The organism is Streptomyces sp. NPDC045998, from assembly GCF_056430285.1.
Window position 1 is genome coordinate 115,344 of record NZ_JBWKLJ010000001.1, and the last position, 56,966, is coordinate 172,309.

The 56,966-nt window shown below is 73.3% G+C and carries 48 protein-coding genes and 1 tRNA gene (2 of these 49 cut by a window edge); 25 read left to right on the forward strand and 24 right to left on the reverse strand.

What is annotated here, in order from left to right; translation table 11 throughout:
- From iolC to AC07FJ_RS00540, 6 genes are all read left to right on the forward strand, one after another.
- Positions 1–182, forward strand: partial view of a 5-dehydro-2-deoxygluconokinase gene (gene iolC / locus AC07FJ_RS00515; protein WP_479043766.1) — the 3' portion only. Its footprint begins 784 nt before the window's first position; 182 of the gene's 966 nt are visible here — the last part of the coding sequence; its start codon lies beyond the left edge, outside the window; it ends in the stop codon at positions 180–182.
- Entirely contained in the window at positions 179–1,132 is a 954-nt protein-coding gene (locus AC07FJ_RS00520; protein ID WP_479043768.1) for a Cgl0159 family (beta/alpha)8-fold protein, read from the forward strand. Before iolC ends, AC07FJ_RS00520 begins: the two co-directional genes overlap by 4 nt.
- Positions 1,133–1,236: 104 nt before the next feature.
- Entirely contained in the window at positions 1,237–2,058 is an 822-nt protein-coding gene (gene iolB, locus AC07FJ_RS00525; protein WP_479043771.1) for a 5-deoxy-glucuronate isomerase, read from the forward strand.
- Positions 2,055–3,944 carry a 3D-(3,5/4)-trihydroxycyclohexane-1,2-dione acylhydrolase (decyclizing) gene (iolD, locus tag AC07FJ_RS00530; protein WP_479043773.1) on the forward strand — a complete coding sequence of 630 codons (1,890 nt, stop codon included), beginning with the start codon at positions 2,055–2,057 and terminating at the stop codon, positions 3,942–3,944. The genes iolB and iolD overlap by 4 nt, the downstream gene beginning before the upstream one ends.
- Positions 3,945–3,966: 22 nt before the next feature.
- Positions 3,967–5,469, forward strand: coding sequence for a CoA-acylating methylmalonate-semialdehyde dehydrogenase (mmsA, locus tag AC07FJ_RS00535; protein WP_479043775.1), 1,503 nt, complete (start codon positions 3,967–3,969; stop codon positions 5,467–5,469).
- Between the two features lie 72 nt (positions 5,470–5,541).
- Positions 5,542–6,153: a DUF4291 domain-containing protein gene (locus AC07FJ_RS00540; protein WP_479043778.1), complete on the forward strand. Its 612-nt coding sequence runs from the start codon at positions 5,542–5,544 to the stop codon at positions 6,151–6,153.
- 5 nt (positions 6,154–6,158) lie between these two features.
- Here the strand turns inward: AC07FJ_RS00540 and AC07FJ_RS00545 are convergent, their stop codons facing one another.
- Both AC07FJ_RS00545 and AC07FJ_RS00550 read right to left on the reverse strand, forming a co-directional pair.
- Entirely contained in the window at positions 6,159–7,349 is a 1,191-nt protein-coding gene (locus tag AC07FJ_RS00545) for a S8 family peptidase (protein WP_479043781.1), read from the reverse strand.
- Between the two features lie 74 nt (positions 7,350–7,423).
- Positions 7,424–7,858, reverse strand: a complete 435-nt coding sequence (locus tag AC07FJ_RS00550) for a GNAT family N-acetyltransferase (RefSeq protein ID WP_479043784.1) — start codon at positions 7,856–7,858, stop codon at positions 7,424–7,426.
- A gap of 131 nt (positions 7,859–7,989) precedes the next feature.
- Here AC07FJ_RS00550 and AC07FJ_RS00555 point away from each other — a divergent pair, with 131 nt between their 5' ends.
- Positions 7,990–10,701 carry an alpha/beta fold hydrolase gene (locus tag AC07FJ_RS00555; RefSeq protein WP_479045197.1) on the forward strand — a complete coding sequence of 904 codons (2,712 nt, stop codon included), beginning with the start codon at positions 7,990–7,992 and terminating at the stop codon, positions 10,699–10,701.
- Between the two features lie 98 nt (positions 10,702–10,799).
- On the forward strand, positions 10,800–11,609 hold the full coding sequence (locus AC07FJ_RS00560) for an ABC transporter permease (RefSeq protein WP_479045200.1): 810 nt from the start codon (positions 10,800–10,802) through the stop codon (positions 11,607–11,609).
- 40 nt (positions 11,610–11,649) lie between these two features.
- On the opposite strand, the gene AC07FJ_RS00565 is transcribed toward AC07FJ_RS00560, so the two are convergent.
- On the reverse strand, positions 11,650–12,354 hold the full coding sequence (locus AC07FJ_RS00565) for a helix-turn-helix transcriptional regulator (RefSeq protein ID WP_361429339.1): 705 nt from the start codon (positions 12,352–12,354) through the stop codon (positions 11,650–11,652).
- A gap of 443 nt (positions 12,355–12,797) precedes the next feature.
- Here AC07FJ_RS00565 and AC07FJ_RS00570 point away from each other — a divergent pair, with 443 nt between their 5' ends.
- From AC07FJ_RS00570 to AC07FJ_RS00580, 3 genes are read left to right on the forward strand one after another with little or no spacing between them, the layout of a single operon-like run.
- The gene (locus tag AC07FJ_RS00570) at positions 12,798–13,523 is read left to right on the forward strand and encodes a DUF4142 domain-containing protein (protein WP_479043786.1); all 726 of its coding nucleotides are present in this window, start codon (positions 12,798–12,800) and stop codon (positions 13,521–13,523) included.
- A gap of 19 nt (positions 13,524–13,542) precedes the next feature.
- Positions 13,543–14,181, forward strand: a complete 639-nt coding sequence (locus tag AC07FJ_RS00575; protein ID WP_479043788.1) for a class F sortase — start codon at positions 13,543–13,545, stop codon at positions 14,179–14,181.
- A gap of 27 nt (positions 14,182–14,208) precedes the next feature.
- On the forward strand, positions 14,209–14,535 hold the full coding sequence (locus AC07FJ_RS00580; RefSeq protein ID WP_479045203.1) for a GYD domain-containing protein: 327 nt from the start codon (positions 14,209–14,211) through the stop codon (positions 14,533–14,535).
- Positions 14,536–14,578: 43 nt separating this feature from the next.
- On the opposite strand, the gene AC07FJ_RS00585 is transcribed toward AC07FJ_RS00580, so the two are convergent.
- A tRNA-Arg gene (locus tag AC07FJ_RS00585) sits at positions 14,579–14,654 on the reverse strand.
- Positions 14,655–14,970: 316 nt separating this feature from the next.
- On the opposite strand from AC07FJ_RS00585, the gene AC07FJ_RS00590 reads away from it, so the two are divergent.
- On the forward strand, positions 14,971–16,551 hold the full coding sequence (locus tag AC07FJ_RS00590; RefSeq protein ID WP_479045206.1) for a dynamin family protein: 1,581 nt from the start codon (positions 14,971–14,973) through the stop codon (positions 16,549–16,551).
- Positions 16,548–18,275, forward strand: a complete 1,728-nt coding sequence (locus AC07FJ_RS00595; protein WP_479043791.1) for a YfjP family GTPase — start codon at positions 16,548–16,550, stop codon at positions 18,273–18,275. Before AC07FJ_RS00590 ends, AC07FJ_RS00595 begins: the two co-directional genes overlap by 4 nt.
- 85 nt (positions 18,276–18,360) lie before the next feature.
- Here AC07FJ_RS00595 and AC07FJ_RS00600 read toward each other — a convergent pair whose 3' ends face one another.
- Positions 18,361–18,516: a hypothetical protein gene (locus AC07FJ_RS00600; RefSeq protein WP_479043794.1), complete on the reverse strand. Its 156-nt coding sequence runs from the start codon at positions 18,514–18,516 to the stop codon at positions 18,361–18,363.
- On the opposite strand from AC07FJ_RS00600, the gene AC07FJ_RS00605 reads away from it, so the two are divergent.
- The 5 genes from AC07FJ_RS00605 to AC07FJ_RS00625 all read left to right on the forward strand — a co-directional run bounded on the left by AC07FJ_RS00605 (position 18,515) and on the right by AC07FJ_RS00625 (position 23,613).
- Positions 18,515–18,961: a single-stranded DNA-binding protein gene (locus AC07FJ_RS00605; RefSeq protein WP_479043795.1), complete on the forward strand. Its 447-nt coding sequence runs from the start codon at positions 18,515–18,517 to the stop codon at positions 18,959–18,961. The genes AC07FJ_RS00600 and AC07FJ_RS00605 overlap by 2 nt on opposite strands.
- Before the next feature lie 225 nt (positions 18,962–19,186).
- Positions 19,187–20,605 (forward strand): Cys-Gln thioester bond-forming surface protein, encoded by a 1,419-nt coding sequence (locus AC07FJ_RS00610; RefSeq protein ID WP_479043798.1) that lies wholly within the window; start codon positions 19,187–19,189, stop codon positions 20,603–20,605.
- Between the two features lie 164 nt (positions 20,606–20,769).
- The gene (ettA, locus tag AC07FJ_RS00615) at positions 20,770–22,434 is read left to right on the forward strand and encodes an energy-dependent translational throttle protein EttA (RefSeq protein WP_361429289.1); all 1,665 of its coding nucleotides are present in this window, start codon (positions 20,770–20,772) and stop codon (positions 22,432–22,434) included.
- A gap of 10 nt (positions 22,435–22,444) precedes the next feature.
- Positions 22,445–22,945, forward strand: a complete 501-nt coding sequence (locus AC07FJ_RS00620; protein ID WP_479043801.1) for an acyl-CoA thioesterase — start codon at positions 22,445–22,447, stop codon at positions 22,943–22,945.
- Positions 22,942–23,613: a DUF8010 domain-containing protein gene (locus AC07FJ_RS00625; protein WP_479043803.1), complete on the forward strand. Its 672-nt coding sequence runs from the start codon at positions 22,942–22,944 to the stop codon at positions 23,611–23,613. Before AC07FJ_RS00620 ends, AC07FJ_RS00625 begins: the two co-directional genes overlap by 4 nt.
- A gap of 10 nt (positions 23,614–23,623) precedes the next feature.
- Here the strand turns inward: AC07FJ_RS00625 and AC07FJ_RS00630 are convergent, their stop codons facing one another.
- Positions 23,624–24,028 (reverse strand): globin, encoded by a 405-nt coding sequence (locus tag AC07FJ_RS00630; RefSeq protein ID WP_361429283.1) that lies wholly within the window; start codon positions 24,026–24,028, stop codon positions 23,624–23,626.
- A 144-nt stretch (positions 24,029–24,172) separates the two neighbouring features.
- Between AC07FJ_RS00630 and AC07FJ_RS00635 the strand changes: the two genes are divergently transcribed.
- On the forward strand, positions 24,173–25,171 hold the full coding sequence (locus tag AC07FJ_RS00635) for a methyltransferase domain-containing protein (protein WP_479043806.1): 999 nt from the start codon (positions 24,173–24,175) through the stop codon (positions 25,169–25,171).
- A gap of 3 nt (positions 25,172–25,174) precedes the next feature.
- Here AC07FJ_RS00635 and AC07FJ_RS00640 read toward each other — a convergent pair whose 3' ends face one another.
- The 9 genes from AC07FJ_RS00640 to AC07FJ_RS00680 all read right to left on the reverse strand — a co-directional run bounded on the left by AC07FJ_RS00640 (position 25,175) and on the right by AC07FJ_RS00680 (position 37,644).
- Positions 25,175–26,392, reverse strand: a complete 1,218-nt coding sequence (locus tag AC07FJ_RS00640) for an FHA domain-containing protein (protein ID WP_479043807.1) — start codon at positions 26,390–26,392, stop codon at positions 25,175–25,177.
- Positions 26,393–26,444: 52 nt separating this feature from the next.
- On the reverse strand, positions 26,445–27,821 hold the full coding sequence (locus AC07FJ_RS00645; protein ID WP_479043809.1) for a vWA domain-containing protein: 1,377 nt from the start codon (positions 27,819–27,821) through the stop codon (positions 26,445–26,447).
- Positions 27,822–27,882: 61 nt separating this feature from the next.
- Positions 27,883–29,292, reverse strand: a complete 1,410-nt coding sequence (locus AC07FJ_RS00650; protein WP_479043811.1) for a PP2C family protein-serine/threonine phosphatase — start codon at positions 29,290–29,292, stop codon at positions 27,883–27,885.
- Positions 29,283–31,898 carry a serine/threonine-protein kinase gene (locus AC07FJ_RS00655; protein ID WP_479045209.1) on the reverse strand — a complete coding sequence of 872 codons (2,616 nt, stop codon included), beginning with the start codon at positions 31,896–31,898 and terminating at the stop codon, positions 29,283–29,285. Before AC07FJ_RS00655 ends, AC07FJ_RS00650 begins: the two co-directional genes overlap by 10 nt.
- Before the next feature lie 41 nt (positions 31,899–31,939).
- Positions 31,940–33,208: a hypothetical protein gene (locus AC07FJ_RS00660; RefSeq protein ID WP_479043813.1), complete on the reverse strand. Its 1,269-nt coding sequence runs from the start codon at positions 33,206–33,208 to the stop codon at positions 31,940–31,942.
- A gap of 31 nt (positions 33,209–33,239) precedes the next feature.
- Positions 33,240–34,289 (reverse strand): glutamate ABC transporter substrate-binding protein, encoded by a 1,050-nt coding sequence (locus AC07FJ_RS00665; RefSeq protein WP_479043816.1) that lies wholly within the window; start codon positions 34,287–34,289, stop codon positions 33,240–33,242.
- 17 nt (positions 34,290–34,306) lie between these two features.
- Positions 34,307–35,677 carry a hypothetical protein gene (locus tag AC07FJ_RS00670; protein ID WP_479045212.1) on the reverse strand — a complete coding sequence of 457 codons (1,371 nt, stop codon included), beginning with the start codon at positions 35,675–35,677 and terminating at the stop codon, positions 34,307–34,309.
- A 354-nt stretch (positions 35,678–36,031) separates the two neighbouring features.
- Positions 36,032–37,264 (reverse strand): beta-ketoacyl-[acyl-carrier-protein] synthase family protein, encoded by a 1,233-nt coding sequence (locus tag AC07FJ_RS00675; protein WP_479043818.1) that lies wholly within the window; start codon positions 37,262–37,264, stop codon positions 36,032–36,034.
- Positions 37,261–37,644, reverse strand: a complete 384-nt coding sequence (locus tag AC07FJ_RS00680) for an acyl carrier protein (protein ID WP_479043821.1) — start codon at positions 37,642–37,644, stop codon at positions 37,261–37,263. Before AC07FJ_RS00680 ends, AC07FJ_RS00675 begins: the two co-directional genes overlap by 4 nt.
- 241 nt (positions 37,645–37,885) lie before the next feature.
- Between AC07FJ_RS00680 and asnB the strand changes: the two genes are divergently transcribed.
- Entirely contained in the window at positions 37,886–39,739 is a 1,854-nt protein-coding gene (gene asnB / locus AC07FJ_RS00685; RefSeq protein ID WP_479043823.1) for an asparagine synthase (glutamine-hydrolyzing), read from the forward strand.
- Here asnB and AC07FJ_RS00690 read toward each other — a convergent pair.
- The gene (locus AC07FJ_RS00690; RefSeq protein ID WP_479043826.1) at positions 39,651–40,571 is read right to left on the reverse strand and encodes a sterol desaturase family protein; all 921 of its coding nucleotides are present in this window, start codon (positions 40,569–40,571) and stop codon (positions 39,651–39,653) included. The two genes, asnB and AC07FJ_RS00690, sit on opposite strands and share 89 nt — an antisense overlap.
- Positions 40,572–40,695: 124 nt before the next feature.
- Here AC07FJ_RS00690 and AC07FJ_RS00695 point away from each other — a divergent pair, with 124 nt between their 5' ends.
- Positions 40,696–41,595: a GDSL-type esterase/lipase family protein gene (locus tag AC07FJ_RS00695; RefSeq protein WP_479043829.1), complete on the forward strand. Its 900-nt coding sequence runs from the start codon at positions 40,696–40,698 to the stop codon at positions 41,593–41,595.
- 69 nt (positions 41,596–41,664) lie between these two features.
- Here AC07FJ_RS00695 and AC07FJ_RS00700 read toward each other — a convergent pair whose 3' ends face one another.
- From AC07FJ_RS00700 to AC07FJ_RS00725, 6 genes are read right to left on the reverse strand one after another with little or no spacing between them, the layout of a single operon-like run.
- Complete coding sequence (locus AC07FJ_RS00700; RefSeq protein ID WP_479043832.1) at positions 41,665–42,681, reverse strand: N-acetylglucosamine kinase; 1,017 nt, start codon at positions 42,679–42,681, stop codon at positions 41,665–41,667.
- On the reverse strand, positions 42,672–43,943 hold the full coding sequence (locus tag AC07FJ_RS00705; protein WP_479043834.1) for a 6-phospho-beta-glucosidase: 1,272 nt from the start codon (positions 43,941–43,943) through the stop codon (positions 42,672–42,674). Before AC07FJ_RS00705 ends, AC07FJ_RS00700 begins: the two co-directional genes overlap by 10 nt.
- A 26-nt stretch (positions 43,944–43,969) precedes the next feature.
- Complete coding sequence (locus AC07FJ_RS00710; protein WP_479043836.1) at positions 43,970–44,872, reverse strand: carbohydrate ABC transporter permease; 903 nt, start codon at positions 44,870–44,872, stop codon at positions 43,970–43,972.
- Between the two features lie 4 nt (positions 44,873–44,876).
- Entirely contained in the window at positions 44,877–45,824 is a 948-nt protein-coding gene (locus AC07FJ_RS00715) for a carbohydrate ABC transporter permease (RefSeq protein WP_479043838.1), read from the reverse strand.
- On the reverse strand, positions 45,821–47,158 hold the full coding sequence (locus AC07FJ_RS00720; RefSeq protein ID WP_479043840.1) for an ABC transporter substrate-binding protein: 1,338 nt from the start codon (positions 47,156–47,158) through the stop codon (positions 45,821–45,823). The genes AC07FJ_RS00715 and AC07FJ_RS00720 overlap by 4 nt, the downstream gene beginning before the upstream one ends.
- 44 nt (positions 47,159–47,202) lie before the next feature.
- Positions 47,203–48,378 (reverse strand): ROK family transcriptional regulator, encoded by a 1,176-nt coding sequence (locus AC07FJ_RS00725; RefSeq protein ID WP_479045214.1) that lies wholly within the window; start codon positions 48,376–48,378, stop codon positions 47,203–47,205.
- A gap of 422 nt (positions 48,379–48,800) precedes the next feature.
- On the opposite strand from AC07FJ_RS00725, the gene AC07FJ_RS00730 reads away from it, so the two are divergent.
- On the forward strand, positions 48,801–50,639 hold the full coding sequence (locus tag AC07FJ_RS00730; protein WP_479043843.1) for a LamG domain-containing protein: 1,839 nt from the start codon (positions 48,801–48,803) through the stop codon (positions 50,637–50,639).
- Positions 50,640–50,712: 73 nt separating this feature from the next.
- On the opposite strand, the gene AC07FJ_RS00735 is transcribed toward AC07FJ_RS00730, so the two are convergent.
- The gene (locus AC07FJ_RS00735) at positions 50,713–51,840 is read right to left on the reverse strand and encodes a mechanosensitive ion channel family protein (protein WP_479043846.1); all 1,128 of its coding nucleotides are present in this window, start codon (positions 51,838–51,840) and stop codon (positions 50,713–50,715) included.
- 245 nt (positions 51,841–52,085) lie between these two features.
- On the opposite strand from AC07FJ_RS00735, the gene AC07FJ_RS00740 reads away from it, so the two are divergent.
- Positions 52,086–52,652 carry an HNH endonuclease gene (locus AC07FJ_RS00740; protein ID WP_361413397.1) on the forward strand — a complete coding sequence of 189 codons (567 nt, stop codon included), beginning with the start codon at positions 52,086–52,088 and terminating at the stop codon, positions 52,650–52,652.
- 3 nt (positions 52,653–52,655) lie between these two features.
- On the opposite strand, the gene AC07FJ_RS00745 is transcribed toward AC07FJ_RS00740, so the two are convergent.
- Positions 52,656–55,613, reverse strand: a complete 2,958-nt coding sequence (locus AC07FJ_RS00745) for a beta-N-acetylglucosaminidase domain-containing protein (protein ID WP_479043849.1) — start codon at positions 55,611–55,613, stop codon at positions 52,656–52,658.
- A gap of 266 nt (positions 55,614–55,879) precedes the next feature.
- On the opposite strand from AC07FJ_RS00745, the gene AC07FJ_RS00750 reads away from it, so the two are divergent.
- Both AC07FJ_RS00750 and malQ read left to right on the forward strand, forming a co-directional pair.
- On the forward strand, positions 55,880–56,140 hold the full coding sequence (locus AC07FJ_RS00750) for a hypothetical protein (RefSeq protein ID WP_361413403.1): 261 nt from the start codon (positions 55,880–55,882) through the stop codon (positions 56,138–56,140).
- Positions 56,141–56,966, forward strand: the 5' end (the start) of a protein-coding gene (malQ, locus tag AC07FJ_RS00755; protein ID WP_479043852.1) for a 4-alpha-glucanotransferase. 1,295 nt of this gene lie beyond the right edge of the window; 826 of the gene's 2,121 nt are visible here — the first part of the coding sequence; its start codon is at positions 56,141–56,143; the stop codon falls past the right edge of the window. It abuts the gene before it with no gap.

Genomic DNA, 56,966 nt, shown 5'->3' on the forward strand with positions numbered 1-56,966 from the left:
GTGACGCGTTCGGCGGCGCCCTCTGCCACGGCCTGCTCGCCGGCTGGGACCTGGAGCGGACCGTCCGGTACGCCAACGCCGCCGGCGCGCTCGTCGCCTCGCGCCTCGCCTGCTCCTCCGCGATGCCGTTCCCGGACGAGGTGGAGCAGGCGCTCGAGGGTGAGGGCGGCGGCACGCCGTGAGCATCGACCTCGCGCACCTCGTCGCGGTCCGCACCCGCCACCCCGAGGCCATCGCCGAGGCAGCCGCCCGTCGCCGTCGGCGTCCTCTGCTCGGTGCCTCGGGCCGCGACTCCGGTTCGGGCCCCGGCCCCGGCCCCGGCCCCAGTCTGGGCCCCGGAGGCCCCGCTCACCACGGCCGCCTCATGGTCGTCGCCGCCGACCACCCCGCCCGCGGCGCCCTCGCCGTCGGTGACCGCCCGCTCGCCATGGCCAACCGCCTCGATCTGCTCGAGCGCCTCTGCCTCGCGCTCTCCCGCCCCGGCGTCGACGGCGTCCTCGCCACCGCCGACATCCTCGACGACCTGCTCCTCCTCGGGGCCCTCGAGGAGAAGGTCGTCATGGGGTCCATGAACCGCGGCGGCCTCGCCGGCGCCGCCTTCGAGCTCGACGACCGCTTCACCGGCCACCGCCCCGAGGACCTGGCGCGCCTGCGCTTCGACGCCGGCAAGCTGCTGCTGCGCATCGACCCCGACGACCCCGGCTCCCTGACCACCCTCCACTCCGCCGCCCGCGTCATCGACGCCATGGCCGCGCGCCGGCTCCCCGTCTTCGTCGAGCCGTTCCTGTGCCGCCGCGACCCGGACGGCCGCCTGCGCAACGACCTCGGTGCCGACGCCGTGACCACCTCCCTCGCCATAGCCTCCGGCCTCGCCGGCACCTCGGCGTACACCTGGCTCAAGGTCCCCGTCACCGACGACCCGGACGACATGGCGCGCGTGATGGAGACCTCCACCCTCCCCGCCGTGCTGCTCGGCGGAGAGGTCGGCCACGACCAGGACGCCACGTACGAGAAGTGGCGCAAAGCCCTGCATCTGCCCACCGTCCAGGGCCTGGTGGTGGGACGCTCGCTGCTCTACCCGCCCGACGGCGATGTGGCGGCCGCCGTCGACACGGCCGTGGGCCTGCTCTGAGACGACGAGCGACAAGACGACGAGTGACAAGACGACGAGTGACAAGACGACGAGCGACGAGACGACGAGCGACGAGACGAGACACCGAGGGGTACGCAAGGACCATGCGCGAACGACGGCAGCTGTACGTACCGAGAGGCGCGGCCGCCGACGGCCCGTACGCCCTCCACATCGACCCCGCGTACGCCGGCTGGGCCCACTCCGCCCTCCGCGTCCTCGACCTCCGCCCCGGCGAGGTGCACGAACTCGCCACCCGCGACACCGAATGGATCGTGCTTCCGCTGACCGGTGGTTGTACGGTGCAGGTGGACGGGGGCGAACGCTTCGAACTGGCGGGCCGCGCAAGCGTGTTCAGTGGCGTCTCGGACTTCGCGTACGTACCGCGTGACGCCCACGCCCAGATCGCCTCCGGCGCGGGAGGCCGTTTCGCCCTGGCAGGAGCGAGGTGCGAGCGACGACTCCCCGCTCGCTACGGCCCCGCGCCGGAGGTCCCGGTCGAGGCGCGCGGCAGCGGCACCTGCGCCCGCGAGGTGCGCAACTTCGCCGCCGCCGACGCCTTCGACTGCGACCGGCTCATCGCCGTCGAGGTCCTCACGCCCGGCGGCAACTGGTCCTCCTATCCGCCGCACAAGCACGACGAGCACCTCCCCGGCGAGGAGGCGGAGCTGGAGGAGATCTACTACTTCGAGATCGAGGGCGACGGGCTCGGCTACCAGCGCGTGTCGCCCTCCCGCCCCGGCGGCGCCGACGTCCTCGCCGAGGTCCGCACCGGCGACGCCGTCCTCGTACCGGACGGCTGGCACGGCCCGTCCATCGCCCAGCCCGGGCACACCATGTACTACCTCAACGTCATGGCCGGGCCGGGCGACGAACGGGAGTGGAAGATCCGCTTCCATCCCGACCACCGCACGGAGGGATACCGATGAGCAGCCGCACGACCGGTACGCGCCGACTCACCACCGCCCAGGCGCTCGTCGCCTTCCTGGCCCGCCAGTACACCGAGCGCGACGGGCGGCGCCACCGGCTCGTCAACGCCACCTGGGGCATCTTCGGCCACGGCAACGTGGCGGGCATCGGCCAGGCGCTCGTCGAGTACGCGGACGAGATGCCCTTCCTCCAGGGCCGCAACGAGCAGGCCATGGTGCACGCCGCCGTCGGCCACGCCCGCCAGTCGAACCGCCTGTCCACCCACGCCGTCACCACCTCCATCGGCCCCGGCGCCACCAACCTCGTCACCGGCGCCGCCCTCGCCACCGTCAACCGCCTGCCGGTGCTGCTGCTCCCCGGCGACACCTTCGCCACCCGCCCCGCCGACCCGGTGCTCCAGCAGCTCGAAGTCCCCTACGCGGGTGATCTGTCCGTCAACGACACCCTGCGTCCCGTCTCGGCGTACTTCGACCGCGTCACCCGCCCCGAGGCGCTGATCCCGGCGGCGCTCCAGGCGATGCGCGTCCTCACCGACCCGGCCGCCACCGGCGCCGTCACGCTGGCGCTGCCGCAGGACGTGCAGGCGGAGGCGTACGACTGGCCGGAGGACTTCTTCGCGGAACGCGTGTGGCGGGTGCGCCGCCCACAGCCGGACCCCGCCGAACTCCACGCCGCGGTCCGGGCCGTGAGGGCGGCGTCCCGGCCGCTGATCGTCGCGGGCGGCGGCGTCCATCACAGCCGGGCCGAAGCCGCCCTGCGGGAGTTCGCCGAGGCGACCGGCATCCCGGTCGCCTCGACCCAGGCGGGCAAGGGCTCGCTGCCGTACGACCACCCCGCCGACGTCGGCGGCATCGGCCACACCGGCACCGCCACCGCCGACCACCTCGCCCGCACCGCCGACCTCGTCATCGGCGTCGGCACCCGCTACACCGACTTCACCACCGCTTCCTCGACGCTCTTCGCCCACCCCGGCGTCCGGTTCGTCAACCTCAACATCACCGGCTTCGACGCCCACAAAATGGCCGCGCTGCCCCTGGTCGCCGACGCCCGCGCGGGGGTGGAGCACCTCGCCGCCGCCCTGGAGGGGCACACCGTGCCGGCGTCGTACGCGGCCGAGTACGCGGGGCTCAAGGCCGACTGGGAGTCGCGCGTCACCGCCGCGTACACGCCGGCGAGCGACGACGCGCGCCCCACCCAGCCGCAGGTCCTCGGCGCACTCGACACCCTGGTCACCGGGGACGACATCCTGATCAACGCCGCCGGCTCGCTCCCCGGCGACCTGCACAAGCTGTGGCGCGCCCGCTCCCGCGACCAGTACCACGTCGAGTACGGCTACTCCTGCATGGGCTACGAGATCCCCGCCGCCGTCGGCGTCGCCCTCGCGGCCCCCGGGCGTCCGGTCTGGGCCCTCGTCGGTGACGGTACGTACCTGATGAACCCCACCGAAATCGTCACGGCCGTCCAGGAGAACATCCCCATCAAGGTGGTCATCCTCCAGAACCACGGGTACGCCTCGATCGGCGGCCTGTCCGAGTCCGTGGGCGCCGAGCGGTACGGCACCGCCTACCGCTACCGCGCCCCCGACACGACGTACACCGGCGCGCCGCTCCCGGTCGACCTCGCCGCCAACGCGGCCTCCCTCGGCATGCGCGTCCTTCGCGCGCAGACCGTCCGTGACCTGCGGGAAGCCCTCGCCGAAGCGCGGGCGTCGACGGTTCCCACATGTGTCTACGTGGAGACCGAAACGGCAGACACAGTGTCGGGCGCGCCCCCCGCCGAGGCATGGTGGGATGTGCCCGTGGCCGAGACCGCGTCCCGCACGGCGGCGGTCAAGGCCCGCGAGGAGTACGACCGGCATGTCGCAGCCCGACGCCGCCATCTGTGAAGCATCCGAAGGAGCTTTCGTCATGACGAAGACCGTCAACCACTGGATCGGTGGCAAGTCCGTCGAGGGCACGTCGGGCAACTGGGGCCCGGTCACCGACCCGGCGACCGGTGCCGTCACCACGAAGGTCGCGCTCGCCTCGGCCGAGGAGGTCGACGCGGCGGTGGCCTCCGCCAAGGCCGCGTACGCCACCTGGGGCACCTCCTCGCTGGCCCAGCGCACCGGCATCCTGTTCAAGTACCGCGCGCTGCTGGACGCCCGCCGCAGCGAGATCGCCGACCTGATCACCGCCGAGCACGGCAAGGTCCACTCCGACGCGCTGGGTGAGGTCGCGCGCGGCCTGGAGATCGTCGAGCTGGCCTGCGGAATCACCGTCCAGCTCAAGGGCGAGTTGTCCACCCAGGTCTCCAGCCGCGTCGACGTCGCCGCCATCCGCCAGCCGCTCGGCGTGGTCGCCGGCATCACGCCGTTCAACTTCCCGGCGATGGTGCCGATGTGGATGTTCCCGCTGGCCATCGCCTGCGGCAACACCTTCGTGCTGAAGCCGAGCGAGAAGGACCCGTCCGCCGCGAACCTGCTCGCCGAGCTGGCCTCCGAGGCCGGGCTGCCCGACGGCGTGCTCAACGTCGTCCACGGCGACAAGGTGGCCGTGGACGCCCTGCTGGAGCACCCGGACGTCGCGGCTGTCTCCTTCGTCGGCTCCACGCCGATCGCGAAGTACATCCACACCACCGCCTCCGCCAACGGCAAGCGCGTGCAGGCGCTCGGCGGCGCCAAGAACCACATGCTCGTCCTCCCGGACGCCGACCTCGACGCGGCCGCCGACGCGGCGGTCTCGGCGGCGTACGGCTCCGCGGGCGAGCGCTGCATGGCGATCTCGGCGGTCGTCGCGGTCGGCGCCATCGGCGACGAGCTCGTACAGAAGATCCGCGAGCGCGCCGAGAAGATCAAGATCGGCCCCGGCACCGACCCGACGTCCGAGATGGGCCCGCTGATCACGGCCGCCCACCGCGACAAGGTCGCCTCGTACGTCACCGGCGCCGCCGCCCAGGGCGCGGAGGTCGTTCTCGACGGCACCGGCTACGCGGTCGACGGGTACGAGAACGGCCACTGGATCGGCCTGTCCCTGCTCGACAAGGTGTCGACCGACTCCGACGCGTACCGCGACGAGATCTTCGGCCCGGTGCTGTGCGTGCTGCGCGCCGACACCTACGAGGACGGCGTCCGCCTCATCAACGACTCGCCGTTCGGCAACGGCACCGCGATCTTCACCCGCGACGGCGGCGCCGCCCGCCGCTTCCAGCTGGAGGTCCAGGCGGGCATGGTCGGCGTGAACGTGCCGATCCCGGTCCCCGTCGGCTACCACTCCTTCGGCGGCTGGAAGGACTCCCTCTTCGGCGACCACCACATCTACGGCAACGACGGCGTGCACTTCTACACCCGCGGCAAGGTCGTCACCACCCGCTGGCCCGACCCGTCCGAGGCCCCGGCGGGCGTGGACCTGGGCTTCCCGCGCAACCACTGAGGGGCGCCCACCAAGACCGGGGGAGGAAAAACGGCTGGCTCCGACCGGGGCCGGCCGTTGATCCTTTCCGGGATGAACGAGAACACGAGCGAGCCGAAACACCGGATCCGCGCCCTCCACACCGAGGACACGATCACCGTCTACCAGGCCTACCGTCCCGCCATCGGCGGCCCCGCCGCCCGCGACGGCCGCTTCCCCGCCGCCTGGAAGCGGGACCGGATGACCTGGATCAAGCCGAGCTTCCTGTGGATGATGTACCGCTGCGGCTGGGCGACCAAGGAGGGCCAGGAGACGGTCCTCGCGGTCGAGATCACCCGCGAGGGCTTCGAGTGGGCGCTGCGCCACGCCTGCCTGTCGCACTACGTGCGGGGCTTCCACCCCGACCAGGCCACCTGGAAGCGGCAGCTGCGCGAGTCGCCCGCCCGCGTCCAGTGGGACCCCGAGCGTGACCTGCGCCTGGCGCCGCTGCCGTACCGCTCGCTCCAGCTGGGCCTGGCGGGCGAGGCGTCGGCCCGGTACGCCGACGAGTGGACGGTCTCCATCCGCGACGTGACGCCGCTCGCGCAGGAGATGCACGCCCTGGTGCGCGCGGGCGACCTGGAGGGCGCGGCACGGCTGATGCCCGAGGAGCGTCCGTACCCGGCGGGCGCGGAGCTCCTCGGGCACCTGGTCCCAGTTCGGTAAGGGCTCTAGAAGAGCGAGTACAGCAGTCTGTTCGGGGAGCCGGTGAGGGCGTTCTGCACCTTGCCGGTCGTCGCGCCGTTCACAAGAGCGGTGCTCACCTGCGCCGGGGACGCGGTCGGGTTCCGCGACAGGTACAGGGCCGCCACACCGGCCGTGTGCGGGGCCGCCATCGACGTACCGGAGATCGTGTTCGTCGCCGTGTCACTGGTGCGCCAGGCCGAGGTGACCTTCACGCCGGGCGCGAAGAGGTCCAGACAGGTGCCGTAGTTGGAGAACGAGGCGCGCTTGTCCGCGCTGTCGGTCGCGCCGACGGTGATGGCCTCGGGGACGCGGGCCGGGGAGGTGTTGCAGGCGTTCTCCGGCAGACCCAGGATGTTGCCGTTGCCGGCGGCGATCGTGTACGAGACGCCGGAGGCGATCGACCGCTTGACGGCGTTGTCGAGCGAGGTGTTGGCGCCGCCGCCCAGACTCATGTTGGCGACCGCGGGCTTGACGGCGTTGGCCGTCACCCAGTCCACACCCGCGATGACCCCGGCCGTCGTGCCCGAGCCGTTGCAGTCCAGCACCCGGACCGCGACCAGCTTGGCGGCCTTCGCCACGCCGTACGTCCTCCCGCCGACCGTACCGGCGACGTGCGTGCCGTGGCCCTGGCAGTCCTGGCCGTTCTGCCCGCCGCCGACGGTGTCGGTGCCGACCACCGCGCGCCCGCCGAACTCGCTGTGCGAGGTGCGGATGCCGGTGTCGATGATGTAGGCGTTCACGTTCGACGCGGAGGTGTCGTACGTGTACGTCGTCGACAGCGGCAGGCTGCGCTGGTCGACGCGGTCGAGGCCCCAGGTCGCGTTCGCCTGGGTGGCGTTGAGGCGGACGGTCTCGTTCTGCTCGACGTACGCGACCCTCGGGTCGGCGGCGAGGGCGGCCGCCTTCGCCTTCGACAGGGTGGCGGAGAACCCGTCGAGGGCGCTGCGGTACTCGTGCCGGGGCGTGACGCCGAGGTCGGCGGCGCGCGTGGAGCCGTCCTTGAGGACGACGATCCAGCTGTTGGCCACGGCGGTTTCCGCGGGGGCGAGACGGAGGTCGCCGACGGGCGCGCCGTGCGCCGTGGGGAGGGCGGCGAACTGCAGACCGGCCGTGAGGGCGATGACGGGTATCAGCGCGCCGACGCGGCGCCGGAACCTGCGGGTGGGGGCTCTCATCTCGGGGGCACCTGACCTTTCTTCTACCGGACGGCCCCACAGCGTCTCGGCTGGTCATGTACCGCACAATAGCGCTAGCGGTTCCTCCCAACTTCGTCTCCGAATTCCCACGTCAGCATGGCGAATTCTCCATCGTCGGCCGCGCCCGCCGAGCGGTACGTCGCCAGGGCAGGGCCGTTGTCCGCGTCCACACCGACCCACATGCCGTAGCCGCCGCGCGCACGGGCCTCGGCGGCGAGCGCCTCGGTCAGCGCCCGGCCGATGCCGCGCCGCCGGTACCGCTCGTCGACGGACAGCTCATACAGGCACATCTCCATGCCCTTGTCCGGGTGCAGCATCTCGACGCCCGACACCATCCCGGCCGGCACGCCGTCGTCCGCGTACGCGATCAGCATGAGGTGGCCGGGCGCGGCGAGGAACCGCTCGGCCCACTCGGGGCGGGCCGGCCCGTCGTAGAGGTGCTCGGCGGCGACGAGTTCGGCGACGGTCGTGGCACGGCGGATCTCCATCGGGTGCTCCTGACATACCGCGGCTGGTGTACGGCGACGGTAGTGCGTACGCCGCAAGGAGGTGCTCCGGCTCCGCCCGGCGGCAGCGGACGGGCGGGCCGGGGGGACCGTAGGGTCTAGGCATGCCAGGCATGCAGATCCGACTACGCCGCGCCGCGTGGGCCCTCGTCTCCGCCGTCGTGCTGCTCGCGGGCGCCGGCACCTGGACCGCCGTCGCGTCGGACGACGAACCCGCCCCGCACCGCGAGGACCGGGTGCTGGAGATGGAGGGTGCGGGGATCGACACGTCGTTCTTCACCGCCGGTCCCGACGACGGCCGCCGCCCCGCCGTGCTCCTCGGGCATGGCTTCGGCGGCAGCAAGGAAGACGTACGCGCCCAGGCGGAACGGCTGGCGAAGGACGGCTACGCCGTGCTCACCTGGTCCGCCCGCGGCTTCGGCGGCTCCACCGGGCGGATCGGCCTGAACGACCCGGAGTTCGAGGTCAAGGACGTCTCGCGGCTCATCGACTGGCTCGCCAAGCGCCCCGAGGTGCGGCTCGACGCCCCGGGCGACCCGCGCGTGGGCGTCTCCGGCTCCTCGTACGGAGGGGCCATCTCGCTCCTCGCCGCCGGCCACGACAAGCGGGTCGACGCGATCGCCCCGCAGATCACCTACTGGAACCTCGCCGACGCCCTCTTCCCCGACGGCGTCCTCAAGAAGCTGTGGGCGGGCATCTTCTTCACCACCGGCACCGCGGCCCAAGGCGGCGGGGCCACCGCCTGCGGGCGGTTCCAGGACGAGCTGTGCCGCATGTACGAGCGGGTCGCCGTCACCGGGAAGCCCGACGCGGCCGCACGCGAGCTGCTGGCCGCGCGCAGCCCCTCCGCCGTCGCCGGGCGCATCAAGGTGCCCGCGCTCATCGTGCAGGGCCAGTCCGACTCCCTCTTCCCGCTGTCGCACGCGGACGCCATGGCCCGGGCGATCCGCGCCAACGGCGCACCCGTCGCCGTCGACTGGATCGCCGGCGGGCACGACGGCGGCGACCGCGAGACCGCCCGCGTCGAGGCGCGCATCGCCGACTGGTTCGACCGGTACCTGAAGCAGGACACCGGCGTCGACACCGGCCCCGCCTTCCGGGTCAGCCGCACCGGCGGCGTCGACTCCACCGACGGGCAGGCCCAGCTGCGCGGCGCCACCGGCGGCACGTACCCCGGGCTGCGCGGCGGCACCCGCACCCTCGCCCTCGCCGGCCCCCCGCAGACCTTCCGCAACCCCGCCGGCGCCAATCCGCCCGCCATCTCCACCGTGCCCGGCATCGGCGCCGGACTGTCCCGGTTCTCCTCCTTCGGCGTCGGCCTCTCCCTCGACTTCCCCGGGCAGCACGCCCGCTTCGAATCGGCGCCCCTGACCGAGCCCCTGCGCGTCACCGGTTCGCCCACCGTCCGCGTCAAGGTCGCCTCCGACAGCGGCGAGGCGGTCCTCTTCGCCAAGGTGTACGACGTCGGCCCCGACGGCCGCGGCCAGGTGCTGCCCGCCCAGCTCGTGACCCCGGTGCGCGTGGAAGCCACCGGCCCGGGCGGCGAGGGCGGCCCGGGCGGCGAGGGCGGCCCGGGAGGCAAGGGCGGCAAGGCTGGCAAGCCCGGCAAGGAGGTCGAGCTGACGCTCCCCGCCATCGATCACGAGGTGGAGGCCGGGCACCGGCTGCGGCTCGTCCTCGCCGCCACCGACCTCGCCTACGCCTCCCCGGTCGCCCCCGCGGCCTACACCGTCGAGCTGACGAGCGGGCTGTCCGTCCCCACCGCGCCCGGCGTCCGCACGCAGGCGGCGGGCCTGCCGTGGTGGGTGTGGGGCCTGCCGGCCGGCGGCGTCCTGATCGCCGCCGCCCTGCTCCTGACCGCCCGCCGCCGCACCGCCGCGCCCGCCCCCGATCCGGCGCTCGCCGACGTCCCGCTCACCATCAGCGGCCTGACGAAGCGGTACGCCAAGTCCGCCGACAGGTACGCCGTCCGCGACCTGTCCTTCCGCGTCGAGAAGGGCCAGGTCCTCGGGCTCCTCGGACCCAACGGCGCCGGGAAGACCACCACCCTGCGCATGCTCATGGGCCTGATCACCCCCGACGCCGGAGAGATCCGCGTCTTCGGCCACGCGATCCGGCCCGGCGCACCCGTCCTGTCCCGGGTGGGCGCCTTCGTCGAGGGCGCGGGCTTCCTGCCGCACCTGTCCGGCCGGGAGAACCTGGAGCTGTACTGGCGCGCCACCGGCCGCCCCGCCGAGGACGCGCACCTGGAGGAGGCCCTGGAGATCGCGGGCCTCGGCGACGCCCTGGCACGCGCCGTACGCACGTACTCGCAGGGCATGCGCCAGCGGCTCGCCATCGCCCAGGCCATGCTCGGCCTGCCGGACCTCCTCATCCTCGACGAACCGACCAACGGACTGGACCCGCCGCAGATCCGCGAGATGCGCGACGTGATGATCCGGTACGCGGCCGGGGGCCGGACCGTCATCGTCTCCTCCCATCTCCTGTCCGAGGTCGAACAGTCCTGCACCCATCTGGTCGTCATGGACCGCGGCCGGCTCGTCCAGGCGGGCCCGGTCGCGGAGATCACCGGCGCGGGCGACACGCTGCTCGTCACCACGGACGGCGCGGTGCGGGGGCCGCTGGTCGAGAAGGTCGGCGCGCTTCCGGGCGTCGACTCCGCGGTGCGCACCGACGGCGGGCTGCTGGTCCGCCTGGACGGCACGACGACCACGGCCGCCCTGCTCGCCGAACTCGTCCGGCTCGACCTGCCGGTGACCGGAGTCGGCCCGCACCGCCGCCTGGAGGACGCGTTCCTCACCCTGATCGGAGGAGGATCCGCGTGACGACCACCCCGGCCACCACCCCGGCCACGACCTCGACCTCGACCTCGGCCACGGCCTCGACCCGGACCGCCGCTCCCGGCTACCGGGCCGGGCACACCCTGCCGCTGCGCGTCGAAGCCGTACGCCAGCTGAAGCGGCGCCGCACCCTCGTCATGGGCGGAATCCTGGCCGCCCTGCCCTTCGTACTGGTCGCCGCCTTCGCGATCGGCGGCGGCTCGGACGGGCGGGGCGACACCCGGATCACCCTGATGGACACGGCGACCGCGTCCGGCGCCAACTTCGCCGCGACCTGCCTGTTCGTCTCGGCCGGCTTCCTGCTGGTGATCCCGGTGGCGCTGTTCTGCGGGGACACCGTGGCGTCGGAGGCGAGCTGGTCGTCGCTGCGCTACCTGCTGGCCGCGCCGGTGCCGCGCGCGCGGCTGCTCTGGTCCAAGCTGGCCGTGGCGCTCGCCTTCAGCGCGGCGGCGATGGTGCTGCTGCCGCTGGTGGCGCTCGCCGTGGGCACCGTGGCGTACGGCTGGGGCCCGCTGCGGCTGCCCACGGGTGGCTCCCTGGCCACGGCGGACACACTGCCGCGGCTGGCGCTGGTCGTGGCGTACATCTTCGTCTCCCAACTGGTCACGGCGGGGCTCGCCTTCTGGCTGTCGACCAAGACCGACGCACCGCTCGGCGCGGTCGGCGGCGCGGTCGGGCTGACGATCATCGGCAATGTGCTGGACGCGGTGACGGCGCTCGGCTCCTGGCGGGACTACCTGCCCGCGCACTGGCAGTTCGCCTGGGCCGACGCGCTCCAGCCGCACCTGGAGTGGACCGGCATGGCCAAGGGCGCGGCGGTGTCGGTGACGTACGCCCTCGTGCTCTTCGCGCTCGCCTTCCGGGGGTTCGCACGCAAGGACATCGTGTCGTAGCCGCGCACGGCCGCCCTCGCACGGCGGCCGGCCCGGAAGGTCAGATCCAGCCGCGGCGCGCCGCTTCCGCTCCCGCCCGGAAGCGGCTCGTCGTGCCGAGGGCCGCGAGCAGCTCGCCCACGCGCCTGCTGTACGTACGCCCCGATATCCCGAGCCGGGCGGCGGCCGTCTCATCGGTGAGCCCGGCCAGCAGGGCCTCCAGCACCGGCCGCAGGTGCGGCGGCAGCGAGCCCGCCGGAGCGGGCGTCGCCGTCACATCGTCGCCCGCCTCCCACCAGGCGTGGTGCGCGCGCACCAGCGCCTGGACGATCACGGGGTCGCGGATCAGCAGCAGACCGTTGTAGAGCAGCTCGAGGTCGAGCGGGACCGCCGCGACCGTCCGGTCCACGACGATCATCTTGAACGGGATCGACTCGGTCAGCCGCGCCCGTCCCGTCAGCCGCGCCGCCGCCGTGACGTCGGCGGCCGTCACCCGGTCCAGCGCGTGCCGCGGCACGATCTGGCGAACCGTACCCACCCGCTCGGTCGCGGTACGCACGCACGCGCCGGCGAGCTCCAGGAAGGGCTGCGGGATCGACTGGCCGAGGCACGCGGCCGGGTCGTCGAAGGTCAGCAGCTCCCGGCGGGCGGACTCGGCGAGCGCCGCGAGCGCCGCGCAGATCTGCCGCGTACCGCGCACCGACTGGCCCGCCGGTCTCGGTTCCTGACGCGGCGGCGCCTGCTGCGGTACCTGCTGACGTGTCATCTGCTGCGATGCCTGCTGTGTCGCTGCTTGCTGTGGTATGAGGGGCGCCACGTGCTGAGGTGACCGTGGTGACACCGCTCGTACCGGTGTCGACGTACCTCTCAGAGCCGTTCGGCCGAGCACAGAGCTCGGAGCGTTCGCCACGGCTGACCACCCCCGTCATCCCCTTGGAACGTACGCAACTCCATGTACGCATGCGACTGCGTACGGTGACAAGACCCAGTTCAGGGGTTGGCGAGTCCAAGCCACCGCCGGACAGGCGCCGATCGGGTGGTGGTGCTCCGTTTGCAGTAGTGCGAATGGCGGACGGCGTACGGCCGATTTCGGATGGTCACCGTGGACCCTCGCTCCGGAGACCGAGGAGTCCGAAGCGACCGACGAGACCGACGACACCGAAGCGACCGATGACACCGACGAGACCGACGAGAAACGGACAAGACACCGTGATCCGCTGCCGCTCCCCCCGGCGCTGGGCCGCCACGGCCCTCGCCTGCCTCACCCTCACCGGCATAGCCACAGGCGCCGCCGCCCCCGCGTTCGCCGCCGGCGACGCGAACCCCCTGCCCGTCGACAACGCCTTCCTGCGCGCCTCACACCAGGGCAACCTGGCGGAGATCGCCGCCGGCCAGGACGCCCAGAAGAACGCCACCACCGAGTGCGTCAAGAACGTCGGCAAGGTTCTGGTCCGCGACCACACCAAGCTGGACGCCTCGACCAAGTCCCTCGCCGACAAGCTCGGCGTCGACCTGCCCGTCGCCCCCACGGCCGAGCAGCAGGAGACGCTCGCGAACGTCATGAAGAAGGCCGGCACCAGCGCGTACGACACCGCCTGGCTCCAGGCCCAGTCCGCGGCCCACCAGAAGACGCTGTCGATGATCGACAACCAGGTGGCCCACGGCAAGAACGCCGAGGTGACCGCCGCCGCCAAGTCGGCGCGGCCGGTCGTCGCCATGCACCTGGACATGGTGCGCGGCGGCACCTGCCGCGGCGCGGCGGCCGACGCCGCGACCGCGCCGAAGTCGATCCACGCGGGCAACGGCGGACAGGCCGCCCTCGCGGCCGACGTGCCGGTGATGCTCGCCGTTCCCGCGCTCGCGCTCGGCGGCGTCCTCATCGCGGGCGGCGCCTTCTGGGCCGCCAACCGCATCCGCCGCAACGACGGCCGCTGACGCCGGCGGTGGTGCGCCCGTGACGGACAAGGGCAGCCTCTGGCTGCGCGGCGAGCCCGGCCCCGACCGGCTCCTGGTCTGGGCCGGGATCGCCGCGGCCGCCTCGGCCGCGCTGACCTGCCTGTGGCCGCCGCCGGCCGCGGACCCCGCCGTGCGCGCCCCGGACGCGGGCGCCCTCCCGGCGGCCACCGCGGCCGGCGGCGCCGCCCACGCGGCCTCCCCGCCCCTCACCCTCACCATTCCGGGCCACGTCGAACGGACCCCGGTCGACCCCGTCGCCACCGACACCAAGGGCGTCCTCGCCGTACCGGAGTCCCCGGCGCGCCTGGGCTGGTGGGCTCTCGGCGCCCACCCCGGCGCCACCCGGGGCACCCTCCTCCTCGCCGGCCACCTCGACTCGGCGGATGAGGGGGCGGGCCCCCTGGAAGCCCTGCACGAGGTGCCGTTGGGCGCCCGCGCCCACGTCACCACGGCCGACGGCGCCCGCCACACGTACGAGATCGTCGCCCGCCGCACGTACCCGAAGTCCGCCCTCCCCGCCGACCTGTTCGGCACCGACGGCACCCCGCGCCTCGCCCTGGTGACCTGCGCGGGCCGCTTCGACCGGGACGCGCACGCGTACGCCGACAACCTGGTGCTCTACGGCGCACCCCGCTGACAACGGACCCCCGAGGAAAGGCACATGATGCCGCTCTATCTGTCGAGGTTCAGTTACACGCCGCAGACGTGGGCGAGGATGATCGGCCACCCCGAGGACCGCACCGAGGCCGCCCGGACGTACATCGAGTCCGTCGGCGGGAGGCTGCACGGCTTCTGGTACGCCTTCGGCAGCCACGACGGATTCACCCTGTGGGAGGCGCCGGACAACGTCTCCATGGCCGCGGTCGCGCTGGCCATCAGCGGAGGCGGCGCGCTCGGCTCGTTCGAGACGACCGTGCTGCTGACCGTCGACGAGACCCTGGACGCGCTGCGCCGGGCCGAACAGGTGCGGTACCGCCCTCCGGGCGCCTGACGCCGCGCCCGGCGTGCGCCGGCGCCGGCCGAAGAAGTCCCGATGGCGCCCCCGGCAGGACTCGAACCTGCGGCCAAGCGCTTAGAAGGCGCCTGCTCTATCCACTGAGCTACGGGGGCCGGTGGTGGCCTTGGTGACCTGGAGCCCCTGGTCGGGCGGTCCGTGACCTTGCCGGGCACAAGGATAGGGCTCCGATCCCCTTGGCCCGGTCGCTTCACCTGCGTGGCACGATGTGGAGGTTCGGTGAAGCGAACCGATAATCGCAGGCAGGTGCGATTCTCGCAGCGCTTTTTGCGCCACGCGCGCCGGGTGTTGTGCACTCGTTATGCCTGCGTCCCACTCGTCCCCTGTGTCCCTTGCCCTTGATCGGCGCGCAGAGGCATCCATACGCTTCAAAAGCGTGCCGAAATTGGGCATTCTTCGCATGTGGTGACCTTGGACGTACGGCCTCAGCTCATCGACGCACTTTCCGCCCTGCGCGACCGTGTCGCCGCCGTGCGTCTTCCCCTCCCCCTTCCAGGGGCGCCGCGGGCTCGTCAGACGCGGGCCGAGTTGCTCGCGCAGCTCGACGACTATCTGGTGCCGCGGCTGAAGGAGCCGGAAGCGCCCTTGCTCGCCGTCGTCGGCGGTTCGACCGGGGCGGGGAAGTCGACGCTTGTCAATTCCCTGGTCGGGCGACGCGTCAGTGAGGCCGGGGTGCTGCGGCCCACCACGCGGACGCCCGTCCTCGTCTGCCACCCCGAAGACCACCACTGGTTCGCCGGCATGCGGGTGCTGCCGCACCTCACCCGCGTGTGGGTGCCCGAGGACGGCGAACAGGAGCCCGCCGGCGAGAAGGCGCTGCGCGTCGAGACCGCGCACAGCCTGCCGCGTGGGCTCGCCCTGCTCGACGCGCCCGACATCGACTCCCTCGTCGTCGAGAGCCGCGAACTGGCCGCCGAGCTGATGTGCGCCGCCGACGTGTGGGTGATGGTCACCACCGCGTCGCGCTACGCCGACGCCGTGCCGTGGCATCTGCTGCGCACCGCCAAGGAGTACGACGCCACGCTGGTCACCGTCCTCGACCGGGTGCCCCACCAGGTGATCGGGGAGGTGTCGCGGCAGTACGAGGCCCTCCTGGCCAGGGCCGGGCTCGGCGACGTACCGCGCTTCACCATCCCCGAGCTGCCCGAATCGGCCGGCGGCGGAAGCGGGCTGCTGCCGGAGAACGCCGTGGCCGCGCTGCGGGCCTGGCTGGCGTACCACGCCCAGGACCCGGCCGCCCGCCGCCAGGCCGTCGGGCGGACCGCCAAGGGCGTCATCGACTCGCTGCGCCTGCGCATGCCCGAGCTGGCCGGCGCCGTCGCCGCGCAGTACGCCGCCGCCGTACGGCTCTCCGGCACCGTCGAGGCGGCGTACGAGAAGGAGGGCGAGCGCGTGCGCCGGGAGCTCGGGCGCGGCGCCGTCCTCGCCGGGGACGCGCGCACCCGCTGGCGCGGCTACCCCCGCGACTGCACGGCCGCCGAACTGCTCGACTCGCTCACCGAATCGCTCGGCGCGCTGCTGCAGTGCGCCGTCGCCGCCGCAGACGAACACGTCCAGGAAGTCTGGCGGCGCGAACCTGCGGCCGGGGCCGTCGGCGGGGGACAGGCGCCGCCCGACGGGGAGGCCGGCGAGCGGATCGGCATGGCCGTACGGCGCTGGCGGCGCGTCCTGGAGGAGCTCGCCGAGGAGGAGGTGGGGCGGATGGAACGATCCGCCGCGCCCGACTCCGACACCGTCGCCGCGCTGCTGGCGGCCGCGCTTCTCGGTGGGCGCCGCACCCGCGGCGCGGGCGAGCGGCTCGCCGAACTGATCGGCGCGCAGGGCGCCCTGAGGCTGCGCGACCGGGGCGGTGAGCTGGTGGAGACGTACATCGACCGCGTACTGCACGAGGAGAGGGACCGGCGCCTCGCGCCGCTCGACCGGCTCGACATCACGCCCGAGCCACAGGCCGAGCTGATCGCCGCGCTGTCCGTCCTCCAGAGGGAGAGGTGACCGCGGTGAGCACCGTGGAGGAACGCTGGGACGACGGGCTCATCGCCCGGCGCGTGCAGGAGCAGCAGGGGGTGACGGCGGACGAGGAGCCGGCCTCGGCGGCGGAAGCGCAGGGGCCGACCGGCCCGTACGCGACCGCCCTGCGCGGCCGGCTCGACGCCCTGCGCAAGCTGGTGGGGCTCTCCGCGACCCGGCTGGACGGCCAGACGCTCGCCGAGGCGGGGCGCGTCCTGGAGGAGGCGGCGGCCCGTCAGAGACTCTCCACCCGGCACACGGTGGTCGCCATCGCCGGAGCCACCGGGAGCGGGAAGTCAACTTTGATCAACGCGTTGGCAGGGGTACCGGTCTCCGAGACCGGCCTGCGCCGGCCGACCACCTCCGCGCCCATCGCGTGCGCCTGGTCCGAGGGCGCGGGCGGGCTGCTGGACCGGCTCGCCATCCCGGGGCGGCTGCGCCGCCGGCCCCTGGCGGGCGGGGTCGGCGACGAGGCGCTCCAGGGGCTGGTCCTGGTCGACCTGCCCGACCACGACTCGGCGGTCACCGCCCACCGTGAACAGGTCGACCGGCTGCTGGCCCTGGTGGACGCGGTGATCTGGGTGGTCGACCCGGAGAAGTACGCGGACGCCGCGCTGCACGAGCGCTACCTGCGGCCGCTCGCCGGGCACGCGGAGGTGATGTTCGTCGTCCTCAACCAGGTGGACCGGCTCCCCGGCGACGCCGCCGACCAGGTCCTCGACGACCTGCGGCGGCTCCTCGACGAGGACGGGATGGCGCTCGGCGAACACGGCGAACCCGGCGCCACGGTCCTCGCCCTGTCGGCCCTCACCGGCGAGGGCGTCGGCGAACTGCGCGAGATGCTCGGAGCGTTCGTTCAGCAGCGCAACGCCGCCCAGCGGCGGCTGTCGGCCGACGTGGACGCGACGGCGCGGCGGCTGCGCCCCGTGTACGTCGCCGACGGCCGGCCCGGACTCGACGAGCGGTCCCGCGAGGACTTCGGGGCCCGGCTCGCGGTCGCCGTCGGCGCCCACGCGGCGGGCGAGGCCGCCGAACGCGAGTGGCGCCGCAACGCCGGGCGCGCGTGCGGGACTCCGTGGCTGCGGCTGTGGCGGTGGTACGAGCGGCTGCGCACGCCGGGGGGCGCGCCACCGCAGGGCGACGCCGAGATGCCGGTGGAGGACGAGCTCACGGCGCGGCAGCGCGTGGAGCAGGCCGTACGCGTGGTCGCGGACGAGGCCTCGCGCGGGCTTCCGGCGCCGTGGGCGCAGGCGGTGCGCGAGGCGGCGGTACGCGGGGCGCAGGGGCTGCCGGAGGCGCTGGACGAGCTGGCGGTGACGGCCGGGCGGCCGGGGCGGGACGGCAAGCCGCCGCGCCCCTCCTGGTGGCCGGCGGCGGTGCTGGCCCAGGCGGCGATGACGCTGCTGCAGTTCTACGGCGGCCTGTGGCTGGTGGGGCAGATCGTCGGCGTGCTGGAGCCGGGGCTCATGGTGCCCGCGCTGATCATGCTCTCCGGTGTCGTCGGCGGCCCGCTGGTCGAGTGGGGCTGCGCGGCGGCGGCGCGGGGGCCCGCGCGCCGGTACGGCCAGGAGACCGAGCGACGGCTGCGCGAGGCGGCGGCGGGGTGCGGGCGGGCCATGGTCCTCGACCCGATCGCCTCCGAGCTCATGCGCTACCGCGAGGTGCGCGAGCAGTACGCGACGGTGGAGGCGGGCCGCCGGGTGGGGTGACGGGCAAGCCGCAGGGGGGAGTGACGGCGGGCCGCCGGGTGGGGTGCCGGGGCCGCGGCGGTCGCTGCCCCGGCTGCGGGGTTCCTCAGGCGCACTCGCCCGTATGGGTGACGGAGTTCTGCACACGTCTGGGGTTGTCCACACCCGTCAGCGGGATTTCGGCGCGGCGGCCAGCATGGGTGACGTCGACGGTCGGTGCGGTGCCGGCGGGCGTAGCGAAGAGGGACGGGGTGGGTGTCATGGCCGAGACCATGGTGACGGTCGTGGGCAACGTGGCGACGAGCGTGGACTACCGGGACACCGCGGCCGGTGGGGTGGCGAAGTTCCGGCTCGCGGCCCGGGCGCGACGGTGGGACCGCGAGAAGGCGGCGTGGGTCGACGGACCGACCAGCTTCTACTCGGTGAGCGCCTGGCGGACGCTCGGCGCGAACCTCGCCGCGTCGGTCGCCGTCGGCGATCCACTGATGGTGCACGGGAGGCTGAAGGTGCGGGAGGAGGAGTGGGAGGGCCAGCGCAGGACGTTCGTGGACATCGACGCGGTGGCGGCGGGGCACGACCTGACGCGCGGCACGTCGGCCTTCAGACGAGCGGCGCGGCTCGAACCGGAGCTGACGGAGCGTCAAGCAGGCGCGGCGCAGCGTGAGATGGTGCCGGACGCCGCTCCTGCCGGGGAGTTCGCCGGATGACGGAGCCGCGCCCGGCCGTGAACGGGTCATTCCCGGCGCGCGACCGCTCGGCGATAACGATTGCGATTCGGAATGGTTATCTGACGGTATGACAGGGGACTGTGTCGGGTCGCCTCTTTAGGATCACCGGGGTACTCCTGGGTACCCACGGGCCACTTGAGTCGGCAGGCGAGGCACTCCCCCCACGCGTCCCACGCGACAACACCTCGCCCAGAGGGGAATTCTGTGTTTGCTGCGTTTTGTGTACGGAGGCGGAAGCGCCGCGCCGCCCGCTTCGCCGCCGCGGCCGTCGCCTCCGGGCTGGTGGCGGCCGGCGCCGCCGTCGGCGTGACCCCCGCCGCCGCCGACGAGGCGCCCCAGCACCAGGGGGGCGCGGCAGCGACCCTCAACGGCCTGACCACCTTCCACCAGGCCGTCCTGCACATCGGCAACCAGACGCAGCAGCTCCCCGCCGGCCTCTTCGAGATGACCGTCGACGGCGGCGGCACCCTCAAGACGTACTGCATCGACGTACACAACCCCACCCAGGAGAACGCCAGGTACCTGGAGACCTCCTGGGACCAGACCTCCCTCGGCGGCAACAAGGACGCGGGCCGGATCCGCTGGATCCTCCAGCACTCCTACCCGCAGGTCGACGACCTCGTGGGCCTCGCCAAGGAGGCCGGCACCGGGCCGCTCACGCCGGAGACGGCGGCCGCCGGCACCCAGGTGGCGATCTGGCGGTACTCGGACGGGGCCGAGGTCGAGGCGCTCGACCCGGCGGCCGAGAAGCTCGCCGACTGGCTGCAGGGGGAAGCCGGCAGCGTCGCCGAGCCCGAGGCCTCCCTCCGCCTGGAGCCGGGCGCGGTCGCCGGCCCCGCCGGCACCCGGCTCGGACCGGTCACCGTGCGCACCAACGCCGACCAGGTCACGGTCAGCCCGCCCGCCGACGCGGCCGCCAGCGGCGTACGGATCACCGACGCGACCGGGAAACCGGTCGACTCGGCCGTCAACGGCAGCAGCCTCTACTTCGACGTGCCCGCGGGCGCCGCCGCCGGCACCGCCGCGCTGAGCGTGCAGGGCACCACCTCCGTACCGGTCGGCCGCGCGTTCGCCGGGGTCACCAGGAGCCAGACGCAGATCCTGGCCGGGTCCAGCAGGTCGACCGTCTCCGCGACGGCCACCGCCACCTGGGGCACCACGGGTGCCATACCCGCCCTGTCCGCCCGGAAGAACTGCGCCAAGGGCGGCGTGGACATCACCGCCACCAACAAGGGCGACGCCCCCTTCTCCTTCGAGCTCATGGGCCTGCGGTACGCGATCGAGGCGGGTGGGACGAAGACGGTGACGGTCCCGGTCGCCGAGGACCAGGCGTACCACCTCACAATCACCGCGCCCGGCGGCGTCACCAAGACCTTCAAGGGCGTCCTGGACTGCAGGACCACCGGTTCCACGGCCACCATGGCCGGGCAGCCGGGCTCACAGCCCAGCCCCCTGTCCGGCGGTGCCACCACCGGCGCCGGGACGGCCGCGGCGGGCGGCGAGAGCGACCTGGACCTGGCCGAGACCGGCGCGTCCGGAGCCACGCCCATGATCGCCGGGACGGCCATCGCGTTCCTGCTCATCGGCGGGGCGGCGGTGCTCTTCCTCCGCAAGAAGTCGTGACCACGCGCAAGCGGGCGATGACGCCGCGCTGGTGAGGGCGGCGTCCGGCGGCGCGCCCCTCGCCCCCTCCACCCACCCCCTCATACAACTGGTTTCCATCGAGGGATGGACGTCAGGCAAGATGGGGTGTATCTGCCCACTCACGGATTGCCGGACGGTTTCTCTTGGCTGAGTACATCTACACGATGCGCAAGACGCGCAAGGCGCACGGCGACAAGGTCATCCTCGATGACGTGACGCTGAGCTTCCTGCCCGGTGCGAAGATCGGTGTGGTCGGCCCGAACGGCGCCGGTAAGTCCACCGTCCTCAAGATCATGGCGGGTCTGGAGCAGCCGTCCAACGGCGACGCCTTCCTCTCGCCTGGTTACAGCGTCGGCATCCTGCTCCAGGAGCCCCCGCTCGACGAGTCGAAGACCGTCCTGGAGAACGTGCAGGACGGCGTCGCCGAGATCAAGGGCAAGCTCGACCGGTTCAACGAGATCGCCGAGCAGATGGCGACCGACTACACCGACGAGCTGATGGAGGAGATGGGCAAGCTCCAGGAGCAGCTCGACCACGCCAACGCGTGGGACCTCGACGCCCAGCTGGAGCAGGCGATGGACGCGCTGGGCTGCCCGCCCGGCGACTGGCAGGTCACCAACCTCTCCGGTGGCGAGAAGCGCCGCGTCGCGCTCTGCAAGCTGCTGCTGGAGGCCCCGGACCTGCTGCTGCTCGACGAGCCCACCAACCACCTGGACGCCGAGTCCGTGCAGTGGCTGGAGCAGCACCTCGCCAAGTACGCCGGCACCGTCGTCGCCATCACCCACGACCGGTACTTCCTGGACAACGTCGCCGAGTGGATCCTCGAGCTCGACCGCGGCCGCGCCTACCCCTACGAGGGCAACTACTCCAAGTACCTGGAGACCAAGCAGACCCGTCTCAAGGTCGAGGGCCAGAAGGACGCCAAGCGCGCCAAGCGGCTCAAGGAAGAGCTGGAGTGGGTCCGCTCCAACGCCAAGGGACGCCAGGCCAAGTCCAAGGCCCGTCTCGCCCGCTACGAGGAGATGGCCGCCGAGGCCGAGAAGACCCGGAAGCTGGACTTCGAGGAGATCCAGATCCCGCCGGGCCCGCGTCTGGGCAGCGTCGTCGTCGAGGTCGAGAAGCTCAGCAAGGCCTTCGGCGACAAGGTCCTCATCGAGGACCTGAGCTTCTCGCTCCCGCGCAACGGCATCGTCGGCGTCATCGGCCCGAACGGCGCCGGCAAGACCACGCTGTTCAAGATGATCCAGGGCCTGGAGCAGCCCGACTCCGGCTCGATCAAGGTCGGCGAGACCGTCAAGATCTCGTACGTCGACCAGTCCCGCGCCAACATCGACCCCAAGAAGACGCTGTGGGCCGTCGTCTCCGACGAGCTCGACTACATCAACGTCGGCCAGGTCGAGATGCCGTCCCGCGCCTACGTCAGCGCCTTCGGCTTCAAGGGCCCGGACCAGCAGAAGCCGGCCGGCGTCCTGTCCGGCGGTGAGCGCAACCGCCTGAACCTGGCGCTGACCCTCAAGCAGGGCGGCAACCTGCTGCTCCTCGACGAGCCGACCAACGACCTCGACGTCGAGACCCTGTCCTCCCTGGAGAACGCGCTGCTGGAGTTCCCGGGCGCGGCCGTGGTCGTCTCCCACGACCGCTGGTTCCTCGACCGGGTCGCCACGCACATCCTGGCGTACGAGGGCGACTCCAAGTGGTTCTGGTTCGAGGGCAACTTCGAGTCGTACGAGAAGAACAAGATCGAGCGCCTCGGTCCGGACGCCGCCCGTCCGCACCGTGCCACGCACAAGAAGCTCACCCGGGGCTGAGGCGGAGGCAGTGGCTCGTCACATCTACCGGTGCCCGCTGCGCTGGTCGGACATGGACGCCTTCGGGCACGTCAACAATGTGGTCTTCCTCCGCTACCTGGAGGAGGCCCGCATCGACTTCATGTTCCGGCTGGCGCCGGGCAACGGCTCGCCGTCGTTCTCCGGCGGGTCGGTCGTCGCCCGGCACGAGATCGACTACGTACGGCCGCTGGTCCACCGGCACGAACCGGTGATCATCGAGTCGTGGGTCACCAAGATCGGCGCCGCGTCGCTGACGATCGCATACGAGATCAAGGACGCCGAAGGCTCGGCCCAGGTGTACGTGCGCGCCTCGACGGTCGTCGTGCCCTTCGACCTGGAGGCGCAGCGGCCGCGCCGCATCAGCGCGGAGGAGCGGTCGTTCCTGGAGGAGTACGTGGACGACGGCATGCGCGCGCAGCCGGCTCGGGCACAGACGCCTGCGCAGGCACCGGCACAGGCGTCGGCGCCGGGGGAGGCCGCGGCCGTATGACGGCGCCGCTGCACTTCGCCGACGCCAGGGAGGCGGCGGACCTCGCCGCCTTCCTGGCCCGGCTGATCCACTACGACCGGGCCGCCGTCGTCCGCCTCCAGGCGGCCGGCGGCGCCCTGGCCGTGTTCGGGCGCCCGCCGTCCTTCGAGGTGCTGGCCATCCGCACGGCCACGCTCATGGACGAGGCGCCGCTGGACATCACCGTCTCCGCCGGTCAGCTCCTGGAGGGCATCGAGGAGTCGGCAGGCAAGGCGATGGTGCCGGCGCCCGTCACCGGGCCGCCCTGGACCGGGCTCCTGCCCCCGCGCGGCGGCTGGAGCGAGGTGCCCGGACTGCCGGACGCCGGCGAGCTGCGCGGCGCTGTCGCCGCCGCGGTGGCCGAGTTCCGCGCACGCGACGAGGAGTTGCCGGCCGAGAGCAGGACGCGCGCGGAACGCGACCGGATCGGCCGCGAGATCTGGTCCCGGCTGATCGGCTCGACGGGCCTGCCGCTGCGCGCCGTCCACGCCGCCCAGGCGCTGGGCTTCCTGCCCTCGCACGAGGTGCCGGTGGCGCTGCTCGGCGCCGGGAGCTGGCTCCGCCTGCGTACACCCTTCGGCTCGGTCGCGGTCCGCACCGCGGGCGGCCTCGGCGGCCTGACCGTCACCGCGGTCCCGCACCAGCGGTGAGCGGCGCGGCTCAGCCCGCGGTGTTGACCATCGACGCCGCGGCGTACGTCAGGTAGTTCCACAGCTGCCGCTCGTGCTCCTCGGACAGGCCGAGCTCGTCGACGGCGGCGCGCATGTGCTTCAGCCAGGCGTCGTGCGCGGCCTTGTCCACGGTGAAGGGCGCGTGGCGCATGCGCAGCCGCGGGTGCCCGCGGTGGTCGCTGTAGGTGCGGGGGCCGCCCCAGTACTGCATCAGGAAGAGCGCGAGCCGCTCCTCGGCGGGCCCCAGGTCCTCCTCCGGGTACATCGGCCGCAGGACGGGGTCCTCGGCGACACCCTCGTAGAAACGGCGGACGAGGCGCCGGAAGGTCTCCTCGCCGCCGACCTGCTCGTAGAACGTCTGCTCCTGAAGCGTGCCACGCGGAATCTCCATCACCCGTCCATGGTCTCAGACGGACCGACCCAGGTCCCGGGTCCTAGGTCCTTGCCCGATCGGCCCCTGCCAGCGTCGGCTCCCGCTCCCGCTTCCGCTCGACGGTTTCCGCTTCCCGTTCCTCCCCGGCCGCAGGAGAGTGGAGGTATGGGGACAGGGCGTGAGGACCCGTTCGCCGCACGCGCCGCCGAGGCGCGGCGCGCGATGGTGCGCGAGATCACCGACGCCGGGGACCTGACCGACCCGGCCTGGCGGGCGGCGTTCGAAACAGTGCCCCGGCACCTGTTCGTGCCGTCCTACTACATCGGTGTCATGGGCGGATACGAACGGCTCTCGTGCGAGGACCCCGACCCGGCCCAGCGCGAGCGCTGGCTGGCGGGCGCCTACGCGGACCGGCCGCTCGCCACGCGGCTGCGCGACGGCGACCTGGTCTCCTCCGCCAGTCAGCCCTCCCTCATGGCGTACATGCTGGAGGCCCTCGACGTACGGGACGGGCACGACGTCCTGGAGATCGGTGCCGGGACCGGCTACAACGCGGCGCTGCTGGCGCAGCGGCTGGGCGACGAGCACGTGACCACCATCGACCTGGACGAGGACATCACCGAGGCGGCGCGGGCCCACCTGGCGGCGGCCGGACACCGGCCCACCGTGGTCACCGGCGACGGGGCGCGCGGCTGCCCGCAGCGGGCGCCATTCGACCGGATCATCGCCACCTGCGCCGTACCGTCCGTGCCGGGGGAGTGGCTCGCGCAGTGCCGCCCCGGCGACGCGCACGTCCTGGCGCCGATGGCCACCGGCGTGATCTCGCTGCGCGTAGGGGACGCGGAGCACGCCGAGGGCCGGTTCCTGAGCACCTCCGCGTACTTCGTCCCGCTGCGCGGCGCGGTCCCGGCCGCCGTGCCGCCGCACACCGGCGGACTGCCCCGGCGCGCGACCGAGAACGACCTGTTCCGCTTCCTGCTGACGCTCACGGCGGGGAGCCTGGACCCGCAGGAGGCCTACTCGCTCTGGCAGCGCGAGGGGCAGCCCGCGCGGGAGCGGTTCGGCGTGACGGTCAGCGGCGAGCGGCAGTGGGCGTGGCTGGACGAACCCGAGGGGCCGTACCTCTGGCCCCTCGGTCCGCCCCCGGCTGCGGACACGACCTAGGGCCTAACCGCGGCGGATTGTGATCGTCGTCCAGGCGCCGACGTGGACCCGGTCGCCGTCCTTGAGCGGGACGGGGACGTAGGGCTGGATCGGGTCCTCGGCGCCGTTGAGCGTGGTGCCGTTGGTGGAGTTCTGGTCGACCACGGCCCAGGAGCCGTCGGGCTGCTGGACCAGCACCGCGTGCTTGTGGGAGACGCCCGGGTCCTCCGGCGGCACCGACAGGTCGATGTCGGGCGCCTCGCCCGTGGAGTGGCGGCGACGGCCGATGGTGATCTGGTTGCCCGAGAGCGTGAGCCGCTGCTCCGGGGAGTACGCGGGCAGGTTGAGGCCCGCGGCCTCCGGGCCGCTGCGCTGCATCATTGCCATGAAGTACTCGCGGTCGGGGCCGACCACGGCGGTCCAGCCGGCCGGCGCCTGGGGCGCCTGGGGCATGTGAGCCTGCTGGGCCTGCTGGGGTGCGTGCGGCTGCTGCTGGGGCGGCTGCGACGCGTGCGAGGGCGGAGGCAGCATCCAGTCGTCACCGCCGCCACCGGTCTGCGGCGGCTGGGGCTGCTGCGGTGCGTGAGGCTGCGGCGGGGCCGGAGGGCCCGGACGCTGGAAGCCCTGCGGCGGGGGCGGGGCCGGCGGGCCCGGCTGCTGGAACGCCTGAGGAACCTGCGGCGGGCCCTGCGGTGCCTGCGGCTCGGGCGGCAGCGGCTCGGCCGGGCGGTTCATCTGCGACGGGCGGGAGCTCTGGTACTCGAATGGGTCCGGCGGCCGGGGCTGCTGCTGCTGTGCCTGGAAGCCCGGCGGCAGGTTCAGCCCCGGCGGCGGGCCTGGAGGAAGGCCCGGACCACCCGGGCCGCCCGGACCACCGGGGCCGCCCGGACCACCCGGACCGTTCGGTCCGGTGAGGCGGCCCTGCGGCGGGGCGGCCGGGGTGTAGGAGGTCGCCGTGTTGGTGAGGAAGTTCCAGCGGCACTCCTCACAGAACGGCGCCATCGCCTCGCGCGGCGTACGGCACTGCGGGCAGAGCTCCGCCTGGGCGGTGGCGTTCGGGTCGCCGGCCGGGCCGCCGCCCTGCGCCGGGCCGGGACCCGGATAGCCGTACGCGGGCGGCGGCGGGGGCGGGGGAGGCGGCGGTACGGCGCCCGCAGGCGCGCCCGCCCCGGACATGCGGTGGCCGCAGACCTCGCACCAGTCGTCGGAACCCGACTGGTGTCCGTTCGGGCAGGTCGGCATGTCGGCGCTTCCCCCTCTCCTCATCCGGCCCGCAGGCCGAGCAGATCGTGCGTTACTTCTTCACGCGAACCGTCTTGGTGGAGCGCGTTTCGAGCGTCATCTCGTCCGCCTCCGCGACCTTCGCCTTCAGTCGCACAGTACCTGTCGCCGCGTCGACCACGTCTACCACCTTCGCAAGGAGTTTCGCAGTGTCCGCGTTCCCGGATGCGGCCGCCAGCTGCACGGCCCGCCCGAGCTTCGCCGTCGCGCCGTCGAAATCGCCCGACTTGCGCGCTTCCAGCCCCTGCTGGATGACTTGGGCCAGTTCGGCCTGTCCTGTGTAGTGCGCGACCTGGGGGTTGATGGACGTCGAGGCCGCCATGTCGTCCGTCCACACCGCCCGCACCAGGCCCTGCGACAGCGTCTGCGGCGGCGCCCCGGCGGCGCCCGTCGGATCGGGGAGGACCAGCGAGACCCGCGCCGCCAGCATCTCCTGGCCGATGGCGGCTTCGGGCACCCGTACGCACACGTGGTAGTCGCGGGACTCGTCGCCCCACGAGCCCGTCGGATAGTCCCCGGCGCGCGGCCCCGCCTCCGTACGCCGGTCGGTCAACTCCTCGACGGTCGGGGCGACCTGCTTCACGAAGACGATCTCCGCGCCGACGGGCGTCCACAGGCGCAGGCTGACGTCCGCGACCTCCTTGCCCATCGCGTTCTCCATCATCCGCGTGAAGTCCGCGGCCAGCCCGGCCGGATCGGCGACGATGTCGGCCGTGCCGAGGAGCGCCGACGCGATGCCCGTGACCTCCTTCACCTCCCAGTCGGTGCCCACGCCGCGGGCGTCGCAGGTGAAGCGGCCCGCGCAGGCGTCGAGCGCGGCCCGCAGATCCTCGGGCGACTCGTGCTCGTTGCGGCCGTCGGTCAGCAGGATGCCGTGGCGGATCGGTACGTCGGCCGAGTTCAGCAGCCGGTCGGCCAGTTTCAGCCAGGTGCCGATCGCGGTGCCGCCGCCCGCGCTCAGCCGGCGCAGCGCCTGCTTGGCCTCGGTACGGGTACGGGCGTCGGCGACGGCCAGCCGTCCGCCGCCCGGGTACACCTCCTCCGCCACATGCGTCCCGGCGACCACGGCGAAGGCGACTCCGTCGCGGAGTGTGTCGATCGCGGCGGCTGTGGCGTCGCGCGCGTTGCGCATCTTCGTCGGCGGATAGTCCATCGAACCCGAGCAGTCCACCATGACCACCACGGCGGCGGTCGGCGCCCGGCCCGGTATGTACGAAGGGTGCGAGGGGGAGGCCGACGCTCCGGACAGCGGTGCCCCGCCGGTCGTGCCGCCGCCGGTCGAGGTGACCGTGACGATCGCGTTGACCTCGCGCCCGCCTTCCGGCAGGTACTCGTTCTGGTACACGTCGACCGAGAACCGCGGCACGCTCGACTTGGAGAAGATCGCCATCTGAGGGGCTCCTCGGGACTTCACACACACAAGACGGAACGGAAAGGACAGGCAGGTCGATTCAGGCCGATCCTGCCCCTTGCGGTGCCAGGGTGAACGGCAGCACGGCCACCGTTACGTTGTCGTGCCCGCCGCCGTCGAGCGCGTGTCCGACGAGAACCTGCGCGCTGTGCAGCGGTCGGCCCGCCGCGTCGGGCGGCACGACCCTGGCCATGTCCTCCGCGCCCTCCGCGTAGTTCCACAGACCGTCCGTGCACACCACCACGACGCCGGGGCGGTCCGGTTTGAACGCCGCCGTGTGCGGCTCCACTTCGTACGCGTCGGCCCCGAGCCAGCCGGTGATCGCGTGGGCGCGTTCGTCGGCGTACGCCTCCGCCTCGCTCATCAGGCCCGCCGCCACCATCTGCGCGGCCCACGAGTCGTCCTCGGTGAGGCGGGCCGGCGGGCCGGTGCGGTCGTCCGGCACCCAGTAGGCGCGGCTGTCGCCGACCCAGCCGACCACCAGCAGGCCGCCCGCCGCCACCGCGCCGACCAGCGTGCACGCCGGGGCGTTCTGGTGACGGTGCGGGTCGTGCTCCATGGCGGTGCCATGGCCGTCGGCGGCGTCGGCGAGGGCGTTGACCGCCTGGGAGGCGGCGACAATCGCCTCGTGCATCGCCTGTTGCGGGTGCGTGCCGCGCGGCAGCGACTCCAGCAGCGACTCGCTGGCGGCGGCCGCGGCGGCCGCCGACGCCTCGTCGGGGCGGGTCGCCGAGGACACGCCGTCGCAGACGATCGCCACGACGGCCGGCGAACCGTCCGGCAGGGCGGTCGACGAGACGGCGAACGCGTCCTCGTTGCGGTGGTGGCGCAGGCCGCGGTCGCTGACGGCGGCGACCGAACCGAGCTCCTCCTCCATGTGGTCGCGCTCGCGGGGCTGTGCGTGGCCGCAGTTCTCGCAGTAGCCGTCCGGGTCCACGTGCCCGGCCCGGCACGCGACGCACAGCTTCGTACCCGCGGGCGGGGTGTGCGCGTGCTCGGCGGTCCGCGGATCCGGCACGGCGGCCACGGGCGCGGCTGCGGGCGGGGGCATGGGCGCGGGCGGGGCCGCCGGGGCCGGGGGTGCGGGCGGGACCGGCGGTGCCTGCGGCGTCGACGCCGGTGCCGGTGCCGGTGCGGGTGCCGGCAGCGGGAAGTCCGTGTCCGTGCCTGCGGCGCCCGTGCCTGCGGCGGCCGCGTCGGGGCGCGCCGGGCCGTGCGTGGCGCGGGCGTCGAAGCGTATCGGCGGCTGCCCGGCCTCCCCGGGCTCGCCCGGCCACGCCGCCCCCTCCGCCGGTGAGCCCATCACCATGGTCGGGTTGTCGCGGGGCGGCTCCGGTACGGCCGACAGGTCGTACCCGCACGCCCCGCAGAACAGGTCCCCCCGCTCCAGCGGCTCCTCGCAGCCGGGGCAGGTCGACAGCTGGTGCATCTGCGACATCTTCACACCCATGTCCGGGGGCGGAGGCGGTTCGCCCGCTCCACCATCTCGATCCTTTCCTCGCCGCGCTGAGCGAGCCGGGCGAGCACCCGGTAGGAGCGCTCCAGTCCGAAGCGCAGGCCGCGCTCGTCCAGTTCGCTGCCCAGCAGCGACGTCTGTACCGGGCCGGCCCCGGGGCTTCCGGAGAGGACCCAGTCCAGCGCCGTACCCAGTACCTCCGTAGCCAACCGCTCGCGGCGCACCGCGTCCAGGCCGAACTGCTGGAGTGCGGACACCTGCTCGGCCGCCGCCGTCAGGTCCGCGAGCAGCGGGTCGGTGGGGGAGCGGTGACGCAACCGGGCCCGTACGGCCGCGACGCGCGCGGCCGTGTAGTGGATGGACGCCTCGGGCACGGACTCCAGCGTCCGCACGGCGCCGACGCGGTCGCCCGCGGCCAGCTGTACCCGGGCGAGGCCGAACGCCGCGCTCACATAGCTCGGGTCGGTCGTCCACACGAGGCGGTAGTACTCGGCGGCGTTGTCCAACTGGCCCAGCACCTCGGCGCAGACGCCGAGCGCCAGCTTGGGCGCCGGCTCCCCGGGGAAGGCGTCGTAGACGGCGTCGAAGGAGAGCGCGGCGTTCTCGTCGTCGCCGGTCGCCAGCGACGCCACGCCCCGGTACCAGACGACCCGCCAGTCGTCGGGCCGTCCGCTCTCCAGGTCCTCCAGGGCCCGCTGCGCCGCAGGCACCCGGCCCATCTCCAGGTGCGCGCGCAACTCGCGCAACCGCAGCTCGACGGAGCTCGCGGGCGCGGTGTGCAGGGCGGCGACCAGCTCGGCGGGGCCGGCGGCCATCAGCCCGGCGAGGAAGCCCGCGTTCGGGTCGCCGGGGTCCACGTGCGGCACGGGCAGCGCGAGCGCGGTGGCCCGCGCGTCCAGCGCCCCGAGCAGCGGGGCGGCGGTACCGGGTGCCATGGGCGCCATGGGCATCTCGGTACGCGGCCGCGGCACCGAACCAGGCCCCGCGCCAGGCCCCGCCGTCGCCGGCACCGACCCAGGCACCGGACCCGTGGGCGCGTGCCCGGGACCCGGAGCCCCGGGCGCCGGGCCCGGGCCCCCACCCGGAACCGACGGCCGCGCGACCGGCGCCGGGCCCGTCGCCCCGCCCCGCCTCCGGCCGCCGAACAGCGCTCGCGGCAGCTCCCGCGCGCCGAGCGCCGACACCTCGGCCGGCGGCTCCGCGAACAACTCCGTGTCCGGCACCCGCAGTTCCGGACCGAACAGCGTCGACAGCGCCGGCCTCGGCCGGCCCGTCTGGAGGGCGACCACCTCGCGCAGCACACCCGTCAGCTGCTCCGCCATCTCCTGCGCGGAGGCGAACCGGCGCGCCGGGTCCGGGTCCGTCGCCCGCACCAGCAGCCGGTAGAACGACTCGTACCGCCGGAAGACCTCGATGTTGTCCGGGTCCGGCAGCGAGTCCACGAACACGTTCGTGTACCCCTGGAAGTCGAACGTCAGCACCGCCAGCGTCCGCGCCACCGTGTACAGGTCGGACGCGACCGACGGCCCGACCTCCGCGACCTCCGGCGCCTGGTAGCCGACCGTGCCGTAGATGGCCGACTCGTCGTCGTCCATCCGGCGCACCGCGCCCATGTCTATGAGCTTGAGCTGGTCCTCGGTCTGGATCGCGTTGTCGACCTTGAAGTCGCAGTACAGCAGGTTCCTGCTGTGCAGGTGCCCCAGCGCCTCCAGCGCCTCGATGCCGTACGCGCACGCCTGCTCGACCGGCAGCGGATCGCGCCGGCCGTCCGGGCCCCGCCGCTCGTTGGCGATGTCCTTGAGCGACTTGCCGCCCACGTACTCCATGACGATGTACCCGTCCAGCGAGCCCGTGCGCTGGTCCAGGTGCTCCACGAAGTTGTAGATGCGGACGATGTTGGAGTGCTCGATCTCCGCGAGGAACCGCCGCTCCGAGATCGCCGCCGCCATCGCGTCCTGGTCGCCGGTGTCCAGCAGGCCCTTGAGGACGACCCACCGGTCGGAGACCGCCCGGTCGACGGCCAGGTAGATCCAGCCGAGGCCGCCGTGGGCCAGACAGCCGGCCACCTCGTACTGCCCGTGGACGATGTCACCGGCGCGCAGCTTCGGCACGAAGGAGTACGGGTGGCCGCACTTGGTGCAGAAGCCCTCCGTGCGCCCCGGCCGGCCCCCGCGCGCACGCCCCACCGGCGCCCCGCAGTCGGAGCGCGAACAGAACCGCTTGCGCTCGGGCACCTCGGCGTTCGCCATGACCACCGAGCGCGGGTCGGGGCGCGGCACGGACGGGATCGCGACGAGCCCGGCGCCCAGCCGGTTGCGCGCGGACTGGCCGGTGGACGAGCCGGAGCTGCGCACCGAGACCGAACGCGACGACTCCGTACCGCCCGTCAGGGAACGCGACAGCCGGCCGGACACCGAGCGCCGTGACGACCGGGACGAGGAGCGGGACGAGCGGGACGACGAGCGGGAGCTGCTGCCGGAGCCCTTGCCGCCCCCGGCCCCGCCGCCCGCCACACCGGTCGGCGGCGACGCCACCATGCCGCTGGGCGAGACGACGGGCGCCAGCCCGCACGTGTCGCAGTACAGCTCGCCGCCGCCCATGTCCTCGTACGAGCCCTCGCAACCGGGCCGCTGACACGTCTTCACTGACTCCCCCTACGGTCGACGGGCCCGGCCCCCGACAGCATGTCCGCGGCGGCCCGCTGGTAGCGCAGCACCGCCTGCTCCGCGGCGCGCAGGTCGCACGGGGCGCTCCACAGCATCCGCCGCGCCTGGTCGTACCGCTCGATCAGCAGCGGGTCCTCGGCCATGCCGTGCCGCGCCACCTTCGCCTTGTACGCGTCGAGCCGGCCGCGCAGCTCCGCGCGGACCGCGAGCGGCGCGGTGACGGCCGTCAACTGCTCGCGGGCGCGCAGCAGCTCCTCCTCGGCCTCCTGCTCCAGCGCCTCCAGGAGCGGGGACAGCCGGTGCCACCGGGCGTGGCGGCGGTACTCGGCGGCGGTCGCCAGCCGCTCCTGCAGCGCGGTCGGCGGGCCGCTCACCGCAGGAACCTCCGAGGCGGCGATCTTCGCCAGCACCTCGCCCCGGGCCGCCCGCGCCTCCGCGAGCGTCCGGTCCGCGCGTGAGAGCACGTCCCGCAGGCGCAGCAGCCGCGCCTCGGAGTCCTGCCGGACCTGGAGCACGGCCTCGATCTCGCGCCGTACGTCCTCCAGGGCCCGGGCCGCCCGGTCGTACCGGTCGGTGTCCGGGCGCCCGCCGCCGGGCGCCGAACTGCCCGCGGCCGGCCGCCAGAACGCCAGCGGGTCCGTCACCACCTCCGCCCGCAGCGCGGTCAGCTCGTGGGTGATGGCCTCCAGGTCGTCCCCCGCAGGGTGCTCCCCGGGCCGTACGCCCACGGAGTGCGCCAGCGAGCGCGTACGGCCCAGCTCGGCGGCGAGCAGGTCTATCCGCGCGGGCAGCGCCGACCAGACCGCGTCCGCCGTGACCACCATGTCGAGCGAGCTCGCGTACAGCTCGTTCATCCGGGCCACCAGCCGCTCCAGCGTGAAGTGCTCGGCCAGCGTGGACGTACCCGAGACCGTGACGCTCTCGCCGCGCAGCCGCTCCGTCAGCTCGGCCAGCTCCTCGCGGCCCGGCCAGCGGCGCCGCGCGCGCACCTCGCGGGCCTCGTGCAGGGCGGCGGTGTACGCGTCGAAGTACGTCCACAGCAGGCTGATCGTCCGCTCGGTGGCGGCCCAGCGGTCCTTGGTCGTACCGGTGAGCTCGGCGCCCTCGAGGAGCCTGCGGCCCGCGTGGTCCTGCAGGGCGAGCAGCGAGTCCTCGACCGCCTTGTGCTCCGCCCCGAGCCGCGCCAGCGCACGGTCCACCTCGTCCCGGTCCATCACCGGCCCAGGGGGCTCCGTGCCGCCCATCGATCACCTCTCCGCCTCGTGCCCATGTCGGTCAGCTGCTCCGGTACTTCGGCGCCGGGGGCCCGGCTATCCCGGGCAGGTCGGCCTTCAGCCACTTGCCGTACGCCTGTGCCCACGCCCCCTGCCGGTACCTGACGAGCACCTGGTTGACCCGGCGCACCAGGTCGTCCTTGCCGAGCTTGGCGGCGATGCCGTAGTACTCCGTCGTGAACGGCCGGCCCTTCAGCTCGACGGCCGGGTCCTGCGCCGCCTGGCCGGCCGCCAGCGCGTTGTCCGTGACGACCGCGTCGACCTCGCCCATCTGCAGCCGGACCAGGCAGTCCAGCTGGTTGGGCACGGTGTAGAGGTCCTTGTCGCCCTTGCCGCCGTCGTCCTCGTCCTTGAACGTGGCGCCGAAGGACTCCTTCGCCAGCGCCTCGTACGCCGTCGTGCCCTCGCCGGAGCAGACGCGCTTGCCCGACAGCGTCGTGTTGTAGCCCGTGACCGGCGAGTCCTTGGGTGCGAGAACCTGCTGGCCCACCTGGAAGTAGGCGGTGGAGAAGGCCACTTGCTCGACGCGCTTGCAGGTGATCGTCATCGTCCGGACGACGAGGTCGACCTTCCCGCTCTCCAGCGCGGCGATCCGCTGGTTGGTGGGGATGGCGCGGAAGATGACGGCATCCGGGCTGCCGAGGATGTCGGCGGCGATGGCGCGGGCGAGGTCGATGTCGAAGCCCTCCAGCGTCCCGGTGGCGGGGTTGCGGTAGCCCCACCGGTAGCTGTTCTGGTCGACGCCGACGATGAGCTTGCCGCGCGCCTTGATCGCGGCGATGGCGGGGCCGTCGGCGGCGGACGGGGTGAGGGAGGCCTCCGGGTCCTTGCAGGTGTCCGCCTTGGCCGGGACGGCGCCGCTCGCCCCGGACACGGCGGAAGCACCCAGTCCGGTGCCCTGCGACAGCGGCACCAGGGTGAGCGCGGCCGTCAGCCCGCACGCGGCCGCCATCGCGGCGACCCCGCCCCACCCGCGCAGCCGTCCGGCGGCCCGCCGGGTCGGGCTCCGCTCGCCGGGGGTGCCGTCCCCTTCGAAGTCCAGGTTGCTCATCGTGCCTCCCCTCACCCTCACCGGTACTCCGAAAGCCTGCGGTTGATGCCCATGATGGCCCCCACCGCCCCCAGGACGGCCAGCGCCGCCGCCCCGACCGGCAGGCCGGTCAGCGCGGAGCGGCCGCCTTCGGCGGCGCGGGTGAACTCGCCCTGCTCATGGTCCAGGGCCTTCTTCAGCGCCGCGTCCACCTCGTCGAACGACTGGCCGGTGGACTCCTTGTCGCCGATCACCTTGGCCAGCGCGCCTTCGTAGTCGCCCGCGTCGTCCGTGGCGCGCGCCGCCGCGTGCCGCTTCTGCCACTCGCCGACCCGCTGCACCGCGTCCTCGACCGGGCCGCGGCCCGCGCCGTCGTCGGCGAGCCGGCCCGCCTCGGCGAGCGCTGCCGTCAGCTTCCCCATGCCCGCGCCGTACTCGGTCTCGTACTTGTCCTTCTTGCCGTCGTCGGTCAGCACGGCGCCCCGCGCGACCAGGGTCAGGTTCTCGTTGGCGCGGGCCTTCAGGGAGTTGATCCGCGCATCGTTCAGCACCTTGAGCGAATCCTGGCCGTGCCGGCCGGCGTCGGCCAGCCGGCTGCTCGCGACCGTGTGCCCGGCCGCCAGCCACAGCAGCACCACCACGGAGGCGGCCGTCGCGGCCAGCAGGCCGTGGTTGAACACCCGGTTGGTGTGCAGGTACGTGCGCCGCTGCGCCCAGGCCAGCGCGCCGACGACCACGACCCCCACCGCGAGGGAGAGCCACGGCCAGGCGCGGGCGTCCCGGTCGTCCCGCGCGAGCCGCGCGGTCTCCGCCGCGTACAGCCGCTCGGCGGCGGGCAGCAGCTCGGTCGTCATCTGCTGGTTGGCGTACCGCAGATACGCGCCGCCGAGCGGGAGGCCCTGCCGGTTCGCGGCGCGGGCGCGCTCGATCAGGCCCGTGTAGCGGGGCAGCCACTCGTTGAGCGTGGTGATCTCGCGCGTCGACTCGGACGAGCCCTCGGTGTTGGCCGCGGCCTTGACCAGCAGCCGCGAGGCGGTCGCGATGTCGTCCTCGTAGCGCTCGCGCACATCGGCGGGCTCCTGCGCACCGGCCAGGAAACCGCTGGCCGCCGCGGTGTCGGCGTCCGCGAGCGAACGGTAGATGTGCGCGGCGTCGGCGCTCAGCGGCTGGCTGCGGCTGACCACGTCGTCGGCGGCGGCGGAGCGGTCGGCGACCTCGAAGGCGGTGACGGCCCCGAACGCCACCACGAGCAGGGCCAGTACGGCACCGATGATCTGCAGCCGTCCTGGCTCCGTGGTCGCCGCGGTACGCAGCCGCGCCCGCCCCTCGGCCCACGCGCCGCGCCCGGCGGGCACGGGTGCGCCGGGCGGCGACGCCGCGGGAGCGTGCACCACGGCCGCGGGCACCATGGGCGTCGGCGCCGGCGGCGGTGCCAGGGTCGCGGGCGCGGCCGATGGCGGCGGGCCCGCCGGTGGCGGCGGCACGCGCGGCCCGTTCGGCACATTCGGTGCGTATGTCACGTGACCTCCCCCTCGGTCGCTGCCCGCAGTATGGCCGTAGGGGCCGACATTCACACCAGGCTTGACTCGATCTTGTTCCTATCGTGCTGAACGGCGTGTGGAAACCCCGCGGCGGCCCCCCACTCGCACCGCCATTCGACCTCCTGTCCTTGAATACGCCGCTCCACCCCCATCGGTTCCCCGTCCGACCCGTACAGCCGTTTCCCGTTCGAGTGAATCGGCGGGCGCCGGTGGGACGTCGGTCTACGCGGCCGTGATCACCACGGCGGCGTTCTGGCCCCCGAACCCGAACGACGAGCTGACGACGGCCCGCAGGGCGGCGCTCCGGGGCGCTTTGGCGACGACGTCGAGGTCGATCTCGGGGTCGAGGGCGTTCAGGTTGGCGGTGGGCGGGATGGTCTGGTGTTGCAGGGTGAGGACGGCACCGGCCGCTTCGATGCCTCCCGCGCCGCCGATGGCGTGTCCGGTGACGCCCTTGAGGGAGGTCACGGGCGGGGGGCTGCGGAAGACATGGGTGAGGGCGCGGCTTTCGGCGATGTCGTTGCGCGGTGTGCCGGTGCCGTGGGCGTTGACGTGGTCGATGTCCGCCGGTTCCATGCCGGCGTCCGCCAGGGCGGCCCGCATCGCTTCGGCCGCGCCGCGGCCCTCGGGGTGCGGCGAGGTGAAGTGGTGGGCGTCGCAGGTGGCCCCGTACCCGCTGAGGTAGGCGCGGGGGCGCACGCCGCGGCCGCGGGCGTGCGCGGGGCGCTCCAGCACCAGGATGCCCGCCCCTTCGCCCAGCACGAAGCCGTCGCGGTCGGCGTCGAAGGGGCGCGACGCCGCTTCGGGGGCGTCCGTACGCCGGGAGAGCGCGCCCATGCGCGCGAAGCACACGGCGGGAACCGTCTGGCGCACGGACTCGCTGCCGCCGGTGATGACGATGTCGCAGGTGCCCGAGCGGATCAGGTCCCGGGCGATGCCCAGGGCGCTGGTACCGGAGGCGCAGGCGGTGCTGACGGTGAAGGCGGGGCCGTGCGCCTTCAGGTCCAACGCGACTTCCCCGGCGACCATGTTGGGCAGGCACCGGGGCAACAGCACGGGTGACACACTGTCGTACTGCCGTGCGGCGATCTTGGCGAACTCGGTCATGTAGTGCGTCATGCTGACGCAGCCGATGCCCAGGACGACACCGACCCGGGACGGTTCCCAGTCACCCGCTCCGAGCCCCGCGTCGGCGACGGCCTCGCGGGCGGCCACCAGCGCCATGGTGGCGAACGGGTCGAGGCGCCAGGTCAGTCGGCGGCCCAGAAGGGCCTCGGCGTCGTATCCGGGGACGCGGCAGGCGAAGTCGACCGGCAGGCCCGCGAGGTCGGGGTCCTTGGCGGCCGTGGGCGTCCCGGCGAGGAGCCCCGCCCAGGTGGCCTCGGTTCCGATGCCGGCGGGGGTGACGAGGCCGATGCCGGTGACCGCGACTTCTCGTACGGCCCCGCCGTTCATCGCACCATCTCGTCGGCCTCGGCCGGCGTGTGCGGCTGCGCGGGCATGTGCGGCTGGGCGGGGAGCGCCGGCCGGCCGTCGGGCCCGTCCTTCTCCCGGCGCAGGCGCTCCAGCAGCCGGGCCGCCTCGGCGACGGTCGAGTCGGCCGTCAGCTGCTCCGCCCTCAGCCCGGTGTTCTCCTCGACCACCAGGGCCATCTCCACCAGGGCGAGGGAGTCGAGGTCCAGGGAGTCGAAGGTGGTGTCGGGAGTGATGTCCTCGGGCGGGATGCCGAAGGTCGCCGTCAAGGCGCTGACGATCTGGTCGTACGTCCCGTTCTCGTGCGGTCCGTTCTTGTACGTGCTGTTCTCGTAGGTGCCGTTGTCGTGGGTGTCGGTCATCGCGACCCTCATTTCTGCGTGGCCTGAGCCGGGCCCGGCGGGCCCCCCGCCGCACCATTAATAGGGCGGTCGCCATCCGGCCACAGGCAACGCGTGGCCCGCTGCCGGGGCAATCACTGGATCGGCCCCTTCGCGCCGTGCGGTGGGGAACGCCTCCGCCGAAGTCCGCGACAACTCCGTTACGTTCGTGACGTTTCCTCCCCGTTCGGCTCCTCTCGGCTCTTCACCACCGGAGAACTACATGTGCGGAATCACCGGCTGGATCTCCTACGACCGTGACCAGAACCGCGCACCGGGAGCCTCGGACGTCATGGACGCGATGACGCGCACCATGTCCTGCCGCGGGCCGGACGACTGCGGGACGTGGGCGAAGGGGCCGGCCGCCCTCGGCCACCGCCGGCTCGCCGTCATCGACCTCCCCGGAGGACACCAGCCCATGACGGTGCGGGGCGCGGCCGACCGGACGGTCGCCCTCGTCCACTCCGGCGAGGTCTACAACTACCGCGAACTGCGGGACGAACTCGTGCGCCACGGCCACCGGTTCACGACGGAGTCCGACACCGAGGTGGTCGTGCGCGGCTACCTGGAGTGGGGCGAGGCGGTGGCCGGGCGGCTCAACGGCATGTACGCCTTCGCCCTGTGGGACGACCGCGAACAGCGCCTCGTCCTGGTCCGCGACCGCCTGGGGGTCAAGCCCCTGTACTACTACCCGACCGCCGACGGCGTGCTGTTCGGCTCCGAGCCCAAGGCGATCCTCGCCAACCCGCTCGCCCGGCGCTCCGTCTCCCTCGACGGGCTGCGCGAGGTGTTCGCGTTCATCAAGACACCCGGGCACGCCGTATGGGACGGCATGTACGAGGTGGAGCCGGGCACGCTCGTCACCGTCGACCGCGGCGGACTGCGCCACCGGCGGTACTGGGCTCTGGAGACCCGGCCCCACCCGGACGACCGGGAGGCGTCCGTGGCCACGGTCCGCTCGCTCCTGGAGGACATCGTCGACCGCCAGCTCGTGAGCGACGTACCCCTGTGCACGCTGCTGTCGGGCGGCCTCGACTCGTCGGTCATCACCGCGCTCGCGGCCCGGCGGATGGAGGCGGCCGGGAAGGAGGTGCGCAGCTTCGCCGTCGACTTCCTCGGCCAGGCCGACGCCTTCGTGGCCGACGACCTGCGGGCCACCCCCGACGCCCCGTACGTGCACGACGTGGCACGCCGGCCGGGCATCGCCCACCAGGACATCGTGCTGGACTCCCTCGCGCTGGCGGACCCCGCGGTACGCGCCGAGATCATCCGGGCCCGGGACATGCCGGTCAGCCTGGGCCAACTGGACGCCTCCCTGTACCTGCTGTTCAAGGCGGTCAGGGAGCGCTCCACGGTCGCCCTGTCCGGAGAGGCGGCCGACGAGGTGTTCGGCGGCTACAAGTGGTTCTTCACCCCCGAGACCCGCGACGCGGACACCTTCCCCTGGATCCTCCAGTTCGCCGAGAACTTCGGCGACGAGGGCAACAACCTGCGGGGCGAACTGGTGGAGGCGCTCGACATCGTCTCCTACATCCAGGACGGCTACCTGGCCGCGTGCAAGGAGGTGCAGCGCCTGGACGGCGAGGACGACACCGAGTTCCGGATGCGCCGGCTGTCCTACCTGCACGCCACGCGCTTCCTGCGGCTGCTCCTCGACCGCAAGGACCGCATGAGCATGGCCGTCGGACTCGAGGTGCGCGTGCCGTTCTGCGACCACCGCCTGGTCGAGTACGTCTACAACGCCCCCTGGTCCGTGAAGACGTTCGACGGACGCGAGAAGAGCCTGCTGCGCGAGGCGACCGCGGACCTGCTGCCGAAGAGCGTCTACGACCGGGCCAAGAGCCCCTACCCCCTCAGCCACGACCCGGCCTACGCCGCGGCGATCCAGGCACAGGCCGAGGACCTGCTGAGCACCCCTGCGCACAGCGTCTTCGACATCGTCGACCACGACTGGCTGCGGCGCATGGCGCACCGCGACCCCTCCCGGATCACGGAACCGGCCCGCTGGGGCATCGAGCGCTCCCTGGACCTGGCGGTGTGGCTGGAGACGTACGCGCCCGACATCGCGCTTCCGTGACGGCCCGCACCGGTCGTCCCGGCGGGCGGAAGGCCTGCGCCAGGCGCCCGCGCCAGGTGTCCTCGGCCCGTACGTCCCGCGCGAGCTCGACGTAGCCGTGGAAGGCGACCCGGAGCGGGTTGTACGTCCGCACGTCCTTCGTCAGGCCGTACACCGGGCGCTCCTCCTCGGCGACGAACGAGCCGAACAGCCGGTCCCAGGTGATGAGGATGCCCGCGTAATTGCAGTCGAGGTAGGCACGCTGGCTGGCGTGGTGCACCCGGTGGTGAGAAGGGGTGTTGAAGACCGCCTCCACGAAAGGCGGGAGTTTTCCCACCCGTTCCGTGTGGAGGAAGAACTGGTAGACCAGGTTTGCCGAGGCGCAGAACAGGACGGCCGCCGGATGCACCCCCAGCAATACCAGCGGCAGGTAGAAGAGCCACACCGCCGCATTCGTCCACGGCTGGCGCAGCGCACTGGTCAGGTTGAATTTCCTGCTGGAATGGTGCACCACATGGCACGCCCACAGGACGCGCACCCGATGATGCGCGCGGTGCGACCAGTAGTACAGGAAATCCTGGGCGATCAGCGCCAGCGGCCAGGCCCACCACGTCAGCGGCGCCCGCAGGGGCGTCACCGAGTACGCCGCCGCGTAGAGCGCCACGACCGGGATCTTCCACAGGGCGTCGGTCGCGAGGCTCACCAGGCCGAGCGTGACACTCGTCAGTGTGTCCCTGAACCCGTATCCCATCGCTTCGGCGCTCGGGCGCAGCCGATAACTCAGCAACTCCGCCACGGAGAACAGCGCGAAGGCCGGAGTGGACCACAGGACGATATCCGGCAGGTTGTGCATGCGTGCACCCTACGCAAGCCGATGGATATTCTCGGCAGCCGCTTGTCCGGCGCGGTTCGGGAATTACGCCGTTTCGCTGTGCCATGGTGGGTGGGCCGTCCGCTGCTTCCTTCAGGAGTAGCCCATGCCGAGAACCCTCCGACGTATCGTCGTCAAAGCCGGAACCCCGCTCCTCTTCAACGACTCGTTCCGCATCGACGCCATCACGGTCCCCCCTCACCCCGCCCGCTGCGGGCCCGAGACGGGCGACCCTCTGCAGCTGGCCGTGCTGGGGGACTCGCTGGCCCTGTCGGCGGGCGTCCACCACCCCGACCAGGCGCTCGCGACCCTCGCGGCCCGCGCCCTGGCCGACGCGGCCCACCGCCCCGTGGAACTGCGGATGCTCGCACGGATCGGCACCACGAGCCGCTGGCTCGAACGGCAGGTCACCACCGCCCTGCGCGGTACACCCGGACTGGCCACGATCGTGGTGGGCGGCAACGACGTCCTCAGCCCCACCCGCACCCGCACCGCGGCGCGCCTCCTGCGCGTCCAGGCCGAACGCCTGCGGGAAGCCGGCTGGCAGGTGCTCGTCGCCACCTGCCCCCACGTGGGCGACCAGCCGGCCCTGCGCGCCTGGGTACGCGAGACGTCACGCCGCCGCAGCCGCCGTCTCGCCAGGCAGCAGACCGTGGCCGCCTTGCAGGCGGGGGCGCGCACCGTATCGCTGTACGACCCGGAGGCGCACACCACCGAGGAGGGCATCACCTCGCCGGACCGCTTCCACCCGTCCGCGCGCGGATACGCGCTCCACCTGCCCAGGCTGCTCCCCGCCGTGCTCGCGTTCCTGGACGAGGCACACGGGACCCGCCCGGCGCCCCCGGCCGACGTCTCGCTCGACGAGGCCGCCGCCCTGGCCGTACAACACCCGGGGACGCACTGCGTGCCCCTGGGGCCCGGGCGTGCCGCCGTCCACCTGCCGCCCGGGTGCGCGGTACGGCTGCCCTCCTCGCGCAGCGCGGAGTACGCCGGCGACCCGCCGTAGCCCGGTCCCAGGCCGGGTTCCAGGCCCGGCTCGGGCTCAGTCCGGGCTCAGTCCGGGCTCAGTCCGGGCTCAGTTCGGCCGAGCCCCGGCCGCCGCACCGCCGTCCTCCCCGTACTCCGCCCGCAGCCGCGCCCGCGCCCGCGCCGGCGCGCCCACGTGGTCCAGCCCCAGCAGGCCGGCGCCCAGCACCGGCGGCGCGGTCACCACGCCCACCACCGCCCGCGGGGCCTTCGCCGCCAGCAGCTCGGCGATCCGCGGGTTGAGCCGCGGGTGCCGCGCCGCCAGCACGCCGCCGCCCAGCACCACCGGAACCTCCTCGTCCAGCAGGTCCAGCCGGGCCAGGGCGACGGAGGCCATCGCCACGACCTCCTCCGCCAGCCGCTCCACCAGCGCACGCGCCACCGGGTCGCCCGCCGCGCTCGTCGCGAACAGCACCGGCGCCAGCTCGTGCCGCCGCTCCGCCGGGATCCGGCCCCGGTGCAGCGCCTCGATCAGCGCGTACATCGAGTCGAGGCCGAAGTGCGCGGGCAGCGTACGCGCCAGCTCCGTCGGCTCGCCGCGCCCGTCCTCGGCGCGCGCGGCCCACCACAGCGCCTCCTCCGCGAGCCCGCTGCCGCCGCCCCAGTCGCCGGAGATCCGGCCGAGCGCGGGGAAGCGGGCCGTGCGCCCGTCCGGGGTCATGCCGACGCAGTTGATGCCCGCCCCGCACACCACCGCCACGCCCCGGGGCTCCTCCACCCCCGCCCGCAGGACGGCGAACGTGTCGTTGCGCACCTCGACGGAGCCGGCCCAGCCCCGGGCCCGTACCGCCTCCGCCAACTCGCGCTCCTCGACCGGCAGGTCGGCGTTGGCGAGAGCGGCGGACACATGGGCGGCGTACGGGGGGCCGTCCAGCCCGGCGGCCCGGGCCGCCGCGCCGACGGCGTCGGCCAGCACGTCCACCGCGGCCTCCACCCCCACGGCCGGCGGCTGGAAACCCCCGCCGCGCGCCGCGCCGAGCACCGCCCCGTCCGCACCGACCACGGCGACGTCCGTCTTGCTGTTGCCCGCGTCGATCGCCAGGACGGCACCGGTGTTCACGCCCACGCGAGGTGCTCCCGGTTGTGCGCGACCAGCCGGTCCGTCAGACCGTCGGCGAGCGCGTACTGCCCCACCAGCGGATGCGCCAGCAGCGCCTTGAACACCCGGTCCCGCCCGCCCCGCAGCGCGGCGTCCAGCGCCAGGTCCTCGTACGCCGAGACGCCCGCGACCAGCCCCGCGTACAGCGGATCGAGCTCCGGCACCGCCAGCGGCACCGCGCCCGAGCCGTCCACCGCCGCCTGCACCTCGATCACGGCGTCGTCCGGCAGGAACGGCAGCGTCCCCTTGTTGTACGTGTTGACGACCTGCACCGCCGGGCCGCCGGCGCCGGAGCCCAGCAGCGCCGCCGCCAGCCCCACCGCCGCCTCCGAGTAGAAGGCCCCGCCCCGCTTCGCCAGCAGCTCCGGCTTCTCGTCCAGCGCCGGGTCGCCGTACAGCGCCAGCAGCTCGCGCTCCATCGCCGCCACCTCGGCGGCCCGCGACGGCTTGGTCCCCAGCTCCCGTACGACCTCGTCGTGCGCGTAGAAGTAGCGCAGGTAGTAGGAGGGGACGACGCCGAGCCGGTCGAGGAGGGCGCGCGGCAGCCGCAGATCGGCGGCGATGGCGTCGCCGTGCCCGGCGAGCAGCCCGGGCAGGACGTCCTCGCCGTCCGGCCCGCCGAGCCGCACCGCCCGCTCCCAGGTGAGGTGGTTCAGCCCCACGTGGTCCAGGTGGATCGCGCCCGGCTCCACGCCCAGCAGCCGGGCGAACTTCCGCTGGAAGCCGATGGCCACGTTGCACAGGCCGACGGCCTTGTGGCCGGCCTGGAGCAGCGCCCTCGTCACGATCCCCACCGGGTTGGTGAAGTCGATGATCCAGGCGTCCGGGTTGGTCCGGCGTACGCGCTCGGCGATGTCCAGCACCACGGGCACCGTGCGCAGCGCCTTCGCCAGCCCGCCCGCGCCGGTCGTCTCCTGCCCGACGCAGCCGCACTCCAGCGGCCAGGTCTCGTCCCGCTCGCGGGCCGCCTGCCCGCCGACGCGCAGTTGCAGCAGGACGGCGTCGGCCCCGTCGACGCCCGCCTCCACGTCGGAGGTGGTCGTGATGCGACCGGGGTGCCCCTGCCTGGCGAAGATCCGCCGGGCCAGCCCGCCGACCAGCTCCAGGCGGTCGGCGGCCGGGTCGACGAGGACCAGCTCACCGATGGGGAGCGTGTCGCGGAGCCGCGCGAAGCCGTCGATCAGTTCGGGCGTGTAGGTGGACCCGCCGCCCACGACGGTCAACTTCATGGTCAATGCCTCAGCCCTTCGGTCCTTCAGCCCTTGACGCCGGTCAGTGTGACGCCCTCGACGAACGCCTTCTGCGCGAAGAAGAAGACGAGGATGACCGGGGCCATGACCAGGACCGTCGCGGCCATGGTCAGGTTCCAGTCGGTGTGGTGCGCGCCCTTGAACGACTCCAGGCCGTAACTCAGCGTCCACGCGGCCGGGTTCTCGGAGGCGTAGATCTGCGGCCCGAAGTAGTCGTTCCAGGCGTAGAAGAACTGGAACAGCGCGATCGCCGCGATACCCGGCTTCGCCATCGGCAACACCACCCGGACGAGTGTGCGCAGCTCGCCGCAGCCGTCGACCCTCGCCGCGTCCAGGTACTCGTCCGGGATGGTGAGCAGGAACTGCCGCAGCAGGAAGATGGAGAACGCGTCCCCGAACGCCATCGGGATGATCAGCGGCCACAGCGACCCCGACAGATCCATCTGCCGCGCCCAGAACAGGTACATCGGGATGATCACCACCTGCGGCGGCAGCATCATCATCGAGACCACCAGCATCAGGGCGAGCCGTCGGCCGCGGAAGCGGAACTTCGCGAGGGCGTAGGCCACGGGGATCGACGAGACGACCGTCAGCAGCGTACCGAGCCCCGCGTACAGGAGGGTGTTGCGCCACCAGGTCAGGAAGCCGGGCGTCTCCCACACCCTGCCGTAGTTGCCCCACTCCCAGGTGTCGGGCGTGAGGTCGCGGGTGAGGGCCTGCTCGTCGCTCATCAGCGAGGTGAGGAAGAGGAAGACGAACGGCAGCACGAAGAAGAGCGCGGCCGCGACGCCCAGCGCGTGCACGCCGATCCAGTGCAGCACCGCCCTGCGGCGGGCCGTCCGCCCGGCGGCGGCCGACGCCCCGGCCCGTACCGCCGGCGTCCTCTCCACGGTCTGTACGTGGCTCATGCGGTCAGTCACCCGCCTGTACGAGGCCGAGGCCGCCGCGGCGCCGCATCAGCAGCGCGGTGAAGGCCATGGCGAGGGCGAAGAGCACCAGGGCGACGACACACGCGGACCCGTAGTCGAAGCGCTGGAAGCCCAGGTTGTAGACGAGCTGGGGGAGGGTCAGCGTGGACTTCTCCGGGTAGCCCGGCTCGAAGGTCTGGCCGCTGTTGCCGATGATGCCGGAGGCGACCTTTCCGGCCACCAGGGGCTGTGTGTAGTACTGCATGGTCTGGATGACGCCGGTGACCACGGCGAACAGCACGATCGGCGAGATGTTCGGCAGCGTCACGTACCGGAAGCGCTGGAAGGCCGACGCCCCGTCCAGCTCGGCCGCCTCGTACTGCTCCTTCGGGACGTCGAGCAGTGCCGCCATGAAGATCACCATCAGGTCGCCGACGCCCCACACCGCCAGCATCGTCAGCGCGGGCTTGGACCACGCCGGGTCGCCGAACCAGGCGGGGGCCGGCAGCCCGAGGTCGGCGAGGAGCGCGTTCACCGGGCCCGTGCCGGGGTTGAGGAGGAAGACGAAGCCGAGCGTGGCGGCGACCGGCGGCGCCAGGTAGGGGAGGTAGAACAGCGTCCTGAAGAAGCCGGCCCCGGTCTTGATCTTCGTGATGAGCAGGCCCACACCGAGGCCGAAGACCACCCGGCAGGTGACCATGACGAGCACCAGCCACAGCGTGTTGCGCATGGCCGGCCAGAAGGCCGGATAGCCGGAGAGGACGTACGTCCAGTTCTCCAGGCCGTTGAAGACGGGCGGCTGGAAGCCGTCGTACTTCATGAAGGAGAAGTACACGGTGGAGACGAGCGGGTACGCGAAGAAGAGGCCGAAGCCGACCAACCAGGGGGAGAGGAAGGCGAGGGTGCGGAGCGCACCGCGCGTGCGCCTGGCCCGCAGGGCGTGCGTGGTCACTTCGCCTTCTCGATGTCCGTGTCGATCTGCCGCGCCACCCGTTCCAGACCGGCCTTGAGGTCCTTCTCCCGCCCGGACTCGTAGCGGTAGCCGAACTCCTGCAGCGTCACCTGGTACGCGCCGCCGTTGACGGAGGCCGGGGTGGTGTTGGACTTCGGGTGCCGGGCGATGTCCAGGAAGGTCGTGAAGCGCGGGTCCAGCTTGAGCTTCGGAGAGGCGAGCGCGTCGTGCGTGGAGGGCACGTTGCGCAGCTCGTTGGCGAAGTCGACGACGGAGTCCGTGTCCGTGGTCAGGTACTTCACCAGCTCCCAGGCGGCGTTCTGCCGGGCGCTGGTGGACGCGATGCCGACGATCGTGCCGGACAGGTAGCCCTTGCCGTAGTCGGCCACCTGGTCGTCCGGTACGGGCAGCGGCGCGACACCCACCTCGAAGGGCACCTTGGCGTCGGCGGTCATGCCGAGCCGCCACTCCCCGTCGAGCTGCATGGCGACCTGACCGGTGTGGAAGGGGTGCTTGGCGCCCCACTCGTCACCGAAGGTGCTGCGGTACTTCTCCAGCTTCGCGAAGCCGCCGAGCTTGTCGATCAGGTTCTTCTGCCAGGTGAACATGGCGGCGAAGGCCGGGTCCTCGGCGACGGCGGACCTGCCGTCGGCGTCGAAGTAGGTGGGGCTCCACTGGGCGACCAGGTGCCCGGGGGTCGTCTCGTAGCCGTGGAAGACCGGCATGAAGCCGAGCTGTTCGTACGAGTCCCCCTTCGGCTTCGTCAGCTTCCGCGCGACGGTGTCGAACTCGCTCCACGTCTTCGGCGGCGCCGTGATGCCCGCCTCCGCGAAGGCGTCCTTGTTGTAGTACAGCCCGTAGGCGTCTCCGAGCAGCGGCAGCGCGCAGCGCTTGCCCTCGAAGGTGGTGTAGTCGAGGCGCGGCTTGGCGAAGGTCTTCTCCAGGTCGAGCTTCGCCTTGTCGATGAAGGGCTTCAGGTCGGCGAAGGCACCGGAGGAGCAGAACTTCCCCACGTTGTCGGTGGTGAAGGACGACACCACGTCCGGGGCGTTGGAGCCGCCGGCACGCAGCGCCTGCTGGATCTTGTCGTCCGTGATGTTGGGGACGGCCTTCACCGTGATGTTGGGGTGGTCCCTCTCGAACCGCTCGACGGCGGCGTTGACCGCCTTCACCTCGCCGGGCGCGGACCAGCCGTGCCAGAAGGTCAGCGTCGTCCTGGCCTTCGGGTCGTCGGTGGCGCCCGAGGGCGCGGCGCCGGTGCAGGCGGTGGCGGTGAGGGCCGCGGCGGCGGTGAGCGCGAGGGCGGCGGCCGCGGTACGACGTCGTGCGGGCATGACGGAGTCTCCCTGGACGGGTCGGGGTCTGGTGGGTGCCGGTCTCAGTGGGCGGAGGTGTCGAAGACGTCGTCCCGGGTGGCGGCGAGCGCGCTCTCCAGCGCCCCGCGCAGGACGGGATGCCGCTGTACGCCGCCGATCACGAGGCGCGGCCGGGAGGCGGCCAGCTCGCCGAGCTCCGCCTGGACGCGCTCGCGCAGCGGTTCCCCGCCGGCGGTGATCACCCGCCCCGAGAGCACCACCAGCTCGGGGTCGAGGACCGCGACCAGCGAGGCCAGCCCGGTCGCGAGCCCGGTCGCGTAGGCGTCGAGGAACCTGCGGTACGGGGCCGGCGCGTCGTCCCGGGCCGCGCGCTCGACGAGCCGGGCGGCGACGTCCGCGTACTCGCCGCGGTCCCCGCCGGGCGCGTCCTCGATGCCGCACTCCCGCGCGAGCCGGGGCAGCGCCTGGGCGCCGGCCAGCTCCTGGAAGCCGCCGGCGTTCGCCCGGGCGACCTGCCGCACCAGGGGCGCGCCGGGGACGGGCAGGAAGCCGACCTCGCCGGCGCCCCCGGTGAACCCGCGGTGCAGCCGCCCGCCCAGCACGAGCGCGGCGCCCAGGCCCTGTTCGTTCCACAGCAGGACGAAGTCGGCGTGCCCGCGGGCGGCCCCGAGGCGCTGCTCGGCGAGGGCGACGAGGTTGACGTCGTTCTCGTACTCGACCGGCATCGGCAGCGCGGCGGCCAGCTCGTCCAGCAGCGTGGGGGAGTGCCAGCCGGGCAGATGGCTCGCGTACCGGAGCCGTCCCGTGCCGGGGTCGAAGGCGCCGGGCGTGCCGATCACCAGCCGGTGCACCTCGCTCCGCGTGATCCCGGCGGCCTTCACGGCGCCGTCCAGCGCGTCGGTCACCTGCCGTACCGCGTCCCCGGCAGGGCGCTTGGGCGTGGCGAGCTCGAACGCGCCGACCACCTCCCCGGTGACGTCGGCGACGGCGGCGCGGATGCGGTCGGGGCTCACGTCGAGCCCGGCGGCGTACGCGGCCCGCGCGTTGACGGCGTACAACTGCGCGTTGGGCCCCGGCCGCCCCCCACTCGTCCCGGTCGCCACCACCAGCCCGGCCGCCTCCAGCCGCGCGAGCAACTGCGAGGCGGTGGGCTTCGACAGCCCGGTGAGCTTCCCGATCCGGGTGCGCGACAGGGGCCCGTGCTCCAGCAGCAGGTCGAGCGCGGCCCGGTCGTTCATGGCACGCAGGAGGCGGGGGGTACCGGGGACGCCGGTGCCGGGGGTGGTTCCGGGGGTGGTTCCGGACACGAGGGGGATCACCTGCCGATGACTGTTAGGAAAGTTTCCTGTCTGCGTGGCGCAGAACGTAGGGCGCAGGTCAGGGGGGTGTCAATACCTCTCGGCCGAGGCGTGTGTCGGCGTCGACGCTTCGTCAGGACGTTGAGTTGTAGGCCTTTCTGAGGGTGTGGGCCGATGTGTGGAGGGCCAGGTTCTTGTACCTGGCAGTAGTTCCCTCCGCACGTCATTGACCCCGTGCGACGGCGCTCCGTAGCGTCCCCACGGTCTTCAACAAAGTGTGTGTTTCGTGAGAGGTCCGAGGAGACCTCAGGGAGTGGGGGATTCCCATGCCTCTGGGCATGTCGTACGTCGGGGGGAACAGCATGAAGGGAAGAGGGGCGCGCACGGCCGTCGTCGCGGTGACGAGTCTGGCGTCGCTGCTCGCGGCCGGTGCGGGGCCGGTCTACGCGGACGGGGTGGACGACCCCCTGCCGCAGGCGCCGCGGATCACCTCGCTGGGGCCCTACAGCGAGTGCACCGCGAACGCGTGCGTGGGCGAGGGCGGGCCCGGGATGCCCGCCCGCTTCTCGCTCGCGCCCAACCCGGCGGACACGGACGTCACCGGCTACCGGGTATCCCTGTCCGGTGGCCCCGTCCGTGAGGTCGGACTGGAGGAAGCCGCTTCCCTCGCGGTGGTTCCTGCCCAGGCGGGCCTGACGACCCTCAGCGTGGCGGCGAAGGACCGGGACCTGCGCTACGGGCCCGCGACGCAGTTCGTTTTCAAGGTGAAGCCCGTCGAGCAGGCCGGCCACTGGCGCTTCGACGACGGGCTGGCCGATCCCGCGAGCAATGTGGCCAAGGACTCCGCGCCCGTGGCGGAGCCGCATGACGCGAGCGTCCACGCCTATGGCGAGATCTGGTCGCCGCTCGCCCGCCGCGGCGAGCAGGACCGTTCCCTGCTGCTGGACCGCAAGCCCGCCGGCCGGCCGGCCGAGTACGCGGCCACTGCGGCGCCCGTGGTGAACACCGCCCAGTCCTTCACGGTGTCGGCCTGGGCCTATCTCGGCGACCGCACCGCCGACCGGGTGGTGCTCTCCGCGGGCGGGAAGCAGGACTCGGCGTTCGCCCTGTACTACTCGGCCGCGGACAAGAAGTGGGCCTTCCGGCGGGCTGCCCAGGACGCGGCCGGCACGGCGAGCGCCCGGTCGTTGGCCGACACGGCGAACCCGCCGCTCAACGTGTGGACGCATGTCGCCGGCGTTTTCGACACCAAGTTCGACGCGGACCCGTCCAACGACACCGTCCAGCTGTACGTCAACGGTCACGCCCAGGGCGCGCCGGTGGCGGTGGCGACGGCGGCGCCCGGTTACGAGCCCTGGCGCGCCACCTCCGGTCTCCAGTTCGGCCGTGGCCGTGCCGCCGGCGCGTACGGCCAGTACTTCCGGGGTCGCATCGACGAAGTCACCGCCCACCAGTGGGCTCTCGGCGAGGAGGCGCTGCGCGCTGAGGCGGCCGTGGCGGAAGAGGGGCTGCCTGCCGTCGTGCTCGCCGGTCACTGGGACGCGACGGTCTCGGAGGGGTCCAGCATCGAGCAGCTGTCCCCGTACCCGGCCCGTGACATGAGGCTGTCGCCCACGGGGGCCAGGCTCCAGAGCGACGGCAGTGGCCTCGCGCTGGACGGTGCGAGCGGATACGCGGCGGTGACCGGGCCCGTGGTGGACGAGACCGGTTCCTTCACGGTCTCCGCCCGCGTACGCCTGGACCGCGCCGCGCTGGAGAGCAAGCCCGTCGGCTACCGGGCCCAGGTGGCGGGGCAGGCCGCGGCCGCCGGCGCCTCGTGGGGTCTCTGGGTGACCAAGTTCGGCTCCGGCGTCTACCAGTGGCAGTTCTCGCGCACCGCCGCCGGAGCGGACGGCACACCGGGTGAGACCGTCACCGTGGGGGCGGACGAGGTGGCCGAGTTGGACACCTGGGTGGACCTCACGGGTGTCTTCGACGCCCAGCCGCACATCGGGCGGGCAGGGGAGATCTCCCTCTACGTCGGCGCGTGGCAGCAGGTCCGCCGGGGCGAGTTCGGCGCGCCCCAGCAGGGCAGCGGTGCCCTGACCGTCGGCAGCGACGCCGGCGCCGGAGGCTTCCTCCCCGGTGCGCTGAAGTCGCTGCGGGTGTGGACGGGAGCGATGACGTCGCACCAGGTCGGCACCGAGGTGGCCGCCCAGTAGCCGCGGGGCCCCTGGTACAAGAGAGGGCGCCCCTCCGCCGTCACGGCGGAGGGGCGCCCTTCGTACGTCCGAGCTACTTCGTCAGGTTCGGCCCCGGCGTGACCGGCCCCGGGGTGACCGGTGCCGCCGGCGGTGTCAGGGGCGTCGCCGCCGCCGACTGCGGGGACGTGGTGGACGCGAAGGCCGACGGGGCGGCCATCCCGGCCGTCGGGTCCGGCTTCGGTTCGTCGTCGGACTGCTGGGGGAGGCCGCCCACGATGCGGATGCCCTCCGCGTCGAAGGCGCGCTTGATGCGCCAGCGGAGCTCGCGTTCCACGCCCAGGGACTTGCCCGGCATCGTCTTGGCGGAGAGGCGGACCGTCATGGAGTCGAGCAGGACCTCGTTGAGGCCGAGGATCTCGACCGGGCCCCACAGGCGCTCGTTCCAGGGCTCTTCCTTGGCCATGGCCTCGGCCGCGGTGGTGATCACCGCGCGGACGTGGTCCAGGTCCTCGGAGGGGCGGACCGTGACGTCGACGGTGGCCGTGGCCCAGCCCTGGCTCAGGTTGCCGATGCGCTTGATCTCGCCGTTGCGGACGTACCAGATCTCACCGTTGTCGCCGCGCAGCTTCGTCACGCGCAGGCCCACCTCGACCACCTCGCCGGAGGCGACCCCGGCGTCGATGGAGTCGCCGACGCCGTACTGGTCCTCCAGGATCATGAAGACGCCGGACAGGAAGTCGGTGACCAGGTTCCGCGCGCCGAAGCCGATCGCGACGCCCGCGACACCGGCGGAGGCCAGCAGCGGGGCCAGGTCGATGCTGAAGGCGCCGAGGATCATCAGGCCCGCGGTGCCGAGGATCACGAAGGACGACACCGAGCGCAGCACGGAGCCGATGGCCTCGGAGCGCTGGCGGCGGCGCTCGGCGTTCACCAGCAGGCCGCCGAGGGCCGTGCCCTCGACCGCCTGGGCGCTGCGGTTCATGCGTTCGATCAGCTTCGTCAGCGCCCGGCGGACCAGCATCCGCAGGACGAAGGCGACCACCAGGATCAGCAGGATGCGCAGGCCCGTGTTCAGCCAGGTGGACCAGTTCTCCTCGACCCAGCCGGCGGCCTCGTTGGCCTGCCGCGCGGCCTCGTCGAGGGACACCGGTTGGGGTGTGGGGTCAGCAGCCAGTACGGCGGACCGGAACACGGCGGGGTACCTCCAGGCATGGGCCATGGCATGAAAAGCGGTAGACAAAACAATCTAACGGGGGACAGAGGGGGGTTCGTTGCCATGTTCGAGGGAGAGGTACGTCTCACCGGGGGATGACCAGGTTGTGTCAGGGTGTGTGCAGGAGTGTGGTCGAAAACACTCGGGGCCCGTTACCCGTACGTGGTGGCGCTTCGACCTGGCATGAGGAGAGACTGAGAGCAGATCGTCCCGGCGCGAGCCACGCGCCGCCGGCGTACAAGGAGGCATCCGTGCCGCATGTCCTGGTCCTCAACGCGTCGTACGAGCCCCTCGGCGTCGTACCGCTCCGCCGCGCGCTCGTCCTCGTCCTCGAGAACAAGGCCATATGCCTCGAGGAGTCCGGCGCCTTCATGCACAGTGCGACCCGTGCCATGGCGGCACCCAGCGTCGTCCGCCTCAAACGGTTCGTCCGGGTCCCCTACCGGGGGCCCGTTCCTCTGACCCGCAAAGCCCTCTTCGCCCGCGACGGCGGGCGTTGCATGTACTGCGGTGGCGTCGCAACCAGCGTCGACCACGTCATCCCGCGCAGCCGGGGCGGCAAGCACGCCTGGGAGAACGTGGTGGCGGCCTGCCGCCGCTGCAACCACGTCAAGGCCGACCGGCACCTGCGCGAGCTCGGCTGGCGGCTCCATCAGCAACCCGCCCCACCCTCCGGCCTGGCCTGGCGCATCATCGGGACCGGCCATAGGGACCCGCGCTGGCTGCCCTACCTGCAGCCGTTCGGCGCGGACGACGCCCTGGCCCGGATCGACGGCACGCGACTCGTGCCCGATGATCCGGGCCTTCGTGCGTCCTGACCCCTACGGCACGACCGCGTAGGCCTCCACCGCGAAGAGCGAGATGCCGAACCGCGTCGCACGCGTGTCGGCCTGCACGCGGATGAAGCGGGTGCCCGGGGCGTCCATCCGGACCGCCTCGCGGCCCCCCTTCCCGTCCCGTACGGTCGCCGCCGTCCGCCACGTACGGCCGTCCGCCGAGACCTGGACGCGGTATTTCGCCGCGTACGCGTCCTGCCAGTGCAGCACGACCTGGCCCAGGCGCACGGGCTGCCCGGGCAGCTCCGCCTGCCACCAGGCGCCGTCCTCCGCCGGCGAGGACCAGCGGGTCTTCGGGTCGCCGTCGATCGCCGCCGAGGCCGGGAAGTCCGGGGTCTCGTCGCCCGAGGAGGACGCCTTCGCCGTACGGGCCAGGTCGGGGCCGCCGGTAGGCGGGTAGGCGCGCACGGTCAGCACGCGCTCCTGGCCCGCGAAGGAGACGGGCACCCGGTACTCGCCCGCGGGGGTGTCCTTCGCCACCGTGATCCGGACTGGGACGGTGGCCGCCGTGCCGCGCGGAAGGACGACCTCCTTGGGGACGGTGACCTGGACGCCCTTCGGCGCCGTCGCGGACAGCGCGCCGCGCACCTCGGCGGGCCGCTGCGCGGACAGGACCGCGTCCACGCGCTGCGGAGGGCCGCCGATCACCGCGTCCGTCTCCGTACGCCGCAGCTCCAGCCGGGCCGCCGGCTCGTCCGCGAACCAGGGGACCACGGTCCGGATGTCCAGCGGCCCTGTCCCGCCGACCCGGACGGCCTCCGCGCGCAGACCGCGCGCCGCCGTCTGCGTGAAGCCCGTCGGCGACAGCGCGCCCAGCCGCCGCCAGCCCTCGCCCGGGACGTACGCCTCGACGCTGCCGTTCACCGCACCGGGGGCGGCCAGCACCGTGACCGCCTCCAGGGCGCGCGGCCGGTCCAGGCGCACGGTGTACGCGCCGTCCTCGCGGGAGACGGAGCCCGCGTCCCGAGAGGCGCCCGTCCACGCCGCCGCCTCCCCGGCCGCCCGGGCCAGGAACGGGTCCAGCACCCCGTGCCCGACCTTGACCGTGCTCTTTTTCACACCCGTACGGAGCGGCTCCAGCTCCAGTGAGGAGCGCCAGGCCGCGGCGCCGTCGCCGCGCGCCTGGGCCTGGAGCATGTCGACGGCCGCCTCGCCCGCGCGCCCGTACCGCGCCAGCTCGTCCAGCCACGGGCGGACCTCGTCGTCGAGCCGGCCCTCCGCCGCGCCCGCCAGCCGCCGCGGCGCCTCGCGCATCACCGTGAACGCGGCGCGCAGCTCCCCGGCCGCCCTGTCGCGGGCCGCCGCGTCCGCCCCGGCGCGCGTACGCCAGAAGGAGGCGAGGAGCGGCCGCAGGTAGGCGGACTCGTCGGCGCTGAGGATGGAGGAGGCGTCGTTGCCGGCGAGGGCGCCGAGCGCCTCACGGGTGCGCGCGTCGCCGCCCGAGAGGTCGTCGATCGCGGCCCGCCAGGATTCCTGGGGGCGGTAGCCCTTCGGGTTCCAGGCGAAGTCGGCGGCGGTGAACAGGGGGATGCGGGAGGCGGCCGCCTGCTCCATGGCGTTGGCCAGCAGCACCGCCGAACCGGCCGCCACGGCCGGCTCACGGCCGGTGTACGGGCCGAGGAAGATACGGTCCTGCGCGTAGTCGTTGACCGGATAGTTGTCCATGGTGACGAGCGGGTGCTGTTTGAACGCGTCACGGGCCCCGGCCAGCTCCCGCCCGGTGATGGTGCGGGGCACCACCCCGACACCCGTCCAGGCCACCTGTACGCGCGGGTCCAGCTCCTCGGCGAGCGCCGTACGGTACGCGGTCTCCCCGTCCTGGTAGTACTCCGTCGGCATCAGCGACAGCGGCTCGGCGTCCGGGTACCGCTCGGCCAGGTGCCGCGACAGCTCGCTCGCCACGCGCGCGTGCGCCCGGGCCGCCGACTCGGGACCGGAGCCGAAGGTGTCGGCGTCCTTCGAGCAGTGCCACTCGTCGTAGCTGGCGTCCTGGAACTGCAGCTGGAACGCCCGCACCCCGAGCGCGTACATCCCGTCCACCTTGCGCTTCAACGCGTCGACGTCACCTCCGGACGCCAGGCACATCGACTGCGCGGGCGCCACCGCCCAGGCCAGCGTCACGTGGTTGCGCCGGGCCCGTTCCGCCAGCTCCCGGAACTCGGCGCGCTGCGCGGACGGGTAGGGATCGCGCCACTGCGCCTGGCGGTACGGGTCGTCACCCGGGGCGTAGAGGTACCGGTTCTGCTTCGTGCGGCCCATGAAGTCGAGCTGGGCGAGGCGCTGTCGGTGGCTCCAGGGGCGGCCGTAGAAACCTTCCGCCATGCCGCGTACGGCGGTGCCGGGCCAGTCGCGTACGACCACGCCCGGTACCGTGCCGCCGGCCCCGATGAGCTGACGCAGCGTCTGCACCGCGTGGAACAGGCCGTCCCGGCCCGCGCCGTCGAGGGCGATGGTGGGGCGTTCGCCGTACCGGCCGGTCGCGAGGCGGTAGCCGCCGGACGGCAGGTCCGCGCGCTCGGGCGCACGCAGGGCGCGCAGGGCCTGCTGCGCGCCGGTGCCGCCCATCAACACAACCGCTCCGGAGGCGGGTGCCGTGGGCGCGGTACGCACCGTCCGCACCGTCCGTACGCCCGCGTCGCGCAGGACGGCCTCCAGGGCCTCGACGGCGTACGGATCGGTCTCCGCGCCGGCGACGACGGTCACGGTGTCGCCGAGGGATATCGCGGCGCCGGCGGGGCGCAGGGACTGCGGTCGCGGCCATACGGACGGCAGTCGGGCGCCCGTCCGCTGGGTCCCGTCCCGCTCGGGGGCGGTCGCGGACGGCGAGCCGGGGTTCCCGGGGGCGGCCAGCGCGCCCGGCGCGCCGCCCAGCAGACCGCCGATCACGGCGACCGCGACGGCGGTCGCGGTCCGCTTTCCGCGCCCGAACTGCCCGAACTGCACGCGCGTCTCCCCTCGTTTTCCGTTGGTGCGCGAGTAGCTTGGCCGGTGGCTGAACCGGACGGTTTCGAGCCCACCACCCCCTCGCCGAAGGTGTCAATGTGCGTGGCCGTTGTGTCGTATTTGCCTACCGGGGTAGCAGGAACGGTTCGACAGCCGCCCGCGGAAAGCGGGAACTCGATGTGACGGACGCCACGTTCTGCGGATGCGAGGGCGGCCACTGGGTAGGGCTGCTGTGACCCTTGTTCCCCCACGCCCAGGAGGCCACCGTGGCCGCGTCCGCTCAGCTCCTGCTCTCCGCCCTCTCCAAACAGGTCCCCGCGCGGATACCGCCCCGGACCCGCGTGCAGGCCGTCCTCGCCCGGATCCCGGGCCCCGCGCCCGCCCCCGCCGGGCCCCTCACCTCCGAGCCGCCGCTCGCCGACGCCGCCCCGCTCACCAGCGAACCGGCCCTCACCGACTTCACCCCCCTCACCAGCGAGCCGACCGCGCACGGCACGGCCGGCGGACCGGAGTCCCCAGGAGCCTGAATGACCCTCGCCCGGCTCGCCGCGCTGCACGGTGTCGCCACCGCCTACTCGCCCTCCCCGGGCGTCACCGTCCCGGTCGCCGACGCCACGGTGGTGGCGGTGCTCGGGGCGCTCGACGTCGACGCCGCCACGCCCGCGGCGATCCGCGCGTCCCTCGCCGCCACCGAGGACGCGGCCGCCCGGCGACTGCTCCCGCCGACGGTGGTCCTGTGGCGCGACGCCGGGGCGCGGCTCCCGCGCCCGCTCGCCACGCTCCCGCCGGGCACCGCGCTGCGGGTCCTCGGTGAGGACGGCACGGAGCTCCCGGCGGTCTGGGAGGAGCTGCCGCTCGGAGCGCACCGCCTGGAGGCCCGGGCCGGCGACGGGCGCACGGCGCACAGCACCCTCGTCGTGGCCCCCGCGCGCGTGCCGCAACCGCCCGCCGCGCGCGGGTACGGCCTGCTCGTCCAGCTCTACTCGCTGCTGTCCACCCGTTCCTGGGGCATGGGCGACCTCGGCGACCTGAGGGAGCTCGCCGCGTGGGCGGGGCGGGATCTCGGAGCCGGGTTCGTGCAGGTCAACCCGCTTCACGCGGCTGTGCCCGGCACCCCCACGGACCCGTCCCCGTACCGCCCGTCCTCGCGCCGCTTCCCCGACCCCGTCCACCTGCGGATCGAGGACGTCCCCGAGTACGCGTACGCGCGCGGCCACCTGACACCCGAGCAGCGCGACGAGCTGGACGCGGTGCTGGGGCGGGCGGCCGAGCTGCGCGAGAAGGTGCTGCGCAAGGGCGAGCTGATCGACCGTGACGCGGTCTGGGTGCTCAAGCGCCGCGCCCTGGAGCTGC

Excerpts from the sequence above, each read along its gene's own strand:
- AC07FJ_RS00555 (WP_479045197.1), top strand. The coding sequence starts at position 7,990 with ATGCAGATCCGACTACGCCGCGCCGCGTGGGCCCTCGTCTCCGCCGTC.
- AC07FJ_RS00650 (WP_479043811.1), bottom strand. The coding sequence starts at position 29,292 with ATGGGTGTGAAGATGTCGCAGATGCACCAGCTGTCGACCTGCCCCGGC.
- AC07FJ_RS00645 (WP_479043809.1), bottom strand. The coding sequence starts at position 27,821 with ATGGCGATCTTCTCCAAGTCGAGCGTGCCGCGGTTCTCGGTCGACGTG.
- AC07FJ_RS00690 (WP_479043826.1), bottom strand. The coding sequence starts at position 40,571 with ATGCACAACCTGCCGGATATCGTCCTGTGGTCCACTCCGGCCTTCGCG.
- AC07FJ_RS00670 (WP_479045212.1), bottom strand. The coding sequence starts at position 35,677 with ATGGTGCCCGCGGCCGTGGTGCACGCTCCCGCGGCGTCGCCGCCCGGC.
- AC07FJ_RS00660 (WP_479043813.1), bottom strand. The coding sequence starts at position 33,208 with ATGGGCGGCACGGAGCCCCCTGGGCCGGTGATGGACCGGGACGAGGTG.
- AC07FJ_RS00545 (WP_479043781.1), bottom strand. The coding sequence starts at position 7,349 with ATGAGAGCCCCCACCCGCAGGTTCCGGCGCCGCGTCGGCGCGCTGATA.
- AC07FJ_RS00720 (WP_479043840.1), bottom strand. The coding sequence starts at position 47,158 with ATGCCCGCACGACGTCGTACCGCGGCCGCCGCCCTCGCGCTCACCGCC.
- AC07FJ_RS00735 (WP_479043846.1), bottom strand. The coding sequence starts at position 51,840 with ATGGCCCATGCCTGGAGGTACCCCGCCGTGTTCCGGTCCGCCGTACTG.
- AC07FJ_RS00640 (WP_479043807.1), bottom strand. The coding sequence starts at position 26,392 with ATGCCGACCTGCCCGAACGGACACCAGTCGGGTTCCGACGACTGGTGC.
- AC07FJ_RS00655 (WP_479045209.1), bottom strand. The coding sequence starts at position 31,898 with ATGGGCGGCGGCGAGCTGTACTGCGACACGTGCGGGCTGGCGCCCGTC.
- AC07FJ_RS00730 (WP_479043843.1), top strand. The coding sequence starts at position 48,801 with ATGAAGGGAAGAGGGGCGCGCACGGCCGTCGTCGCGGTGACGAGTCTG.
- AC07FJ_RS00705 (WP_479043834.1), bottom strand. The coding sequence starts at position 43,943 with ATGAAGTTGACCGTCGTGGGCGGCGGGTCCACCTACACGCCCGAACTG.
- AC07FJ_RS00625 (WP_479043803.1), top strand. The coding sequence starts at position 22,942 with ATGACGGCGCCGCTGCACTTCGCCGACGCCAGGGAGGCGGCGGACCTC.
- AC07FJ_RS00725 (WP_479045214.1), bottom strand. The coding sequence starts at position 48,378 with ATGAACGACCGGGCCGCGCTCGACCTGCTGCTGGAGCACGGGCCCCTG.
- AC07FJ_RS00550 (WP_479043784.1), bottom strand. The coding sequence starts at position 7,858 with ATGGAGATCCGCCGTGCCACGACCGTCGCCGAACTCGTCGCCGCCGAG.
- mmsA (WP_479043775.1), top strand. The coding sequence starts at position 3,967 with ATGACGAAGACCGTCAACCACTGGATCGGTGGCAAGTCCGTCGAGGGC.
- asnB (WP_479043823.1), top strand. The coding sequence starts at position 37,886 with ATGTGCGGAATCACCGGCTGGATCTCCTACGACCGTGACCAGAACCGC.
- iolD (WP_479043773.1), top strand. The coding sequence starts at position 2,055 with ATGAGCAGCCGCACGACCGGTACGCGCCGACTCACCACCGCCCAGGCG.
- AC07FJ_RS00675 (WP_479043818.1), bottom strand. The coding sequence starts at position 37,264 with ATGAACGGCGGGGCCGTACGAGAAGTCGCGGTCACCGGCATCGGCCTC.
- AC07FJ_RS00605 (WP_479043795.1), top strand. The coding sequence starts at position 18,515 with ATGGCCGAGACCATGGTGACGGTCGTGGGCAACGTGGCGACGAGCGTG.
- AC07FJ_RS00635 (WP_479043806.1), top strand. The coding sequence starts at position 24,173 with ATGGGGACAGGGCGTGAGGACCCGTTCGCCGCACGCGCCGCCGAGGCG.
- iolB (WP_479043771.1), top strand. The coding sequence starts at position 1,237 with ATGCGCGAACGACGGCAGCTGTACGTACCGAGAGGCGCGGCCGCCGAC.
- AC07FJ_RS00540 (WP_479043778.1), top strand. The coding sequence starts at position 5,542 with ATGAACGAGAACACGAGCGAGCCGAAACACCGGATCCGCGCCCTCCAC.
- AC07FJ_RS00565 (WP_361429339.1), bottom strand. The coding sequence starts at position 12,354 with ATGACACGTCAGCAGGTACCGCAGCAGGCGCCGCCGCGTCAGGAACCG.
- AC07FJ_RS00580 (WP_479045203.1), top strand. The coding sequence starts at position 14,209 with ATGCCGCTCTATCTGTCGAGGTTCAGTTACACGCCGCAGACGTGGGCG.
- AC07FJ_RS00695 (WP_479043829.1), top strand. The coding sequence starts at position 40,696 with ATGCCGAGAACCCTCCGACGTATCGTCGTCAAAGCCGGAACCCCGCTC.
- AC07FJ_RS00600 (WP_479043794.1), bottom strand. The coding sequence starts at position 18,516 with ATGACACCCACCCCGTCCCTCTTCGCTACGCCCGCCGGCACCGCACCG.
- AC07FJ_RS00710 (WP_479043836.1), bottom strand. The coding sequence starts at position 44,872 with ATGAGCCACGTACAGACCGTGGAGAGGACGCCGGCGGTACGGGCCGGG.
- AC07FJ_RS00665 (WP_479043816.1), bottom strand. The coding sequence starts at position 34,289 with ATGAGCAACCTGGACTTCGAAGGGGACGGCACCCCCGGCGAGCGGAGC.
- AC07FJ_RS00680 (WP_479043821.1), bottom strand. The coding sequence starts at position 37,644 with ATGACCGACACCCACGACAACGGCACCTACGAGAACAGCACGTACAAG.